Origin of the sequence: Streptomyces sp. NPDC050625 (assembly GCF_040654755.1) — a bacterium.
Taxonomy (GTDB): Bacteria; Actinomycetota; Actinomycetes; order Streptomycetales; family Streptomycetaceae; genus Streptomyces.
This window is the reverse complement of the sequence record NZ_JBFAIQ010000008.1, coordinates 170,712-227,286: the sequence shown is the minus strand read 5'-3', so window position 1 is coordinate 227,286 and position 56,575 is coordinate 170,712. Positions and strand designations below refer to the sequence as shown.

50 protein-coding genes, 5 pseudogenes and 1 riboswitch are annotated in these 56,575 nt (G+C 69.4%); of the genes and pseudogenes, 26 read left to right on the top strand and 29 right to left on the bottom strand.

Annotated elements, in window-relative coordinates:
* The first annotated feature begins 179 nt into the window (after positions 1–179).
* Positions 180–361: riboswitch (cobalamin riboswitch) on the top strand.
* Between the two features lie 89 nt (positions 362–450).
* Both cobT and AB0I54_RS21345 read left to right on the top strand, forming a co-directional pair.
* The gene (gene cobT / locus AB0I54_RS21350; RefSeq protein ID WP_363297631.1) at positions 451–1,629 is read left to right on the top strand and encodes a nicotinate-nucleotide--dimethylbenzimidazole phosphoribosyltransferase; all 1,179 of its coding nucleotides are present in this window, start codon (positions 451–453) and stop codon (positions 1,627–1,629) included.
* 164 nt (positions 1,630–1,793) lie between these two features.
* Positions 1,794–3,245 (top strand): nitronate monooxygenase, encoded by a 1,452-nt coding sequence (locus AB0I54_RS21345; RefSeq protein ID WP_363297630.1) that lies wholly within the window; start codon positions 1,794–1,796, stop codon positions 3,243–3,245.
* A gap of 84 nt (positions 3,246–3,329) precedes the next feature.
* Here the strand turns inward: AB0I54_RS21345 and AB0I54_RS21340 are convergent, their stop codons facing one another.
* From AB0I54_RS21340 to AB0I54_RS21310, 7 genes are all read right to left on the bottom strand, one after another.
* A complete protein-coding gene (locus tag AB0I54_RS21340) occupies positions 3,330–3,587 on the bottom strand; it encodes a hypothetical protein (RefSeq protein WP_363297629.1) in 258 nt (85 codons plus the stop codon).
* A gap of 789 nt (positions 3,588–4,376) precedes the next feature.
* Positions 4,377–6,389, bottom strand: coding sequence for an FAD-dependent oxidoreductase (locus AB0I54_RS21335; protein WP_363297628.1), 2,013 nt, complete (start codon positions 6,387–6,389; stop codon positions 4,377–4,379).
* 95 nt (positions 6,390–6,484) lie between these two features.
* On the bottom strand, positions 6,485–7,996 hold the full coding sequence (locus AB0I54_RS21330) for an aminobutyraldehyde dehydrogenase (RefSeq protein ID WP_363297627.1): 1,512 nt from the start codon (positions 7,994–7,996) through the stop codon (positions 6,485–6,487).
* Positions 7,997–7,998: 2 nt separating this feature from the next.
* Entirely contained in the window at positions 7,999–8,202 is a 204-nt protein-coding gene (locus tag AB0I54_RS21325) for a hypothetical protein (protein ID WP_363297744.1), read from the bottom strand.
* 578 nt (positions 8,203–8,780) lie between these two features.
* A complete protein-coding gene (gene dapA, locus AB0I54_RS21320; protein ID WP_363297626.1) occupies positions 8,781–9,680 on the bottom strand; it encodes a 4-hydroxy-tetrahydrodipicolinate synthase in 900 nt (299 codons plus the stop codon).
* 91 nt (positions 9,681–9,771) lie between these two features.
* Positions 9,772–11,160, bottom strand: a complete 1,389-nt coding sequence (locus AB0I54_RS21315; protein ID WP_363297624.1) for an NAD(P)/FAD-dependent oxidoreductase — start codon at positions 11,158–11,160, stop codon at positions 9,772–9,774.
* A gap of 121 nt (positions 11,161–11,281) precedes the next feature.
* Positions 11,282–12,649, bottom strand: a complete 1,368-nt coding sequence (locus tag AB0I54_RS21310) for an MFS transporter (RefSeq protein WP_363297623.1) — start codon at positions 12,647–12,649, stop codon at positions 11,282–11,284.
* Positions 12,650–12,995: 346 nt separating this feature from the next.
* On the opposite strand from AB0I54_RS21310, the gene AB0I54_RS21305 reads away from it, so the two are divergent.
* Entirely contained in the window at positions 12,996–14,849 is a 1,854-nt protein-coding gene (locus AB0I54_RS21305; protein WP_363297622.1) for a helix-turn-helix domain-containing protein, read from the top strand.
* A 22-nt stretch (positions 14,850–14,871) separates the two neighbouring features.
* Here the strand turns inward: AB0I54_RS21305 and AB0I54_RS21300 are convergent, their stop codons facing one another.
* The gene (locus tag AB0I54_RS21300; RefSeq protein WP_363297621.1) at positions 14,872–15,537 is read right to left on the bottom strand and encodes a GntR family transcriptional regulator; all 666 of its coding nucleotides are present in this window, start codon (positions 15,535–15,537) and stop codon (positions 14,872–14,874) included.
* Positions 15,538–15,632: 95 nt separating this feature from the next.
* Between AB0I54_RS21300 and glyA the strand changes: the two genes are divergently transcribed.
* From glyA to AB0I54_RS21260, 8 genes are all read left to right on the top strand, one after another.
* The gene (gene glyA, locus AB0I54_RS21295; protein WP_363297620.1) at positions 15,633–16,934 is read left to right on the top strand and encodes a serine hydroxymethyltransferase; all 1,302 of its coding nucleotides are present in this window, start codon (positions 15,633–15,635) and stop codon (positions 16,932–16,934) included.
* Entirely contained in the window at positions 16,931–18,151 is a 1,221-nt protein-coding gene (locus AB0I54_RS21290; RefSeq protein ID WP_363297619.1) for a sarcosine oxidase subunit beta family protein, read from the top strand. Before glyA ends, AB0I54_RS21290 begins: the two co-directional genes overlap by 4 nt.
* A gap of 10 nt (positions 18,152–18,161) precedes the next feature.
* Positions 18,162–18,458: a sarcosine oxidase subunit delta gene (locus AB0I54_RS21285; RefSeq protein WP_363297618.1), complete on the top strand. Its 297-nt coding sequence runs from the start codon at positions 18,162–18,164 to the stop codon at positions 18,456–18,458.
* The gene (locus tag AB0I54_RS21280) at positions 18,455–21,307 is read left to right on the top strand and encodes a sarcosine oxidase subunit alpha family protein (protein ID WP_363297617.1); all 2,853 of its coding nucleotides are present in this window, start codon (positions 18,455–18,457) and stop codon (positions 21,305–21,307) included. Before AB0I54_RS21285 ends, AB0I54_RS21280 begins: the two co-directional genes overlap by 4 nt.
* Positions 21,300–21,908 carry a sarcosine oxidase subunit gamma family protein gene (locus tag AB0I54_RS21275; protein ID WP_363297616.1) on the top strand — a complete coding sequence of 203 codons (609 nt, stop codon included), beginning with the start codon at positions 21,300–21,302 and terminating at the stop codon, positions 21,906–21,908. The genes AB0I54_RS21280 and AB0I54_RS21275 overlap by 8 nt, the downstream gene beginning before the upstream one ends.
* A 97-nt stretch (positions 21,909–22,005) precedes the next feature.
* Complete coding sequence (locus tag AB0I54_RS21270; RefSeq protein ID WP_363297615.1) at positions 22,006–22,380, top strand: metalloregulator ArsR/SmtB family transcription factor; 375 nt, start codon at positions 22,006–22,008, stop codon at positions 22,378–22,380.
* Positions 22,377–22,910, top strand: a complete 534-nt coding sequence (locus tag AB0I54_RS21265; protein WP_363297614.1) for an SRPBCC family protein — start codon at positions 22,377–22,379, stop codon at positions 22,908–22,910. Before AB0I54_RS21270 ends, AB0I54_RS21265 begins: the two co-directional genes overlap by 4 nt.
* A 4-nt stretch (positions 22,911–22,914) precedes the next feature.
* Positions 22,915–23,472 (top strand): TIGR03086 family metal-binding protein, encoded by a 558-nt coding sequence (locus AB0I54_RS21260; protein ID WP_363297613.1) that lies wholly within the window; start codon positions 22,915–22,917, stop codon positions 23,470–23,472.
* A gap of 180 nt (positions 23,473–23,652) precedes the next feature.
* Here AB0I54_RS21260 and AB0I54_RS21255 read toward each other — a convergent pair whose 3' ends face one another.
* Positions 23,653–24,486: a PIG-L family deacetylase gene (locus AB0I54_RS21255; RefSeq protein ID WP_363297612.1), complete on the bottom strand. Its 834-nt coding sequence runs from the start codon at positions 24,484–24,486 to the stop codon at positions 23,653–23,655.
* Between the two features lie 250 nt (positions 24,487–24,736).
* The gene (locus AB0I54_RS21250) at positions 24,737–25,009 is read right to left on the bottom strand and encodes a hypothetical protein (RefSeq protein WP_363297611.1); all 273 of its coding nucleotides are present in this window, start codon (positions 25,007–25,009) and stop codon (positions 24,737–24,739) included.
* Positions 25,010–25,295: 286 nt separating this feature from the next.
* Here AB0I54_RS21250 and AB0I54_RS21245 point away from each other — a divergent pair.
* A pseudogene (locus tag AB0I54_RS21245) lies at positions 25,296–25,576 on the top strand (MMPL family transporter); the annotation flags it as partial.
* 133 nt (positions 25,577–25,709) lie between these two features.
* On the opposite strand, the gene AB0I54_RS21240 reads toward AB0I54_RS21245, so the two are convergent.
* On the bottom strand, positions 25,710–25,913 hold the full coding sequence (locus AB0I54_RS21240) for a cold-shock protein (RefSeq protein ID WP_037622929.1): 204 nt from the start codon (positions 25,911–25,913) through the stop codon (positions 25,710–25,712).
* A 500-nt stretch (positions 25,914–26,413) separates the two neighbouring features.
* Positions 26,414–27,280, bottom strand: coding sequence for a GNAT family N-acetyltransferase (locus tag AB0I54_RS21235; protein ID WP_363297610.1), 867 nt, complete (start codon positions 27,278–27,280; stop codon positions 26,414–26,416).
* Between the two features lie 238 nt (positions 27,281–27,518).
* On the opposite strand from AB0I54_RS21235, the gene AB0I54_RS21230 reads away from it, so the two are divergent.
* On the top strand, positions 27,519–28,112 hold the full coding sequence (locus tag AB0I54_RS21230) for an isochorismatase family protein (RefSeq protein ID WP_363297609.1): 594 nt from the start codon (positions 27,519–27,521) through the stop codon (positions 28,110–28,112).
* A 225-nt stretch (positions 28,113–28,337) separates the two neighbouring features.
* A complete protein-coding gene (locus AB0I54_RS21225) occupies positions 28,338–28,823 on the top strand; it encodes a hypothetical protein (protein ID WP_363297608.1) in 486 nt (161 codons plus the stop codon).
* Positions 28,824–29,102: 279 nt separating this feature from the next.
* Here the strand turns inward: AB0I54_RS21225 and AB0I54_RS21220 are convergent, their stop codons facing one another.
* On the bottom strand, positions 29,103–31,154 hold the full coding sequence (locus AB0I54_RS21220) for a spermidine synthase (RefSeq protein ID WP_363297607.1): 2,052 nt from the start codon (positions 31,152–31,154) through the stop codon (positions 29,103–29,105).
* A gap of 291 nt (positions 31,155–31,445) precedes the next feature.
* Between AB0I54_RS21220 and AB0I54_RS21215 the strand changes: the two genes are divergently transcribed.
* Both AB0I54_RS21215 and AB0I54_RS21210 read left to right on the top strand, forming a co-directional pair.
* Complete coding sequence (locus AB0I54_RS21215; protein ID WP_363297606.1) at positions 31,446–32,036, top strand: hypothetical protein; 591 nt, start codon at positions 31,446–31,448, stop codon at positions 32,034–32,036.
* Positions 32,037–32,115: 79 nt separating this feature from the next.
* Positions 32,116–32,454: pseudogene (locus AB0I54_RS21210) on the top strand (aldehyde dehydrogenase family protein); the annotation flags it as partial.
* Between the two features lie 25 nt (positions 32,455–32,479).
* Here the strand turns inward: AB0I54_RS21210 and folE are convergent.
* Together folE and AB0I54_RS21200 are read right to left on the bottom strand one after the other, a co-directional pair.
* Complete coding sequence (gene folE, locus AB0I54_RS21205) at positions 32,480–33,076, bottom strand: GTP cyclohydrolase I FolE (protein WP_363297742.1); 597 nt, start codon at positions 33,074–33,076, stop codon at positions 32,480–32,482.
* Positions 33,077–33,214: 138 nt separating this feature from the next.
* Entirely contained in the window at positions 33,215–33,919 is a 705-nt protein-coding gene (locus AB0I54_RS21200; RefSeq protein ID WP_363297605.1) for a helix-turn-helix domain-containing protein, read from the bottom strand.
* 84 nt (positions 33,920–34,003) lie between these two features.
* Here AB0I54_RS21200 and AB0I54_RS21195 point away from each other — a divergent pair, with 84 nt between their 5' ends.
* Positions 34,004–34,441 (top strand): hypothetical protein, encoded by a 438-nt coding sequence (locus AB0I54_RS21195; RefSeq protein ID WP_363297604.1) that lies wholly within the window; start codon positions 34,004–34,006, stop codon positions 34,439–34,441.
* A gap of 40 nt (positions 34,442–34,481) precedes the next feature.
* Here the strand turns inward: AB0I54_RS21195 and AB0I54_RS21190 are convergent, their stop codons facing one another.
* The 3 genes from AB0I54_RS21190 to AB0I54_RS21180 form a co-directional block, all read right to left on the bottom strand.
* Positions 34,482–35,420 carry a sigma-70 family RNA polymerase sigma factor gene (locus AB0I54_RS21190; protein WP_363297603.1) on the bottom strand — a complete coding sequence of 313 codons (939 nt, stop codon included), beginning with the start codon at positions 35,418–35,420 and terminating at the stop codon, positions 34,482–34,484.
* Positions 35,421–35,430: 10 nt separating this feature from the next.
* Positions 35,431–36,621: an FAD-dependent oxidoreductase gene (locus AB0I54_RS21185; protein WP_363297602.1), complete on the bottom strand. Its 1,191-nt coding sequence runs from the start codon at positions 36,619–36,621 to the stop codon at positions 35,431–35,433.
* A gap of 627 nt (positions 36,622–37,248) precedes the next feature.
* Positions 37,249–38,151: an SDR family oxidoreductase gene (locus AB0I54_RS21180; protein WP_363297600.1), complete on the bottom strand. Its 903-nt coding sequence runs from the start codon at positions 38,149–38,151 to the stop codon at positions 37,249–37,251.
* Between the two features lie 78 nt (positions 38,152–38,229).
* Here AB0I54_RS21180 and AB0I54_RS21175 point away from each other — a divergent pair, with 78 nt between their 5' ends.
* The 6 genes and pseudogenes from AB0I54_RS21175 to AB0I54_RS21150 all read left to right on the top strand — a co-directional run.
* Positions 38,230–38,826: a TetR family transcriptional regulator gene (locus tag AB0I54_RS21175; RefSeq protein WP_363297599.1), complete on the top strand. Its 597-nt coding sequence runs from the start codon at positions 38,230–38,232 to the stop codon at positions 38,824–38,826.
* A 429-nt stretch (positions 38,827–39,255) separates the two neighbouring features.
* On the top strand, positions 39,256–39,585 hold the full coding sequence (locus tag AB0I54_RS21170) for a hypothetical protein (protein WP_363297598.1): 330 nt from the start codon (positions 39,256–39,258) through the stop codon (positions 39,583–39,585).
* Between the two features lie 145 nt (positions 39,586–39,730).
* Positions 39,731–40,093: a metalloregulator ArsR/SmtB family transcription factor gene (locus AB0I54_RS21165; protein ID WP_363297597.1), complete on the top strand. Its 363-nt coding sequence runs from the start codon at positions 39,731–39,733 to the stop codon at positions 40,091–40,093.
* A complete protein-coding gene (gene mgtA / locus AB0I54_RS21160) occupies positions 40,086–42,752 on the top strand; it encodes a magnesium-translocating P-type ATPase (RefSeq protein ID WP_363297596.1) in 2,667 nt (888 codons plus the stop codon). The genes AB0I54_RS21165 and mgtA overlap by 8 nt, the downstream gene beginning before the upstream one ends.
* Positions 42,753–42,842: 90 nt before the next feature.
* On the top strand, positions 42,843–43,523 hold the full coding sequence (locus tag AB0I54_RS21155; protein ID WP_363297595.1) for a lytic transglycosylase domain-containing protein: 681 nt from the start codon (positions 42,843–42,845) through the stop codon (positions 43,521–43,523).
* Positions 43,524–44,093: 570 nt separating this feature from the next.
* Positions 44,094–44,303 (top strand): annotated as a pseudogene (locus tag AB0I54_RS21150) (flotillin family protein); the annotation flags it as partial.
* A 185-nt stretch (positions 44,304–44,488) separates the two neighbouring features.
* On the opposite strand, the gene AB0I54_RS21145 reads toward AB0I54_RS21150, so the two are convergent.
* Positions 44,489–45,187, bottom strand: coding sequence for a TetR/AcrR family transcriptional regulator (locus AB0I54_RS21145; RefSeq protein ID WP_363297594.1), 699 nt, complete (start codon positions 45,185–45,187; stop codon positions 44,489–44,491).
* 101 nt (positions 45,188–45,288) lie between these two features.
* Between AB0I54_RS21145 and AB0I54_RS21140 the strand changes: the two genes are divergently transcribed.
* Positions 45,289–45,846: a hypothetical protein gene (locus tag AB0I54_RS21140; protein WP_363297593.1), complete on the top strand. Its 558-nt coding sequence runs from the start codon at positions 45,289–45,291 to the stop codon at positions 45,844–45,846.
* Between the two features lie 126 nt (positions 45,847–45,972).
* On the opposite strand, the pseudogene AB0I54_RS21135 reads toward AB0I54_RS21140, so the two are convergent.
* Both AB0I54_RS21135 and AB0I54_RS21130 read right to left on the bottom strand, forming a co-directional pair.
* A pseudogene (locus AB0I54_RS21135) lies at positions 45,973–46,086 on the bottom strand (IS5/IS1182 family transposase); the annotation flags it as partial.
* 360 nt (positions 46,087–46,446) lie between these two features.
* Complete coding sequence (locus AB0I54_RS21130; RefSeq protein ID WP_363297592.1) at positions 46,447–46,938, bottom strand: hypothetical protein; 492 nt, start codon at positions 46,936–46,938, stop codon at positions 46,447–46,449.
* Between the two features lie 74 nt (positions 46,939–47,012).
* Here AB0I54_RS21130 and AB0I54_RS21125 point away from each other — a divergent pair.
* Positions 47,013–47,239: pseudogene (locus AB0I54_RS21125) on the top strand (IS5/IS1182 family transposase); the annotation flags it as partial.
* Between the two features lie 135 nt (positions 47,240–47,374).
* Here AB0I54_RS21125 and AB0I54_RS21120 read toward each other — a convergent pair.
* The 5 genes from AB0I54_RS21120 to AB0I54_RS21100 form a co-directional block, all read right to left on the bottom strand.
* Positions 47,375–48,658, bottom strand: coding sequence for an ABC transporter substrate-binding protein (locus AB0I54_RS21120; protein ID WP_363297591.1), 1,284 nt, complete (start codon positions 48,656–48,658; stop codon positions 47,375–47,377).
* A 302-nt stretch (positions 48,659–48,960) separates the two neighbouring features.
* Entirely contained in the window at positions 48,961–49,731 is a 771-nt protein-coding gene (locus tag AB0I54_RS21115) for a methyltransferase domain-containing protein (protein ID WP_363297590.1), read from the bottom strand.
* 103 nt (positions 49,732–49,834) lie between these two features.
* On the bottom strand, positions 49,835–50,872 hold the full coding sequence (locus tag AB0I54_RS21110) for an SPFH domain-containing protein (RefSeq protein ID WP_363297589.1): 1,038 nt from the start codon (positions 50,870–50,872) through the stop codon (positions 49,835–49,837).
* A 4-nt stretch (positions 50,873–50,876) separates the two neighbouring features.
* Positions 50,877–51,308, bottom strand: a complete 432-nt coding sequence (locus AB0I54_RS21105; RefSeq protein ID WP_363297588.1) for an NfeD family protein — start codon at positions 51,306–51,308, stop codon at positions 50,877–50,879.
* Between the two features lie 214 nt (positions 51,309–51,522).
* On the bottom strand, positions 51,523–51,969 hold the full coding sequence (locus tag AB0I54_RS21100) for a hypothetical protein (protein ID WP_363297587.1): 447 nt from the start codon (positions 51,967–51,969) through the stop codon (positions 51,523–51,525).
* 227 nt (positions 51,970–52,196) lie between these two features.
* On the opposite strand from AB0I54_RS21100, the gene AB0I54_RS21095 reads away from it, so the two are divergent.
* The gene (locus tag AB0I54_RS21095; protein WP_363297741.1) at positions 52,197–52,667 is read left to right on the top strand and encodes a TrkA C-terminal domain-containing protein; all 471 of its coding nucleotides are present in this window, start codon (positions 52,197–52,199) and stop codon (positions 52,665–52,667) included.
* Positions 52,668–52,809: 142 nt separating this feature from the next.
* On the opposite strand, the gene AB0I54_RS21090 is transcribed toward AB0I54_RS21095, so the two are convergent.
* The 3 genes from AB0I54_RS21090 to AB0I54_RS21080 all read right to left on the bottom strand — a co-directional run bounded on the left by AB0I54_RS21090 (position 52,810) and on the right by AB0I54_RS21080 (position 56,549).
* A complete protein-coding gene (locus AB0I54_RS21090; RefSeq protein ID WP_363297586.1) occupies positions 52,810–54,081 on the bottom strand; it encodes a hypothetical protein in 1,272 nt (423 codons plus the stop codon).
* An 87-nt stretch (positions 54,082–54,168) separates the two neighbouring features.
* Complete coding sequence (locus AB0I54_RS21085; RefSeq protein ID WP_363297585.1) at positions 54,169–55,224, bottom strand: helix-turn-helix domain-containing protein; 1,056 nt, start codon at positions 55,222–55,224, stop codon at positions 54,169–54,171.
* Between the two features lie 107 nt (positions 55,225–55,331).
* Complete coding sequence (locus AB0I54_RS21080; RefSeq protein ID WP_363297584.1) at positions 55,332–56,549, bottom strand: cation:proton antiporter; 1,218 nt, start codon at positions 56,547–56,549, stop codon at positions 55,332–55,334.
* Between the last annotated feature and the right edge of the window lie 26 nt (positions 56,550–56,575).

Genomic DNA, 56,575 nt, shown 5'->3' with positions numbered 1-56,575 from the left:
CCGGCCCTTACCCAGGGCCATATGGACCGGCATGCTTTCCAAGCCGGTCCTGACACGGCGGCACAGCCCGCACGTCCCTCGCGTTCGGCCGTGCGCCGACCCGCACCGGCCCGGCAGGACATCCCGTCGGGCGGCTGCTTGCCGACGGCGGAGTGTGGCAGGATGCGGGCGACGGTGCGGAGGAACTCCGGTGCGGGCCGATGGCCCAAGTCCGGGGCGGGCCCGCCACTGTGACCGGGGAGCTGCCTCCCGCAGATGGCCACTGGCAGCCGGTGCGAGCCGGCCGCTGGGAAGGCCGGGAGTCGGCGCCGGTACCCGTGCTGTACGAGCCGGGCGCCGAGATCCGGGAGCCAGGATATTCCGGCCGTCCCGCAGCCAGGCACTACCCGCCCGGGCGCGGCCCGTTCACGGCGGCGTGGAGAACCGCCGACAGCGGAAGGAACTTCCTTCATGGTGCCCTCGTCCGGCTCCGACATGATGTCCTCGTCCGGCTCCGACACGGTGTCCTCGTCCGGCTCCGATCCAATCCGTCGGCCTGCCGCCGACCCCGCCGTCGGCCTGTTGCTGGAGCGCACCCTGGCCGCCATCACCCCTGCGGACTCCGGCGCCCGCACCGCGGCCCGTGACCGCCAGAACCACCTGACCAAGCCGCCCGGCTCGCTGGGCCTGCTGGAGGACGTGTCGGTCCAACTCGCGGGTCTGGCGGGCAGCTGCCCGCCGCCGATGCCGGAGCCGGCCGCGGTGGCCGTCTTCGCCGCCGATCACGGTGTCCACGCCCAGGGCGTCAGCGTCTGGCCGCAGGAGGTGACGACTCAGATGGTCGCCAACTTCCTGGCCTCCGGCGCCGCGGTGAACGCCCTGGCCGCTCAGACCGGAGCCAGGGTGGTCGTGGTGGACGTGGGTATCGTGACTCCGGTGTCGGCCTCGGACACGACCCCGGGCATGCTGCTGCGCCGCCGGGTCCGCGCCGGAACCGCGGACATGACCGGCGCTCCGGCCATGACCCGTCAGGAGGCGATCCACGCCATCGAGGTCGGCATCGGCGTCGCCGCGGAACTCGTCGACGACGGCTCCCGCTGCCTGCTCACCGGCGACATGGGCATCGCCAACACGACCGCGTCCGCGGCACTGATCGCCGCGTTCACCGGTGCGGACCCGGACGACGTGACCGGTCACGGAGCGGGAATCGACGACACGGCCCGACGGCACAAGGTGGGGGTGGTGCGCAGGGCTCTGGAGCTGCACCGGCCGGACCCGCACGACCCGGTCGGGGCGGTGGCGGCGGTCGGCGGCCTGGAACACGCGGCGATCGCCGGGTTCGTGCTGGGCGCCGCCGCGCGCCGGGTCCCGGTGATCCTGGACGGGGTGATCGCCTCGTCGGCGGCTCTGGTCGCGGCCGCGCTGTCCCCTGATGCCCTGGCCGCCTGTGTGGCCGGACACCGCTCGGTCGAGCCCGGGCACAGCATCGCCCTGCGGCACCTCGGCCTGCATCCGCTGGTCGACCTGGGGCTGCGGCTCGGTGAGGGCACCGGTGCCGTGTTGGCCCTGCCACTCGTGCAGGCGGGGGTGCGTGCCTTGCGCGACATGGCCACATTCGACTCCGCGGAGGTCTCGAGCAAGCACAGCTGAATCAGCCTGCGGGACTCGGGCGCCGCCTGGGTCCCGTCGGGCCGCCTGTTCTGCCGAGTTGTACCGGACCTGGGGGTGGATGGCACGAAATATGGTTACGGTATCGTAGGTTACGGAACCGTAAGTACGCGTTCCGGACCCGGCTACCATCCTTGCGAGGACCCATGAGCACACCCCGGACGAGGGCCGACCTCCCCTGGCTGATCCAAGGTGGAATGGGGGTGGGGGTGTCCGGCTGGCGCCTGGCTCGTGCCGTCGCGCGTACCGGGCAGTTGGGTGTCGTCTCCGGTACCGCCCTGGACACGCTGCTCATCCGGGTGCTGCAGAGCGGTGACCCGGGCGGCCACCTGAGGCGGGCGCTGGCCGCCTTCCCCGTACCGGAGCTTGCCGATTCCATACGGGAGCGCTACTTCGTCGAGGGCGGGATCGGTGCCGGCGAGCGGTTCGCGGCCACACCCCGGCTGACGGCTGACGAAGCGTGCCCGGCCCGGTCGCTGACCGTCGTGGCCAACTTCTGTGAGGTGTGGCTCGCCCGGGAAGGCCACGAAGGGCCGGTCGGCATCAACTACCTGGAGAAGGTCCAACTCGCCACGGTCCCCGCCATGTTCGGCGCGATCCTGGCCGGCGTGGACCACGTACTGGTCGGTGCGGGCATTCCCGCACAGATCCCGGGCATCGCGACCCGGCTCGCCCAACTGCAGCCCGTCACCGCGCGATTGGACGTCGATGGTGACGACAAGCCCGTAGAGCTGCGCTTCGACCCGGCCTCAGTGCTGTGCGGAGCACAGCCGGGGCCCCTGCGCCGTCCCGACGTCCTGGCCATCGTCTCGCTGCCGGCCCTGGCGTCGTATCTGAACCGTTCCCCGGAGACCACTCCGGACGGCTTCGTCGTCGAAGGTCACCGTGCCGGCGGGCACAGCGCGCCGCCGCGCGGTCCGATGCGCCTGGACGAGCAGGGCGATCCCCTCTACGGCCCCCGGGACACCCCTGACTTCGCGAAGATGGCCGCCCTCGGCCTGCCCTTCTGGATCGCCGGCGGCCAGTGCGGACCGGACCAGCTTCGCCGGGCGAGGGAAGCGGGCGCGGCGGGCGTCCAACTCGGCAGTGTCTTCGCGCTCTGCGAAGAGTCCGGCCTTGATCCGCAGTTGCGGCGGGAGCTGGTCGAGCGCGAGCTTCGCTCCGCACTGACCGTGCGCAACGATCCTGCGGCCTCTCCGACCAGTTTTCCGTTCAAGGTCGCCGACCTGCCGGGCACGTTGGCCGACCCCCGCGTGAGCTCGGCGCGCCCCCGGGTCTGCGACCTCGGCTATCTGCGCACCCCCTACCGCACCGAGCACGGCGCCATCGGCTATCGCTGCCCGGCGGAGCCCGGCGCGATGTACGTCCGCAAGGGCGGTGCCGCCGAGCAGACCGAAGGACGGCAGTGCCTGTGCAACGGGCTGCTGGCCGCCGTCGGGCTCGGGCAGCGCCGTCCGCACGGCATGGTGGAGCCCCCCATCGTCACCATCGGCCAGGATCTCGGCTTCCTGCCGCGGATCGCCCCCCAAGGACAGCCGTACAGCGCGGAGTCGGTGGTGCGATGGCTGTCCGCGGGCCTGGCGGAAGTATCCGTGTGAGCGGTAGGCCCAGCAGGCCGGGAAATCGAGCGCACCCTCAACTGGTGTGACAGCCATTCGTGGGCTACTGCCCCCGTTCCGGCCTCAGCGTGAGCGCGTACCGGTGGCATGGGCGTACGCGGCGCGGATGGAGGCCGGTACGTGGCCGCTGCGGCCCCAGTTCAGGGAGTAGCCGTGCTCAGTGACCCAGGTGAGGATGAGGTCGACATCGGGGTCCGGGTCCGGGCCGAGCGGGCCGCGGACCGTGTAGGCGGGCAGCGGTGCGCGCATCACACTGCTTTGGGGCAGGCACAGGCCGAAGTGCTGCCCGAGCACGGTGAGCGTGAGACTGTTGCCGCTCATGGCCGAGCCCGTCGGCGCAGCCTGGTGACTCGTCCCGTCAGGGGTCAGGACGCCGCCCGCAACGAGTGCCGGCAGCAGTTGGTCCGGATCCTGGCCCCAGCTGCGCAGGCGGGTGACCCGTCATCGACACGTACCGGACGACGTCGACACCACCGCGTGATGCCGTGACCGCCAGATCGTCCCGCGTGGGGTCGGTCAGGTGCAGCACCGCGTACGACCAGGCGCCACATGCCGCAACCCGCACCACATCGCTGGGGCCGGTCTGCGAGCGATGGAGGAGGAAGGTGACTTCGGGGCGCGAACACCACGCTGTCCAGCCCCTCGTCCTGGTCGGCCAGCCATCCGATTCCCTCACACACAGGCACCCCCCACAGGCACTGCGAAGACGAACGCCAGGCAGCGTATCCAGGGCAACTGACAATCGCTGCCGTTCAACTGGACAGGCGCAGGGCGGCCTGCCGGCCGACTTCGGTGAGGTTCGTGTCGATGGTGGTGAGCGGTGGGCGGCAGGCCAGGGCCATGGTGTCCCAGTTGTCGTACCCTACGATCGCCCCCTGGCCGGGACGTCCTGCCCGCGCTCGCGCAGGGCGAACGCCGGGACCCCGCAGGGCACTTCGGTCGTCCAGGCGGCGTCCACCACCGGCACGTCATCCCGGCCCGCGACGGCTTCTACAAGATCGCCAACTACAACAGGAAGCTCACGTCGCGCTGAGCCTCCCATCCTGGGGCCCCGTCGGCAGGCACATCGTCGGCGTGTACGGTGAGCGAACGCGAACGGCGCGGCAGCGCTCAGATCGTCCGGCACAGGCGGGCCGCGTCCAGCATCGCGGCGTGGACGTTCCTGCTCGCCACCGCATCCCCTATGCGGAACAGCTGGAAAGCGCCGGCCTCGTTGCGGATGGCCGACTGCGGTTGACGAGCAAGGAGGTTCGCCAGGTCGACGGCTCCCAGATTGGTCGAGGAACCGAGCAGTGCGTCGTAGAGCTCCTGGACCGGATCGGTACCCATCTCGGCCACGACGGCATCGAAGGTACGGCGCTCACGGAACTCGAAGCCGTCCACACCGAGTTCGACCTCCAAGCCCTCCCCGGTCCTGACGACCCCGTGGAGCCGTCGGAAAACGGTGACCGCGACGCCGTTCTCCGCAAGCGAGTTGACGTAGCCGGATGCCGTGAGTGACCCGACGTCGGGCGAGAGTGTTCGCTCGGGTGTGACGATCTCGACGGTGGCGCCTCCTGCGACGAGGGCCTCCACCGCGTCGAGCGCCTGGTTGCCGCCGTGGTCGTCGTAGACCAGCACATGTCCCCGCGGCCGTCGCGCCCCGGTGAGGACGTCCCAGGTGTCGTGGACCAGATCGGCCCCGGGAACGCGGGGTGTCGCCGGAGTACCGCCGGTCGCGACGATCACAACGTCCCAAGGCTGTTGGAGCAGCGACGGGGCTTCGACATAGGTGTTCAGCGAGATCGGGCCGCCCAGGCGGGCGAGTTCGTCGGTTCGCCAGTCGATGATTCCGCGCAGGTCTCGTCGGCGTGGCGCCAGCGATGCCAGCAGCAGCTGCCCGCCCACCTTGTCCGCGGCCTCGAAGAGATGCACGTCGTGACCGCGCTCCGCGAGGACACGAGCCGCTTCCAGACCGGCAGGTCCGGCTCCCACGACCGCCACGCGCCTCGTCGTGCCGGCGCGATCGATGCGCTGGGGCACCTGGAGCTCGCGGCCGGTGGACGGGTTGTGGATGCAGTACGCCGCGCCGGAGGCATAGATGCCGTCGATGCACATGTTGGCGCCGACGCACGGTCGGATGCGGTCCGTGCGGCCGTCGCGGACCTTGTTGGGCAGCTCGGGGTCGGCCATCAGCGCCCTGGTCATGCCGACCAGATCGAGCAGTCCCTCGGCGACGGCGTACCGCGCGGTGGCGACGTCGCTGATCCGGGCGGCGTGCATGACCGGGACGGAGAGCTTCTGTTTGATCCGTCCGGCGAACTCCAGGTGGGGAGAGGCGGGTGTGGACATCGGCGGAATGGTGCGGGCCAGGTCGGCGTCGGTGGCGATCGAGCCCTTGATCAGACTGATGAAGTCGATGCCGGCCGCGGTGATGTCCTCGGCGATGCGCAGTGCCTCATGAGTCTCCAGGCCGCCCTCGCGTTCTTCGTCGAAGGTCATGCGCGCGCCGATGACGAAGTCCGGTCCGACCGCTTGTCGTACGGCACGGATGACCTGGAGCGGGTAGCGCATCCGGCTGTCGTAGGAGCCGCCGTACTCGTCGTCGCGACGGTTCCAGAAGGGCGTCCAGAACGAGTCCAGGAAGTGTCCCCAGGCCATGAGCTCGATACCGTCGAGCCCCGCGGACCGGCAGCGCTGCGCGGTGTCGACGAAGTCCTGCAGTACCCGGTCGAGGTCCCATTGCTCGGCCGCCTTGGCGAACGCGCGGTGTGCGGGCTCGCGGACGTTGCTCGCCGAGATGGCCGGGAGCCAGTTGTCGGTGTAACTGCTGGTGCGGTGACCGAGGTGGGTGAGCTGGGTCATCACGGCCGCGCCCTGCTCGTGGACCTCGTCGGCCAGGCGGCGCAGCCAGGGCTCGGCCTCGTCCTTCCAGAGCTGCAGGTTGCCGAATGCCGGTGCGCTGTCGCGGCTGACCAGGGCACTGCCGCCGATCATGGTCAACGCGACGCCGCCGCGGGCCTTTTCGACGTGGTAGGCGCGGTAGCGGTCCTTGGGCAGGCCGTCCTCGCTGTAGGCCGGCTCGTGGGACGTGCTGACGATGCGGTTGCGCAGCGTCAGGTTCTTCAGGACGAACGGACTCATCAGAGGGTCATCGGCGGTCACAACAGACCTCCACGCATTGTCGGCCGGTTACAGGGGTCCTTGAGATCGGCAAGGAGCGCAGGCGAAAGCCGGGATCAGCGCCCGTGGTTGTGCATGACGTGCTTGGTGCGCGAGTAGTCGTCCAGGGCGTAGATCGACAGGTCGCGGCCGTAGCCGGAGCCCTTGAACCCACCCCAGGGGACCTCACCGGCCAGTACCAGATGGGAGTTGACCCAGACGGTGCCGAAGTCGAGGCGGGCGGCGATGTCGTGGCTGCGGCGGGCGTTCTCGGTCCACACCGACGCCGACAGGCCGAGGGGGACGCCGTTGGCCCGCCGTACCGCTTCGTCCTCGTCGATGAAGGTCTCGACGGTGATCACGGGGCCGAAGATCTCCTCGCGGGCGACTTCGGCTCCTTCGGGTACCTCGACCAGCACGGTCGGGGCCACGAAGTATCCCGGCCCGTCGAGGGCCGCGCCTCCCGTCGCCACGCGGACGCCCTCCTTCTTCGCCCGCTCCAAGTACCCCGTGACACGGTCGAAGTGCGCCTTGGAGACCATGGGGCCGACCTCGACATCCTCGCCGGCCTGCGGCTCGCCGACGACCAACGCGCTGACCTCGTCCACGAGTTGCTCGATGAACTGCCCGGCCACCGATTCATGGACGAGGACGCGGCAGGCGGCCCCGCATTCCTGGCCGGAGTTCCAGAAACCGGCGACGCGCAGGGATGAGGCCGCCGCCGAGAGGTCGGCGTCCGAGAAGATCACCACCGGGGCCTTGCCGCCGAGTTCGAGGTGTACACGCTTGAGGCTGTCGGAGGCGGCGCGAGCGACGGCGCGACCGCTGCCCACCGATCCGGTCAGGGCGATCATGTCCACGTCCGGGTGCTCGGCTAGCCGGGCGCCGACGACCGCTCCGTGGCCGTTCACCACGTTCAGCACGCCGGGCGGGAGCAAGTCGTCGACGATTTCGGCGAGTTTCAAAGTGGTCAGCGGGGTCTGCTCGGACGGCTTGAGGACCAGGGTGTTGCCCGCGGCGAGGATCGGGGCGATCTTCCAGGCCGCCATGAGCAAGGGGTAGTTCCACGGGGTGACCACGCCGACCACACCGACCGGCTCACGCAGGATGAGCGACAGGTGGTTCTCGGCGTAGTCGCCGGCGGACATGGAGGTGGTCGCGCGCACCGCGCCGGCCATGAAGCGGAAGGTGTCGATGGTCATGGCGACGTCGTCCTGCGACACCGCGAGCGGCTTACCCGTGTTCGCCGACTCCAGCCTGCTCAGGAGATCGGTGTTCTCGGCCAACCTGTCCGCGATGGCGTGGAGCAGCTCGGAGCGCTCCTTCGGGACCCGCCGCGCCCACCCGGCCTTGGCCGCCACGGCGGCGGTGACCGCTCGATCGATGTCCTCGGCGGTGCCCTCGGGAATCCGGGCGATGACAGCCTCCGAGCACGGGTCGACGACGTCGATGACGCGCTCGGTCGATCCCTCGGCGAAGTTACCGTCGATGAAATGCCGGGCCGGAGGAAGGTCGGCCTCGGTGATCAGGGGCCGTAGGCCGACTGTGCGTCGCACGCCGGACGTCGTGGAAGTCGGGGCAGTGGTCATGATCAGTGACTCCTTGGGGCGTGGTCGTGCGGGTCAGTGGGCCAGTCGACACTTCGGCCGACGCCGTGCGCCTCGGCGTGCTGGTAGATGTGCCAGGCCGCTGCCGCGTCCTGGACGCCGAGGCCGGCGCTGATGTACGTCACGATGTCGTCGTCGCCACCGCGGGCGGAGACTTCGCCGGTCAGGACGTGGCCGAGTTCGAGCAGCTCCAGCCGGGCCGTGTCGGCCTGTTGGCGTGGAGGATGTCGGGTCCGATCTCGCGGCGGTGCCGTTCGAAGGATCCGACCGTGACAACGGTGGTAGCGGGTTGGAGCTCGTGTACGGGGAACAGCGGCTCGGTGGCCAGGGTGGCGCAGTCGGTGACCACATGCCGGTCCAGGAGTAGGTTCCGCTCCGCTGCAGCGCCGCGATGTGCGCCTGGCCCTGTACCCCCGATCCCAGCACGAGGAGGCGGGCTGCCCCCTGTCCGGCCAGTGCCTCGACGGCGACCGCGCTCGCGGCGGCCGTGCGAAGCGTGGTGAGTTCGGCCGGCCTGTTCCCGCGTTCCCGGGGTTGATGCTCCCGAACTTGCAGACGGGGCCGCTCGTGCGGTCGAGGCGAGAGGCGTAGCAGAAGACGGTGTCAGGGGTGTCGGCGTGGCCGCCGAGGATCTTCTCGGGCTGCCACGCCTCGCCCCGCGCGAGGGCGACGAACGCCGCTCGTTGCGAGGTGATCGCGGCGTCGATGTCGAACGAGGCTCGGACATCCTGCCCGTCGAGGAGTCTCATGACCGCCACGCCGTCCGTCACCTTGCCGCGTTCAGCTGCGGCAGCGCCTCGACAAGCGAGGTGATCCTGGCGGTCGTTGCGGCGTCGAGCCCGAGGAGCGGTTCGCGGGGCTCGCCGACGGGGATCCCGGCCGCGTTCAGGCCGGCCTTGACCGCCTGGATGAACGGAGCGGACATGATCGCGTCCAGCAGCGGGTAGATTCGGTCCCATTCGGCTCGCGCGCGTGCGAGGTCGCCGTCGCGCAACGCGCGGTGGACGGAGACCAGGTGGGCCGGCATGACGTTCGCGGTCCCGGCCATGACGCCGGCGGCTCCCTCGGAGATCGCCTGGAGGAGGAGACTGTCCCAGCCGACGAAGGTGGAGATGACGTCGCCGTAGTTGTGGATCAGCTGCCCGGCCTGGGCCATGTCGGCGCTGGTGTCCTTGATGTACTGGATGTTCTCGACCTCGCTGGCCAGCCGGCCGACGGTCTCCGGGGACAGGTTGACCCCCGTGGCCCCGGGCAGGTTGTAGAGCATGATCGGAATGCCCACGGCGCCGGCGACGCTGCGCAGGTAGTGCAGCGTCTCGTCGAGCGTGAGCGGCTCGTAGTACGGGGCGACCACCATCAGCACCGAGGCTCCGGCGGCCTCCGCGTGGCGGGACAGTTCGATCGCTTCCTTGGTGCTCATCGCGCCGGTCTGTGCGACGACCGGTACGCGTCCGGCCGTCTGGTCGATGACGGTCTCGACGACGAGGCGTCGCTCCGCCGCGCTCATCGACGCGAACTCACCGGTGGAGCCACAGGCGACGACGCCGTCGACCCCGCCGTCGATGCTGTGGTCGACCACTCGGCGCAGGATCTTCTCGTCGATCTGGCCGTCCGGCGCGAAGGGGGTGGCAAGTGCGGTCAGGACACCGCTCAGTTGTGCCGACATTCTGGAGTCTCCTAGGTTGCAGGTGAAGCTGGTCCCGGTGATGGGGTCGGTCGCCGCGGGAGCTGCCGGGGCTCCGGACACGGCGGCGGATCTACGACGCCGTCCGCTCCGGTGCGCGGTGGCGCGCCGCGGTCTGCCGTTCGGTGGCGAGCAGACTCCGGACCTCGTGGGCGGCGGACAGGCCGGTCTGGATGGCGGTCTCGGTGTAGAGGGTGCCGAGGTAGTCGCCGGCCAGGAACACCCGGCCGCTGTGCCGGGTCAGCGTCCGCTGCAGCTTGCCGCGGCCGGGGAAGCAGTAGGGCGCGCCCGTGGGCCAGCGCTGGACCTCGGCCTCGACGACGTTCCCGGCGAAGCCGGGCAGTACCTGGTCCAGGTCGTCGAGGTAGATCCGAAGGATCTTGTCGTCTTCGTGCTCCAGCAGGTCACGCGCCAGGCTTCCCGGTGAGAAGGTCATGATGCTGCTGCCGGGCCGGCGTTCCGGCGCATAGCCGTGGACGACGTTCGACATGTTCAGCGCGACGTTGAAGGATCGCTTCGGCGTCGCGATGCCGTAGGCGTCGTCCCAGACCTGGCGGCCGGTCTCGTCGCTGAGGAACGCCGCACTCACATAGGGGCCGTAGACGATCTTCGACAGAGCCTCGCGGACGTCAGGGTCGAGGTCGACCGCGATCCGGTGGCTGACGGTCGCGGGCGTGGCCAGGACCACGTAGCGCGCCTCGACCTCCTGCTCGACGCCGTCCTGCCGGTAACGGACGACGACCGAACCGTCCTTCTGGACGATCTCCTCGACACTCGCGTTCAGCCGCACCCGGTCCGACAGGGCCGCGGCAATGCTCTCGGTGAGGGTGGACGGACCGCCGAGGATGCTCTGGGAGAGACCGCCGCCGATGTTCCACACCAGGCTGAAGTAGCCGACGCCGGCTCCTGCCGAGAGCTGATCGATGTCCGCGGAGGAACGCGTCACCGTGGGCTTGAACAGCGCCTCGGCGTCCTCCGGCAGGTCGCCGATGAAGTCCTTGAAGGAGAGGTCGTTCATGAAGTCGTAGATCCGCTGCTGGTGCTGTGCCGCGGTTTCGTCCCGGCGCCGCCGCACGATTCGGGCGTAGCGCGCCACGTGCATGGCCACCTTGGCACCGGCCTTGACCATGCCGACCCGCGACTGCATCGACATCGGAATGCGGAACGGGTAGCTCTCCACGCGCCCCTTGAGCAGCAGCTTGCCGTTCATCGACAGCCCGGCCAGCGAGCCGGGCACCGGTACCGAGTCGACGCCGGTGTTGTTCAGCAGCCATGACGTCGCCGAGTTCCCGCCGGCGTAGACGTGTCCGCCCCAGTTCATCCAGTACGGTCCGCGACGCTCCGATCGGATACGTCCGCCGACCCGGTCCCGCGACTCGAGCAGGAGCGTGTCCCAGTGCCGCAATCGCCAGCCGGCGGCCAGCCCCGCGATGCCGCCTCCGACGATCACTACGTCCTTCATGGGTAACCTCCTGCGCATGTGCGGGTGAAGAGTTCGGCTGCTTCGATTGCCTGTGCCGCCCGGTGGTGCAGCCAGGGCCGGCCGCCCAGGCCCCACCAAGGCGGTGAGGCCTGGGCGACGGTCAGACGGCGGCAGGACGGCCGGTGAGTTCTGACGACTTGGGCGTGAGGGCGGCGGCTTCGTGCAGCGCCATGCCGCGGGTCTCGGGCGCCCACAGGACGGACACGACGGCGCCCACCGCGTTGATGACAGCGGCCGCGATCATGGTGCCGCCGATGCCCCAGCCGGTCAGCGCCATGGGGACGAGATAGGTGCCGACGGCGGCGCCGATACGACTGGCCGAGGAGGCGAGGCCGACGGCGGAACCGCGTACCTCGGTCGGGAACAGCTCGTTCGGGTAGACCCACTGCAGGATCTGGGTGCCGCCGATGATGACCGCGTAGGCGGCGAACAGCACCATGATCACGGCCGCGGGGGCACCGGGGAAGATGCCGAGCAGCAGCAGGGCCAGGCCCGACCAGATGAAGCTGTGGATGACCAGGGGGCGCCGGCCCATGCGGTTCACGCCGAGCAGCGCGATGACACAGCCGATCAGGAACATGACCGTGATCAGGGCCGATCCCACATTGGCCAGGGATCCTTCGAGGTGCAGCGCGCCGAGGATGGCCGGGCCGAAGGCGTAGACGGCGAAGAGCGGCACGATGGAGCAGGTCCAGAAGACGGAGATGTAGAGCATCCGTCCGCCGTAGCCGGAGCGCAGGATCGCCTTGAGGTCGACGTTCTCGCGCTCTTCCTCCTCCGGAAGATCGGCGATCGATGCGTCCGGGCCGTAGACCTGCTTGAGGACGGCCTCCGCCTCTTCGACGCGGCCCTTGTTCGCCAGCCAGCGCGGGGACTCGGGCGTGCCCAGCCGCAGCAGCACGATGATCGTGGCGGGCAGCGCGGCGCTGGCGAGCATCCACCGCCACCCGTCGTCACCGGTCTTCAGCAGCAGCTCACCGACGATGTAGGCCACGGCCGCGCCCACGAACCACATGACGACCAGACCACCCAGGAGCGGGCCCCGGTAGCGGCGCGGTGTGAACTCGGCCAGCAGCGAGGTGGCGATGGGGTAGTCCGCGCCGACCGCCATGCCGATGAGCAGCCGCAGGACGAACAGCCACACCGGATCGCTCGCCCAGAACTGCGCGACGGAACAGCCGATGATGGCGACCAGGTCGATGGTGTAGAGGACCTGCCGGCCGAACTTGTCCGTCAGGTAGCCGCCCACGAACGCGCCGAGGAAGATCCCGATGAGCGCGGACGCGCCGATGAGGCCCTGGGCGGAGTCGGACAGGTGCAGCTGCGGCGTGATCTGCACCATGGCGACGCCGATGATGCTCAGTACGTAGCCGTCTAGGAACGGCCCTCCGGAGGAGTACAGCGCCAGTTTCTTGTGGAAGCGCGACAGGGGCGCGTCATCAACTCTGTTTCCTGCGAGTTCGGTCATCACAGCCTCCGGGAGCGGGTCCCGGACTTTCCCTCACAGGTTAGGTCCGGGCCAGGTCGGGGTTGTTGTCTTGGTGTGGGTACTGGTCGCCCGGTCGCCGCGTCGGTTGGGCGGCCGGGCCGGGAACACTGCGGTTCCGATGGGGCGAGTGCTGCGCGAGTGCTGCCCGGTGGGGGTGTCGGCCGGGGCTCGCGGGGAGGCGAACTCGCGGTTTCTCGGGGACGCCGGTGATGTGGCCACCGGATGGCATCGAAGTATGTGAAGGCGACGGGCGGCCAACAATGCCCTCGCTGTCGCGCCGGGCACCGGGGTACACCTGAGTCAGAAATTCGGCTACGGTTACGGCATGGCTGGCCGTCCCCGCGATGCCGTGGTCCTCACCGAGGACGAACGGGCCGCACTGCTGCTGTGGACCCGCAGTCGTACCTGTTCACAGGCCCGCGCCCTGCGTGCGCGGATCGTTCTGGCATGCGCGGACGAGCCCACCAACACCGCCGTGGCCGAACGTCTCGGTGTCTCCCGGGACATGGTGGGCAAGTGGCGTGCTCGCTTCCTCTCCCAGCGGCTGGACGGGCTGGACGAGCATCCCCGCCCCGGTCGGCCTGTCACGGCCGACGACGACGCCTTGGCGCACATCCTCGTCCGCACCCTGACGCCACCACCCCCCGGTGCCCGGCGGGGCTGGTCGACCCGTTCGATGGCGGTCGAGACCGGCCTGAGCCAGAGCACGGTGAGCCGGATCTGGCGGACCTACCGTGTCCGGCCGGGCGAGCAGGTCGCGGCTGGGCCGCGTCGGACGTGGTCGCTGCCGGGGCACGCCGAGGAGGTGGTCGGTCTGTTCATAGCCCCACCGGTGTGCGTCCTCGCCGTGACGAGCCGTGCGGGACGCCGCGGGTCCGTGCGCACGGCTGGGGCGACCGCCGTAGGCCGGCTGTTCGGCCAGGACCAGGACCCGGCCCATGTCCTCGCTGTGGCCTGCGCCTTCGCGGACCTGCGGGGCAAGCACCACACGGACGACGCTGCCGGGGCGGACCTCGCCGCCCTCCAGGACTTTGTGCAGCAGGTCAGGTCGGCGGTGGATGCCGGGGCCAGCGTGCACGTGCTGGCTCACGGCGTGCCGGCGGAAGACTGCGACACCTTCGAGCGCCCGGACGGAGCCGCACGGTCGAGCCTGCGCTGGCATTGCGCACCGAGCCCCGAGGCATGGACCGACGAGACCCACCGCTTCCTCGCCGCCCAAGGCCGACTTTCCCGGGAGGCGGCTTCCGATCCGCCCCGGCTCCGCGACGCTCTGCTGACCTGGTCCACCACTTGGACCCCGACCGCAGCACCTTTCACCCGCATCGCCGCTCCGCGACCGTCGTACGACATCCCGGCCATCTGCGGTCCTGGCAACGACTCGAACGTCCGGGTAGCGCGCACACTGGACGAGCACGTCCAGCCCGGAGCGGCGCAGTTCTCAGTCGCTGACGCTTCGCCGGGCGCCCCGATCACCGCGGACCCCGTCGTCGCGATGCTGCGAGATGCGCTCCTGACCGGTGGCTATCGATCCGGTGACCGCGTTCGGGAGGCGCCGCTGGCAATGCGCCTCGGTCTTACGCGCCGGGTGGTTCGCGCGGGCCTGCACGCGCTGGTCGAGGAGGGGATGCTCGACCTGCTCCCCGGCGGCGCGACCGCCGTACCCGACATCGCGGCGAAGGACGTGCTCGATCTCTACGCCCTGCGCGCCAGCCTCGGTGCTCTGCTCATACGCCGCATCGCCATGCTCGGCCGCGAGAATCTCGCCCCGGCCACGGCGGCGCTCGCGGAGGTTCGCGCGGCCGCCCGAGACAACGATCATCTCCGCATTCGTGAGGTCGACTTGCGGTACCAGGACGCCCTCGCCCGGATCGCGGACCTGCCGCAGGCCGCCGGTACCTTCGAGCGGCTCACGGCCCGTCTGCGCATGTTCGTGACGGTTCTGGACATGGACTACAGCCAGGCCTGCGACACCATCGCCGGCGAGGATGCCGCCGTCCACGAAGCGCTGCTCAACGCCGATGGGAACGAGGCGGCCCGCCTGTGGCGGGTGAAGATCGAGCGCTGCGTGCTCTACATGATCGCCCAGCTGTCCGAGGACGACGTCGCTCCGTACCTGTGGACCACCCTGGCGGGCAGGCCCCGTATGCGTCCTGCGGATCCGCGGAGCGCCGTGCACTGAGGCACGGGGAGCCTCCGACTCCTCAGATGGCTTCGCGAACGGCCCGCTCGAAGCTCACCACGTGGCTGCGGGCGAGCTCCGCCGCTCCGTCGGCATCACGGGCGACGATCGCCTCGATCAACGGTCCGTGCTCCCCGACATGGCCGGCCATGTCGGACAGCCGGTCGATGAACAGGCACCAGATGCGAGTGGCCAGGTTGTCGTAGCGCAGGAGGGTGTCTTCCAGGTACGGGTTGTGCGTGGCGGCGTAGATGCCGCGGTGGACCTGGAGGTCCAGGTGCAGGAGCTCGGTGGCGCCCTGGTGACGGGAGGCCGCGCTCTCCAGTTCCCGGCTCAGCGCCGCCAGGAACTCCCGGTCCGAGGCCGTGGCGCGCCGGGCTGCCTGGGCGGCAGCCAGTGGCTCCAGCTCCTGGCGCACCTCGGAGATATGGGCCAGGTCGGTGATGTTGACGTCGGTGGCGAAGGTGCCGCGTCGGGGATAGGTCGTGATCAGGCTCTCGTACTGGAGCCGCTTGAGCGCCTCGCGCACCGGCGTCCGTCCCACCCCCAGGGACTGTCCCAGCTGTTCTTCGTTGATCGGCGCACCTGGGCGGATTTCGAGCATGACGAGCCGGTCACGGATGGCGCGGTAGGCGCGTTCCGCGAGGGAGAGATCCTCGTCGCTGGGCTTGGCCGCCGCCTGCTGCATGGATGCCCCCTTGACCTGTCCGGCGCGCTCACATACCTTACCGCAGAGGCTGATATATCAGCTATCTTTCAGTCGTCTCTCAGGATGGTGTGCACATGGCAACCACCCCGTCGACCACGGTCAACTCTCCCCTCTCCCGCCCGTTGAGCGAGCTCGACCCGGATGTCGCGGCCGCGGTGGACGCCGAGTTGCACCGTCAGCAGTCCACCCTGGAGATGATCGCGTCGGAGAACTTCGCTCCGGCGGCGGTCATGGAGGCCCAGGGCTCGGTGCTGACCAACAAGTACGCCGAGGGCTACCCGGGCCGCCGCTACTACGGTGGCTGCGAACACGTCGACGTCGTCGAGCAGTTGGCCATCGCCCGGGTCAAGGAGCTGTTCGGCGCCGAGGCCGCGAACGTGCAGCCGCACTCGGGCGCCCAGGCCAACGCGGCCGCGATGTTCGCGCTGCTCCAGCCCGGCGACACGATCCTGGGCCTCGACCTGGCGCACGGCGGGCACCTCACCCACGGCATGCGCATCAACTTCTCCGGCAGGCTGTACAACGTCGTGCCCTACCACGTGCGCGAGTCCGATCTGCGCATCGACATGGACGAGGTCGAGCAACTCGCCCTCGCGCACCGGCCCAAGCTGATCGTCGCGGGTTGGTCGGCCTACCCGCGGCAGCTGGACTTCCCGGCATTCCGCCGGATCGCCGACACGGTGGGCGCCCACCTGATGGTGGACATGGCGCACTTCGCCGGGCTGGTGGCCGCAAACCTGCACCCGAGTCCGGTGCCGTACGCCGACGTCGTCACGACCACCACGCACAAGACCCTCGGCGGCCCGCGCGGAGGCGTGATCCTCAGCCGGGCCGACCTGGCCAAGAAGATCAACTCCGCGGTCTTCCCGGGCCAGCAGGGCGGACCGCTGGAGCACGTCATCGCGGCGAAGGCGGTGGCCTTCAAGGTGGCGGCGAGCGAGGAGTTCAAGGAGCGCCAGCGACGCACGCTCAAGGGCGCGAAGATCCTCGCCGGACGGCTGCTGGCCGATGACGTGGCCGAGGCCGGGATCACGGTCCTGACCGGCGGTACCGAGGTCCACCTGGTCCTGGTCGATCTGCGCAGGTCCGCGCTGGACGGGCAGCAGGCCGAGGACCGGCTGCACCGCATCGGCATCACCGTCAACCGCAACGCGGTACCGTTCGACCCGCGTCCGCCGATGGTCTCCTCCGGGCTGCGGATCGGCACCCCGGCCCTGGCCACCCGCGGCTTCGGCGAGCCGGAGTTCCGGGAGGTCGCCGACATCATCGCCGAGGCCCTCAAGGGCGAACGGCCGGATGACGAACTGCGCGGGCGGGTCGAGAAGCTCGCGGCCGCCTTCCCCCTCTACTCCCACCTGATCGGAGGCGCGGCATGACGACCAAGCCGCTGCCGGAGCATCCGGACCGGCTGTGGCGCACACCCGAGCCGCGCTCCTCGTACGACGTCGTCATCGTCGGCGCGGGCGGCCACGGCCTGGCCACCGCCTACTACCTCGCCAAGTACCACGGCATCACCAACGTCGCCGTCCTGGAGAAGGGCTGGCTCGCGGGCGGCAACATGGCGCGCAACACGACGATCATCCGCTCCAACTACCTCTGGGACGCGAGCGCGGCGATCTACGAGCACGCGCTCAAGCTGTGGGAGCAACTCCCGCAAGAGCTCGACTACGACTTCCTCTTCAGCCAGCGCGGCGTCCTCAACCTCGCGCACACCCTGCAGGACGTCCGCGAGGGCGTGCGCCGCGTCAACGCCAACCGCCTCAATGGAGTCGACGCCGAGTGGCTGGAGCCGGACGAGGTCGCCAAGGTCTGCCCGATCCTCAACGTCTCCTCCCGCACCCGGTATCCGGTCCTCGGCGGCACCTTCCAGCCGCGGGCCGGGATCGCCAAGCACGACCACGTCGCCTGGGCGCTGGCCCGCCGAGCCGACGAGCTGGGCGTGGACCTGATCCAGTGCTGCGAGGTCACCGGCTTCCTCAAGGACGGCAACCGAGTCGTGGGCGTCGAGACCAACCGGGGCAGAATCCTCGCCGGCCGGGTCGGCCTCGCGGCGGCCGGACACAGCAGCGTGCTGGCCGCCCGGGCCGGCTTCCGCCTGCCGGTGCAGTCCCATCCGCTGCAGGCTCTGGTCTCCGAGCTGCACGAGCCGGTGCACCCGACGGTCGTCATGTCGAACCATGTGCACGTCTACGTGTCGCAGGCGCACAAGGGCGAGTTGGTGATGGGCGCGGGTGTCGACGCCTACAACGGCTACGGGCAGCGCGGCTCCTTCCATGTCATCGAGCAGCAGATGGCCGCCGCGATCGAGCTGTTCCCGGTCTTCGCCCGCGCGCACGTGCTGCGGACCTGGGGCGGAATCGTCGACGTCTCCCCGGACGCGTCCCCGATCATCGGCGCCACTCCGGTGGACAACTTGTACGTCAACTGCGGCTGGGGCACGGGCGGGTTCAAGGCCACTCCGGCCGCCGGCTGGGCCTTCGCGCACACCATCGCCACGGGTGAACCGCATCCGTTGAGTGCCCCCTTCGCCCTCGAACGTTTCGAGACGGGCGCGTTGATCGACGAGCACGGCGCGGCAGCCGTGGCTCACTGAGGAGGATGCCGTGCTGCTGATCACATGCCCGTGGTGCGGTCCGCGGGACGAGACCGAGTACCACTACGGCGGTCAGGCCCACGTCGCCTACCCCGAGAACCCCGCGGAGCTCACCGACGAGGAGTGGGCCGAGTACGTCTTCTACCGGGACAACCCCAAGGGCCCCTTCGCCGAGCGGTGGATGCACAGCATCGGCTGCCGCCGCTGGTTCAACGTCCTGCGCGACACCGTCACCAACGAACTGCTCGCCGCCTACCGGCTGGACGAGCCCCGTCCCGAACTGCCCCAGGCCGGAGGGAACCGATGACCGACCAGCACTTCCGGCTCCCGCAGGGGGGACAGATCGACCGCGGCACCGTGCTGCGGTTCACCGTCGACGGGCGGGAGTTGACCGGTCACCCCGGAGACACCGTCGCCTCGGCGATGCTGGCGCACGGGCTCGTCGAGGTCGCGCCCTCGCTCTACCGCGGCCGTCCGCGCGGCATCGTCTCCGCGGGCGTCGAGGAGCCCAACGCCCTGCTGCAGATCGAGGGCCCGTGCTCGGAGGGCATGCTTCCGGCGACGACGGTGGAGCTGTACGACGGACTGTCCGCCGTGACGCTGTCCGGCATGGGTCGGCTCGACCCGGGCCCTGATCCCGCCGTCCACGACAAGAAGTATGTGCACACCGACGTCCTGGTCGTCGGCGCCGGGCCTGCCGGGCTCGCGGCCGCCGCGGCTGCCGCCGGCTCCGGCGCCCGTGTGATCCTCGTGGACGACCAGCCCGAGCCCGGTGGTTCGCTGCTCTCCGGCACGCAGGGCGACCGCACCTGGGTGGCCGACCTCCGCGCGGTGCTCGACGCCGCGCCCGAGGCCGTCGTGCTGCGACGCACCACGGCATTCGGGTCGTACGACGACAACTACGTGCTGGCCCTGCAACGGCGCACCGACCACCTCGGCACCGCGGCTCCCGAGGGTGTCTCGCGCCAGCGGCTGTGGCACATCCGGGCCCGTCAGGTGGTCCTGGCGACCGGCGCGCACGAACGGCCACTGGTCTTCGCGGGCAACGACCGGCCCGGGGTGATGCTCGCCGGGGCCGTCCGGACCTACCTCAACAGGTACGGCGTGACGGCGGGTTCGCGGGCCGTGGTGAGTACGACCAACGACAGCGCCTACGACACGGTCGCTGATCTGCACGCCGCCGGGACCGACGTCGCCGCCGTCGTGGACGCGCGCCCCGAACTGTCCCCCCGGGCCGCCGAGGTGGCCGCGGCGACCGGGGTGCGGGTGCTGACCAGCAGCGCGGTGGCCGACACGGCAGGGGAGGGGCGGATCACCTCGGTCACCGTGGACGGGATCGACGCGAACGGCCGACTCACCGGCGAACCACAGTCGTTCGACTGCGATCTGCTCGCCGTCTCGGGCGGCTGGAGCCCGGTGGTGCACCTGCACAGCCAGCGCCAGGGCACGCTGCGCTGGGACGAGGACCTGGTCGCCTTCGTGCCCGACGGCATCCTGCGGGACCAGCGGGTCGTGGGTGCGGCCCGGGGGACGTACGACCTCGACGGCTGTCGGGCCGAAGGGGCGCGAGCGGGTGCGCTGGCCGCGACGGACGCCGGGTTCCCGGTGCCGGTGCCCACGGCCTCGTACGAAGAGGTACGTCCCGATGTACGAGCCCTGTGGCTGGTGCCCGCCACCGAGGGCGAACCCGGCACCTGGGACAGCCACTTCGTCGACCTGCAGCGCGATGTCACCGTCGCCGACGTCTGGCGCTCGACCGGCGCGGGCATGCGCAGCGTCGAGCACGTCAAGCGCTACACCTCGCTCGGCACGGCGAGCGACCAGGGCAAGACCTCCGGCGTCAACGCGATCGGCGTCATCGCAGAGGCCCTCGGCGGTTCACTGGGTGAGATCGGCACCACGGCCTACCGCGCGCCGTACGCACCGGTCGCCTTCGCCGCCCTGGCCGGGCGTGAGCGCGGCGAACTGTTCGACCCGGAGCGGAGGACCGCCCTCCACCGCTGGCACGTCGCGCACGGCGCCGAGTTCGAGGACGTCGGTCAGTGGAAGCGCCCCCGGTACTACCCCCTGCCCGGCGAGGACATGGACACGGCCGTGGCCCGCGAGTGCCGCGCGGCCCGTGAGGGGGTGGCGTTCATGGACGCCTCCACCCTCGGCAAGATCGAGATCTGGGGCGCGGACGCGGGCGAGTTCCTCAACCGCATCTACACCAACGCCTTCAAGAAGCTGAAGCCCGGCACGGCCCGCTACGGCGTCATGTGCAAGCCCGACGGCATGATCTTCGACGACGGCGTGACGCTGCGCCTCGACGACAACCGCTACTTCATGACCACCACGACGGGCGGCGCCGCCGGAGTCCTGGACTGGCTCGAGGAGTGGCTGCAGACCGAGTGGCCCGAACTCGACGTCCACTGCACCTCGGTGACCGAGCAGTGGTCGACGATCGCCGTCGTGGGCCCCCAAGCGCGCCAGGTCGTCGCCCGACTCGCCCCGGACGTCGACCTGTCCGCCGAGGCGTTCCCGTTCATGGCCTTCCGCGAGACCACCCTGGCCTCCGGCATCCCGGCCCGCATCTGCCGGATCTCCTTCTCCGGCGAACTCGCCTACGAGATCAACATTTCCGCGTGGTACGGCCTGTCCGTCTGGGAGCAGGTCCACGAGGCCGGGCAGCCGTACGGCATCACCCCGTACGGCACCGAGACCATGCACGTCCTGCGGGCCGAGAAGGGCTACATCATCGTCGGCCAGGACACCGACGGCACCGTCACCCCGCAGGACGCCGGCATGTCCTGGGTGGTCTCGAAGCAGAAGGACTTCATCGGCAAGCGGTCCTACTCCCGCCCCGACACCTCCCGCACCGACCGCAAGCAACTGGTCGGCCTGCTGCCGAGCGACCGCACGACCCGACTGCCGGAAGGCACCCAACTCGTCGCGCCGGACGCCACGTTGGAGACGGTGCCCGTGCCGATGCTCGGCCACGTCACCTCCAGCTACCACAGCCCGGCCCTCGGCCGCCCCTTCGCCCTCGCGCTCGTCGCCGACGGGCGGGCGAGGATCGGCGAGACCCTGCTCGCCCCGGTGGGCGAGGACCTGGTGCCCGTCGAGGTGACCGACTTCGTCCTCTACGACCCCGAAGGGACCAGGCGAGATGGCTGAGCTGACGATCGACGCACGGACAAGCCCGTTGGCGCACCTGGAAGAGCGGATGCGCACCGCCACCGTCACCGGTGCCCGCGGCGTCGCGCTGACCGAGTGGCCGTTCATCACCATGGTGGATGTACGCGTCGACCCCGCCTCCGAAGCGGCCGACCGCATCGAGAAGGCCCTGGGAGCCGCGCTCCCGAGCCAGTGCGGCAACACCACCGCATCCGGCCCCCACACCGTCGTATGGCTCGGCCCCGACGAATGGCTCGTCCTGTCTCAGGCAGAACCGACCGCGGTGGCCGCCGAGTTGAGAGAAGCCCTCGCCGGAGCCCCGGGCTCGGTCGTGGACGCCTCGGCGAACCGCACGACGGTGGAGCTGAGCGGCCCGGCCGCCCGGCAGGTGCTGGAGAAGGGCTGCCCGCTGGATCTGCATCCCCGCGCCTTCGGGCCCGGCCAGGCGGTGTCGACCACGGTGGGACCCGTCCCGGTGGTGCTCTGGCAGGTCGACAAGACGCCGACGTACCGCCTCTTCCCGCGCTCCTCGTTCGCCGACTACCTGGCCCGCTGGCTCATCGACGCGATGAGCGAGTACCGCCGCCCCGAGGTCCCCTGACGGCTGCACACCACGCCGCTATTAAACCGATTGGTTGACAAGCGGGGACCCCGCTCGTAGGGTATTTAACCAATCGGTTGAATATAAGAGGTGCCAGGTGACCGACGACCGGCTCTCGGTGGTGTTCTCCGCACTGGCCGACCCCACGCGACGTGACATCGTGGCCCGGCTCGCCGCCGGGGACGCGACCGTCAACGAACTGGCCGAGCCGTACGACGTCACGGTGCAGGCCGTGTCCAAGCACATCAAGGTCCTGGAAGACGCCGGTCTGATCAGTCGCAGCAGGGACGCCCAGCGGCGGCCCTGCCACCTCGAGGCAGAGGCCTTCGACCTGATGACGAAGTGGATCGAGCGTTATCGGCGCGAGGCGGAGGACCGCTTTCGCCGTCTCGATGCCCTCCTGGAACAGCTGGACGACGAGCAGCCGGCGACAGGCACCCCGAAGGATCCGACGGAGGAAGCGGCATCATGAGCAGCACCCACACGCATCACCGCAATGAGACGCAGATCGTGGCCGACCCGACTCAGCCCACCATCGTGATCACCCGGGAGTTCGACGCTCCGCCGGAGCGCGTGTTCCGGGCGTACACCGACCCCGAACTGGTCGTCCAGTGGCTCGGCCCGCGTAGGCTCACGATGCTCATCGACCAGTACGACGCGCGCAACGGCGGGTCGTACCGCTATGTGCATCGCGACGACGACGGGACCGAGTACGGCTTCCACGGCGTGTTCCACGAGGTGCGCCCCAACGAGCGCATCGTGCAGACCTTCACCTACGAGGGCTTCCCGGACGGTGTCAGCCTGGAGACGGCCGTCTTCGAGGACCTAGGTGGTCGCACCCGGGTCACCGGAAAGTCACTCATGGACTCCGTCGAAGCCCGCGATTCGATGATCAAGAGCGGTATGGAACGCGGCGTCCGCGAGGGCTACGAGCGGCTCGACGAACTGCTCGGCCGCCGGCAGACCGGCGACGCCGAGCGACGCACCGAGACGGAGTCCTGAGCTCATGACGAGATCAGCAGCCGATGAGCACCGCATCGTCGCACGCGTATTCACCGACCGCGTACGCGGCGCGGATCCAAAGGCATGGGACAACCCCGCGCCGTGCGAGGGCTGGGTCGCCCGGGACGTCGTACGTCACCTCGTCGAGTGGCTCCCCGACTTCCTCAAAGCCGGCGCCGGAGTCGAACTGCCGAAGGGCCCCTCGGTGGACGACGACCCGGTGGCCGCCTGGGCGACACACCGCGACGGCGTACAGGCCCTCCTCGACGATCCAGCCACCGCACACAAACTGCTGTCGAACCCGCACATCGGAGAGATCCCACTGGACCAGGCGGTCGACCGGTTCTACACCGCCGATGTCTTGATGCACACCTGGGACCTGTCACGGGCCACCGGCCAGGACGAACACCTCGATCCTGCCAGATGCGCCCAGTTGCTCGACGGGATGCTGCCGCTCGACGACGTGCTCCGTGCGAGCGGGCAGTACGGACCGCGGGTCGAGGTGCCGGAAAGCGTCGACGTCCAGACCCGCCTGCTCGCCTTCATCGGCCGCAAGCCCTGACGAGCCGGAAAGCACTGTGGCGGGCTGCCGGGCGAAGAACCGGACCGCGCTGCTGGATCGACTTGTGACGGCCGTCCGGCATCAGACTGCGCAGACATCCCCCGCCCCCAACGCCGCTGATCCCGACGCGGCACCGACCCGAGACATCGGCAACGAACTCCGCCAACCCACCCCGGAGCCTTAGCTCAGTCCGGCGAAGAGGTCGTTCTCGGGCACGGCGGCGCCGGTGGTGTCCTGGACGCGTACGAAGGTCTCGACGCCCATCAACTCGGTGAACCTTTTCTGGCCCATCTTGAGGAAGAAGATGTTCTCGCCCTGGCTGGCGTGCGCGGCCAGGGCATCGAACTTCTGAGGGCCGTACGCGCTGGTGTCCACCCAGGTGGTGATCTCCTCGTCGGGGAGTCCGATCTCGGCCAGCGCGGCGGCCTCGGCGGGGTCCGGCTCCTGCCAGTCCGAGCCGAACTCGCGCATGGTCTCCCCGAACCGCTGCATCATCGAGCGGGGCGCCGTCGTCCAGTACACCTTCTGCGTCGTCTCGGTCATCGCCAGCGCCGCCATCGTGATGCGATTCGCCTGGATGTGGTCGGGGTGGCCGTAGAAGCCGTTCTCGTCGTAGGTGACGACCACATCGGGTTGGTAGCGGCGCATGAGTTCCGCGAGCCGGGCGGCGCCCTCCTCCACGGGTGTCTGCCAGAAGGATCCGGGGGCGTCATTGGTCGGCCAGCCCATCATCCCGGAGTCGGCGTAGTCCAGCATCTCCAGATGACTGACCTTCAGGATGTCGCAGCTTGCCTCAAGTTCTTCACGCCGCATAAAGGCGACAGCTGCCGGATCGTGCCCGGGATCGCCCGGCTTGACCCCGCCCGGTCCGTCTCCGCAACCACCGTCGGTGCACGTCACGAGGACCGTGCGGATGCCCTCCGCCGCGTATCGTGCGAGGACACCTCCCGTTCCAGTGGCCTCGTCGTCGGGGTGGGCATGCACCGCCATGAGCGTCAAGTGCCGGTCAGTCATGAAACATTCCTCCTGAGTGAAAAGGCCTCGGTCCGAGTCTGCGGCAAAGGCGTACAAGGGGTCGCCCGGTTTCCTCGATGCGATCACCGTGGCTGCGGATGACCTCTTCCGGACGCCGGCGCTGCTGCCGGGCCGACGCGGAGCATCGGGCAGCGGACGTGGGCTGGTCCGAACTGCCAGTTGGTGCCCGCCGATCGCGCTGTCGAACTCAGCCGTGCCGGTGGGCAGTCGGCCGCGCACCTTGCGACTCTCAGCACATCTTCCCGATCTTCAATGCTCGCGCCCGCTCTCCGGTGTTCTCCGGGCGGATGCGCTCGGCCAGGCAGTGCCGGTGGGAGACGATGGTGTGGCTGCCTGGACCGTCGTTGCTCCGCGAGTCCAGGACGAGAGCGTCTCCACCTGGGCTCAGCGTGATCGGTTCACCACAGAAGTCGCAGTGCCGGGTGAGTGATTCCAGGTCAGCAGGTCGGATGTTGAGCCGCACTGATACCGGCGGATGCCAGCGATGGATCTGCTCGATCACCGCTTGGCCTGAACCTTCTGGCCAGGCATGAGCGCCAGGCTCTCTATCTCGAACCTTTCCATGAACCGCTTCCCCGTCCTTCAGCCCAGCAGGCCGCGCCCCGGTAGCGCTCATCACGCATGTCGTCGACGTCGGAGCCGATCACCGTGGTCAGGGCCCACAAGGCGTCATCGTAATTGGTGATGGTCGAACTGGAACGGACCCAACTTTTCTCTGTCGACTGGGCCGTACGGCCTTCCGGCGACGAAGCGACGTCGCCCTGATGTGGGTGGCCGTCCTGGCCGCTCAGCGCGCCAAGGGGCACGTCCCGCAGGAGGCGGCCGGTCTGGCTGTGGGTACTGCCGCCTCAGCGGTCGTCTTTGCCGGCCTCACCGCGGTGATCGCACTGGCCGGCCTGTCGGTGGTGGGGATTCCGATGCTGACGAAGATGGGCCTGGCCGCCGCAGGAGCGGTCACGATCGCCGTACTGGTTGCGCTGACGAGAACCTCGGCACCTGCTGGGCCCGCTTCGTCCTGCGCCGGCCTCTCCCGGTACTGATTCTCGGTGTTCTGGGGCTCGGTCGCCTGCTGCGGCTGTACATGCCGGGTGGGGGATGCCGAGTTCGACCACCTGATCGGCCCCAGTCGGCTGTTGGGCCGCGATGCACGGTGCCGTTGGCGCGAGCGCTGAAGGGCACCGTGCATCGCCTTTGGTATCCGGTCAGGCGGGGGTGATGTTCTCCGCCTGCGGGCCCTTCTGGCCCTGGGTGATGTCGAAGGTGACGGCCTGGCCCTCCTGGAGCTCGCGGAAGCCGGTTGCGTTGATGTTGGAGTAGTGCGCGAAGACGTCGGGGCCGCCCCCGTCCTGCGCGATGAAGCCGAAGCCCTTTTCGGCGTTGAACCACTTGACGGTGCCGCTGGCCATGTCTGTGCCTTCCATTCGATGGCGGGTCCGCACCGCGCGGACCCGGAGGTGGTCGTCCTGGTCCTCGGGCACTGCACAGCAAAACGCCCGCACCACGGCGCGGGCAGGTACTGCGAACCACGACATCTGACAGCGACGTTACACTGCGACTCCACCCGTTACCAGTGAGTAAGCCCTCAGCGGCCCAGGCAGTGTTACGGCTTGGGGGCTGGTACGTGCTCGCCCGGAGCCTCGCAGGGTCTGTCGCAGGGGCCGATCGGTCAGGCGTCGCCGAGCCGGCCTGCCGGGAACTTGGCCTTCCGGTCTCGGCATAGAAGCCCGCAGGCTCCACCGCCAGTTGCGGCGTACGGGAGCCCCTGCGGCCCGCGGCCGACGCCGGCGGACCACGGCCCCGAGCCCGCCGCTCCCCCGGGGCCGCCTTCTGGGCGGTTGGGGGAGTGGGCGGCCGGCCGACCGATGGCCGTCGCTCGTGTGACTGTCCGGCCCGACCCTGGTGCGGTCTAGGCGTCCCGGCGTCGGTCCCGGATCTCAGGCCGTTGCTGGAAGCCGGCTGACTCATAGGTGGCGACCGCGCCGACATTGGAGCTCGGGGTGCAGACGATCGCGCTCGATGAGCCCAGTTCCTGGAGTGCGGCCGCTGCTGCGACGGTGATCGCCCTGCCGTAGCCGAGACCGCGATGCTCCCGGCGCACGCCCATCGGCTCCAGCAGCCCGGGCTTGCCCGGACCGGCCGACCACACCGTCACCGCCGCCACCGCGTTGCCCTGGTCGTCGTACGCGACCAGACACCGGGCATCCGCGTACGGCAATCCGGCCGCCATCGCGTGCCAGCGCTCGTCCGTGAACGTCGACGTGTCGAACGATGCCCGCTGTACGGCGCTGCGCACGTGCGCCTGCTCCGGCCCGATCACCTCGATCCGCACACCGGGGTCCTCCACCGGCTCCGTGAGGTCGCGGCGCAACGGTGTCCACGGCTCGTCGGCGTTCCAGCCGTCCTCGATCAGCAGATCGTGGACCAGCGCGCCCATCGGTGCCTCGACGTACACCCTCCCCTCCATCAGTACGCCGCGCTCCGGCTCGCTCAAGTCCTCAACCAACTCCTGCGCCAGTTCCTCGTCCAGCTGGGCCTCTGGCGCGATCGTCAGCCGCAACAGCTCGGGACCGTCCAGCAGCCCGACGGCGAGAATCTGTCCGTCCCGGCTCCAGGTCCGGACGGCCCCGGCTGTCGCCTCTGCACCGAACCGCCAGAACCAGCCCAGGTCCCCCGGATGCAGTTGCATCGGTGCCGCGTCGTACTGCCACTCCCGCAGCGCACCCACAGCCTTGCTCAACCCGTCGACTCCCGGCTTGCCCAACACAATCGCCATACCCCCGATCACACACCGCCCTGCCGACAGTCCGCACCCGGTTTCCGGCCAGCCGGTGTGGTGGGCATTTGGGGATACGGGACGGGGTACGGCGCGACGCGCGCGTCGCGCTGTGTCTGCTGGTGCCCACTCGTTGGGAGGGGCGGGCGGGGCAGTTGGCCCAGCGCTGCCGACGACGCTCTTGCTTGTGGGCACATCTTTTCTGCGGGCCGGCATCACGCGACAGAGAGGACGAGCCGTGCGACGTGGACTGATCGTGGTGGATGTGCAGAAGGACTTCTGCGAGGGCGGGAGCATCCCGGTGAAGGGCGGTGCGGACCGCGCGGCGGCCATCGCCGACCTGGTGCGGCGTTCGGCGGGCGGTGCGTACGCGCACGTCGTTGCCACGCGCGACCACCACATCGACCCGGGCGGACACTTCTCCGACCGTCCGGACTTCTCGACCTCGTTCCCGGTGCATTGCGTGGTCGGAAGCGAGGGCGGTGACTTCCACCCCAACTTCGCGCCCGTCGCCGCGGACGGCACCGTCGACGAGGTGTTCTACAAGGGCGCCCACTCGGCATCGAAGAGCGGCTTCGAAGGCTCGACCGAGGACGGAACCCCGCTCGCCGACTGGCTGCACGGCCGCAAGATCGCGGCGGTGGACGTCGTGGGCATCGCCACCGACCACTGCGTGAAGGCCACCGCACTGGACGGCGTCCGTGCTGGCTTCGCCGTCCGCGTCCTGCTCGACTACACCGCCGGAGTCGCTCCCGACACCACCCGCGCGGCCGTCGACGAGATGAGGCACGCGGGCGTGCATCTGACCGGCCATCCGGTCGTGCTCGCCTGATTGACGAGCACCGCGCGCCGCCAGGCATGTACGGACAAGCCCGCATCGGACCATCGTTCCCCGAAGACCAAGGCCCGTCCGCCCGACGATCCCTCAGAGCGAGAGTTTGCGGCGCTCGAAGTGGCCGAGGAAGGCATCCCAGTCCTCTGCGACGGGGGTGCCCCTATGTGTTTGGTCAACGGGAAAAGGGCTGCGTTGATGCCGGGCGCCGGGCAGCATGGCGGTGTGACTGATCTGCTGTGGGATGACGTGAGGTGCTTCTGCGACCCGGACCTGGTGGGGTCGCTGCCGGACGTGCGTGTCCCTGATGCGTCTGTGGAGGACTGGCAAGACGTCCTCGACCTTGTCGCGGAGCAGGGCTGGCAGTGCCAGTACTCCGAAGGCGATACGGTACTTCCGGTGCCTCGGGCGGGGGCCGTGCTGTCCCGTTCGGCGGAGGCTGAGTGTCCGAACCTGCGTGTCTGGCCGACTGCTGATGTGCTGGCGATCTTCCGCTTCTATGCGCAGGATGAGATCGATTTCGACGTTGATCTGCGGGAGTTGCAGGGGCAGGTGCGACTGGATGTGTTCTGCGGCTTCTTGAGGGAGATCGGGCGGCGGTTGGCCAAGCCGGTGCTGATGGACCCGGAGGGCGGCTATGGTCATCCGGTGCTCGGCTTCGATGTCGAAGCTGATCGAGTTGTCCTGCTCGCAGAGCCGCTGGTCAGGTGACTGCGGTCGACGGCTGGGGTTCGTGGAGGTAGACGTCGATGTCGCCGGTGTCGATCCGGTGTAGACCCCTCCGCTGAGGCCGGCGACCCATTGCGGAGCCACGAAAAGAGTAACTGGGCGGTCAGCTAGAGGCGGAAGTTGGCGGGGAGGGGTGTCTGGTCGTGGATGGTCCCAGGCATTTTCAGGGCGCTGGTGGTGGCGTGGGCCTCGTCGATGACCGCAGGCGTACTCGGTGAGTGTGCCGTTCAGCAGGGCTGTGGTCCGTCCTGCTTGTGAGGTCTACGGGCTGTTGAGGGCCACCGTCTCGTCGTCCGCTACCGATGGTGACTGTGCGTCGGGCCCGCGCCCGACGACCCGCATGGCGATGCACGCCCCCAGGTACAGCAGGGCGACGACCAGCAGGAGCGTCTGGTAGCCCGTCAGCAGGGCCAGGTATTCGAGTGCGCCTCCGGTCAGCGCGCCCAGCAGATTCGCGCCGAACGCGGATGTCGGGTCCGGGGCGAGCGCGAGGCGGTCCGAGAAGATGAGGTTGGCACAGAAGATGGGGGCGAAGGCCAGGGCGATGGCGGCGGCGAGCCGTCCGGCGAAGGGAAGCGAAAGCACGGCGTGCGCCGGGACGAGCCAGGCTACCGCTAGGGTGCCGAAGAGCAGGAGCTGAAGCGGCAGTTGGCTGACCCGCCGCAGTCGGCGCCGGACCTCGACCGCGCCGAGGACGGCAAGCAGGACGCCGATGAAGACCAGGGCGTTGACCAGCCAGGTCGTACCGAAGTAGAGCGCGAAACCGATCACGTTCTTCGTTTCGAGCAACATGAAGGCCGCGCCCATCAAGAACATGTCGGTGTAACGGACCGTGCTTCGGATGCGAACCCCGGTCAGGCGCACCGCCAGGAGCGTCACCAGCAGGATGGCGCCCAGCGCGCCCAGGTAGAGCGTGGGAATGCCCCGGTGGAGCAGATACGGGAAGGGATGGTCGTCGGTCGCGGCCTCCGGGACCGTGCCGCTGGGCTGCCAGATCTGCTGACACGACTGGTCGGCGGTGGTCATCCCGGCCACCAGCACGGCTGCGTTCTTGCTGAACGTCGTCATGCAGGGGGCGTGGCCGTAGAGGTCGTCGAGGGAGCCGGCGAAGCGGTCGACCAGCCAGCTCTTCCGGTAGTAGTTGTACATGGCGAACGCGCCGTGCGGCTCCAGGTGTTCGCGCGCGGCCTTGAACGCCTGTTTCGTGAACAGGTAGCTCTCCAGCCGCAGATTGCTCGCGCCGGCCACCAGCGTCAGCGAGTCCGGCAGAGCCAGGACGACGAGGTCGTACTTGGCGTTCGTCCGCTCCAGGAAGGCCCGACCGTCGTTGATGTGGACGTGCACCCTGGGGTCGTCGTACGGCTTTGCGGGGTGCAGCTGTGCGCCGATCTGCTGCAGCCGGGGATCGATCTCGACCGCGTCCACGCGCCGCGCTCCGTGCGCCAGCGCGACCGCGACGTCATTGCCGTTGCCGGCCCCGATGACCAGCACACGCTGGTGCGGGTTGCCGGGCGTCCGGTCGTACGGCTGCCGATAGGGCGAGTTCTTCTGCATCAGCGTCGGGAGCGGCGCGATGCTCTGGTGCGGCACACCGTTGGCGGAGATGTGGTAAGCCCGGGTGGTGGACGTCGAGGCCGTGAGCTGGATCTTGTAATAGGGCGACCAGGAGATGCCGGGCATCGTCGTCTCCACGAACAGCACAGCGACCATCGCCGTCAGCGGGATGCCGTACCGCAGGGTGTTGCGCCGTCCCCCGAGGACCAGCAGGGCTGCGGCGGCGAGTACGCCCCATACGACCGACGGAGCGCGGAGCCAGGAGACCAGGGCGAAGGACACCGAGCCGGCGATGCTGCCGAGCAGGTCGTAGCGGTACGCATCGAGCGAGGGAAGCCGGCGGAAGAGATCGGCGGTGATCTTGCCGATCGCGGTCATGATCACCGCGGTGAGCAGGAAGATGGCCGGCAGCGTCACCCACTCGGGGAAGCCGGTGGTCTTCACGGCGGTGAAGTAGATGACCTGGTCGCTGCTCTGACGCACCTGCACCGGAAACTCGCGTACCAGGATGACGAGGACCGCGAGCGGGAGTGGTGCCCAGCGTTTGAGCCACTGCCCGCGTGCGGCGGGGATCAGGAACCCGATGCCGATGCCCAGGAACGACCCCAGCAGGATGAAGTTTGAAAAGTAGCTGAGGTGGACGACGTTGGCCCCCGCCCATCTGATCAGCGCCAGCTCGACGAAGAGCATGGTGGCGCTGGCCAGCAGTAGCCTCCAGCGCACCGAGCGGTCGGTTTGTCCAGTTCTGATCAGGTTCACGCGTATTTACGGTGCCAGCTGTGGTGTGGCGAGTCGAGGCGACTTGCCGATTTTGTGACGATATTTTTTTGGTTCGGGTGGGCCTTGTGCGTCATCTCCAACCAGCAGCACCCCGCCGACCTGGGACACCACCCCACCACCGCCGCGCTGCGCGCCCATGCTCCCGCGCCGACCTCGATCGCCGTCCAGCGAGCTCCTGCCCCGATAGGGCAAGCCCATGTCCGGAGTTGGAGTCCTGACTCGGGGGACGAGGTGGCATCTGCTTCCATCGGTCGGCCGGAACTCCTGGCTGTGGCCGCTAGCCGCGTCCACAGCCGTCTCGCGGCCCAGGACGTCGTCCTCGCCCGGTCGCCGGACGCGGACCGGGCGGCCGTTCTCGGGGCGCCGGCGGTGGTGGACCTCGACGCCCTTGCCGCGACGTCCACCGCGGACCGTGGGATCACCCTGGAGCCGGGTGGGATCGGCGGCGGCAAGAGCTTCAAACTGCGGAATTTCCGGCTGGACTTCGCCGCGCTGGTGAAGGTGGGCGCGGCATCCGTCGCCTCGGTGCAGGCGGCCCTGGTTACACCGTATCCGCTGGTCATCGCCGCTGGCCTGCTCACCATCGCGCAGTCGCTGGTCGACACCACGACCGTCCAGATCGGTGAGGACGAGGCGAGTCTGTTCTGGGCCTTCGTCCAGACTGCCGCGGACCGCGACGACAAGACCGTGACCGAAGACGAACTGCGCGCCGCCTCCGCACAGCACCGACGCGAGTTCGACTTGGAGCCCTTCACCCCGGCGCAGTTCAGTAAGTCCCTGCGCCGGATCGAAGCACTTTCGAGCATCCGCCCGCAGGGCGAGAGCCGTTGGCGCCTCACCGAGAAATACCGTGTCTCCTGACGACGACTCGACGGCCGAGGACGCCGAAGCGGCCATCCGGCGCCTGACCGAGAAGCTGCGCGAGGGCATGCACTGCACGAAGGTCCGCGGCTACGTCGAGTCGGTCGACGAGCAGGGCGGCAAGACGCTCACCGGCGGCCTCGGCGACGGCTGGGTGATCAGACCGACCGTGCTGGTCGGCCTGCCCCCGGACTCCCGCCACGTCTGCGAGGAGATCTTCCGCCCGGTGCACCGGGCCCACCGCGTCTCCGCCGCACTCACGGCGGGCACCCTCTGGGTGAACTGCTTCTTCATCCGCGATCTGCGCGCCCCCTTCGGCGGCGTCGGCGACTCCGGTGTCGGCCGCGAGGGCGGCGACTTCAGCCGTGAGTTCTTGACCGAACCCAAGGCCGTCGTCATGCAGATCGCCCCCGCCTGACCGGCGCACAGCCTCCTGCGGGGGTTCAGGTGGGCAGGCCTGTGAGGGTGAGGAATTCGGCGCGTGAGCGGGCGTCGTCGCGGAGCGTGCCGAGAAGGGTGGAGGTGAGGGTACTGGAGCCGGTGGCCTGGACTCCGCGCAGGGTCATGCAGGTGTGTTCGGCTTCGATCACGACCCCGACGCCCTTGGGTTCAAGGTGGTTGTGCAACCAGTCGGCGACCTGCTTGGTCAGGCGTTCCTGGACCTGGGGGCGGCAGGCGAAGTGCTCGACCACTCGGGCCAGTTTGGACAGGCCGAGGATGCGGTGGCCGGGCAGGTAGCCGACATGGGCCGTGCCGACGACGGGCAGCATATGGTGCTCGCACACCGATCGGACGGGGATGTTGCGCGCCAGCACCAGTTCGTCGTAGCCCTCGTCGTTGGGGAAGGTCGTCAGGTCGAAGGGGCGTGGGCTGAACAGTTCGGCATAGGCGCGGGCCATGCGGCCGGGCGTGCCGCGCAGGCTCTCGGTGTCGGTTTGGATGCCGAGCGCTTCAAGGAACTGGGCGGCGGCGCGTTGGGCGCCGGGCAGGTCTATGCCGCCGGCGTCGTGGACGACGCGCAGCGGGGTGACGGACGGCATCGTCTGGGGCCCGGGAATGCCCACGACGCGGGTGGGAAGACCATCCGTCTCCGGTGCCGAGGCCGTGATCGGTGCGGTGGCGTCCATGACGTACTCCTAGTGGGATGTCGAACTGCGGGCGGCGGGTGGGGTTGTGCCTCAGGACGGGCGCACGCTGGTGGGCGCCGGGGAAGCCGGCTCCAGACGGACGCAGCAGTGACCGGGGGTGGGCGCCAGGCACGCCTGGAGGCCGCTCTCGGCGAGCCCTTCCAACACGCCGCGAAGCAGGTGGAGGTTCATGCCGCACACCGTCTGGGTGTGTTCGCGGGCGAGCGTGTGGAAGGGGCAGTTGCCCAGGACGATGGCGTCACCGTCGCGGCGGGGCTCGAAGCCGTTTGCTTCGAGCACGGCGAAAACATCTGCCTGGCCCGGTCCGGCGAGCTGTGTGCCCAGCTCGTGCGCCTTTCGGTGCAGGACCGAACGGACCGGTTCACCGGTGGCTTCGGATTCCTCCAGCGCCTGGGCGAGGAGCCGTCCGGCCAGCTCGTAGTGCCGCTCGGGCAGGCTGACGGTGACTTGCGCGCTGGAGCGTCTGTAGAGCTTGGCGGGCCGGCCCGCTCCCGGGCCGGTGCGTCCGCTGCGCCGTTCGTAGACGACGTCGAGCAGTGATTCGTCCGCCAGCCGGTCCAGGTGGAAGGCCGCGGTCTGCCGTGCGAGGCCGAGGGCCTCGGCGGCTTCGTCGCGGCTGACCGGTCCCGGCTGGCGTACGACGTGCTCGTACAGCCTCCTGCGGGTCGGCTCGTCGAGCGCGGCGACGGCGGAGACGGCGGAGCGGGGTGCTTCCTTCGAGTGGTCCACGAACACCAGTGTAAAACCAACAGCGATTGACTAAAGAAGCTTTGCGCGCTTCTATCGTCAGTGAGAGTTGTCGATAGAAGGAAGGGCGTCATGTCGTCCGCAACCGCACCCACCACATCCGCCGCCTCCCGGCGGGCCGTGCTCACCGACCCCGCCTACCAGGCGTTCGTCATCCTGCGCATCGGCTTCACCGTGGCGCCGATCCTGTTCGGGCTGGACAAGTTCGCCAACCTGCTCGTGGACTGGCCCACCTACCTCGCCCCGTGGATCAACGACATCGTTCCGGGCAGCGCCCAGGCGGTCATGTACGCAGTGGGAGTGATCGAGATCGTCGCGGGCCTTGCCGTCGCGCTCGCCCCGCGCTTCGGGGGCTATCTGGTGGCCGGATGGCTCGCCGGCATCATCGTCAACCTGCTGACCATCCCCGGCTACTACGACGTCGCGCTGCGCGACTTCGGCCTTCTGCTCGGCGCGCTCGCCCTCGCCCGGCTCGCACAGGCCTACCCCGGCAAGCGGCAGTCTCACTGACAGCAGGCAGTGGCTCTGGTCAACATGCGCTTGGCTCTGGTCACCACGCGCTGATGACCGGCGCGTCGGGCTCGTGCTGTCGCCAGATCTCATTGAGGCGCGCGAGCCGGTCGGCGGCGGCGATGCCGCGCAGGCACGCGACCTTGCCGTCGCTGACTTCGAACGCCACGGTGCCCACGACCCGGTCGTCGACCACGGCGAGTACGGCCGGGGAGCCGTTGACCAGCGCGATGTGGAACGCGGGGGAGCCGCCGGCCAGCCGCCGCTTCGCCGGAGTGGGCTTGAAGCCGGCCCGCACATAGGAGGCGACGCGCTCGCGCGTCGTGCACCGCAGCAGCCGCCTGGCCAGCCCGGCGCCGTCCGAGACCGCGGTCGCGTCGGCGGTGAGCATCGCCACCAGGCGTTCGGTGCGCCCCGATGTGGCGGCGGCGAGGAACTCCTCGACGATCCGGCGCGCGGACGCGGGGTCCACCTCGTCGCCGCCGCGACGCTCGGCGGCGATCCGGCGTCGGGCCCGGTGGACATGCTGCTGGCTCGCGGACTCGGTGATGTCGAGGATCCCGGCGATCTCGGCGTGGGGGTACGAGAAGGCCTCGCGCAGGACGTAAGCAGCCCGCTCGACCGGCGAAAGACGCTCCATGAGGGTCAGTACGGCCAAGGACACCGATTCGCGCTGCTCGAAGGTGTCGGCAGGGCCGAGCATCGGGTCGCCCTGGAGGAGTGGCTCGGGCAGCCAGTCGCCGACAGCGCGCTCATGGCGTGCCTGCGCCGAGCGGAGCCGGTCGAGGCAGAGATTGGTGACGACCTTGGTCAGCCACGCCTCGGGCACCTCGATCCGTTCCCGGTCCGCCGCCTGCCAGCGCAGGAACGCGTCCTGCACGGTGTCCTCGGCGTCGGCCGCCGAGCCGAGCAGACGGTACGCGAGCGAGGCCAGCCGGTCCCGGCCGGCCTCGAACCGATCGATGGCTGCACTGTCCATGCGCAGCACCCTAGGCGGCGGCCCTCACACCGCTCCGGTCGGGTGCGGTGGCCAGGCGGCGCTTGCGCTTCGGCATGCCGAAGGTCGGGTGGACGATGCTCCACCCGGCCCCGTTGAGCACACCCGACTTGAGGCGTGCGGCGGTCCGGCCGCCCAGGTACCAGGACTTCGACCGGACGTCCCCGTCCACCATCTGGAAGATCGCGTCCCGCCGCCCGAGGCTGATGTGGTTGCCGTAGTACTTCAGCCCGCTGGTCGGGACCTCACTGCCCGTCAGACGCGCGATGATCGCGGCGGTCGCCTGCATGTTGGTGTAGCCCGCCGAGGCGCAGGACATCGGCAGCGGCCGGCCGTTCTCGCCGATCGCGTAGGCGCAGTCGCCGGCGGCGTACACGTCCGGGTGCGAGACCGAGCGCATGGTGCGGTCGACGACGATCTGGCCGGTCCCGGCGACCGCCAGGCCGCCGGCAGCCGCGATGGGGGATACGGCGAACCCGGCCGACCACACGGTCACGTCGGCCGGGATGGACGTACCGTCGGCGGCGATCGCGCGTGTCGGCTCGACGGCTTCGATGCCGGTGTGCTCGTGGACGGTGATGCCGAGCCGGTCGAAGGCATGGCGCAGGTGACGGCGGGCCTTCGGGGAGAGCCAGGCGCCCGGTTCGCCGCGGGCGGCGAGCGCGACCGACAGGTCGGGCCGGGCCTCGGCGAACTCGGTGGCGGTCTCGATGCCGGTCAGCCCCTCACCGACGACCAGCACGGTGCCGCCCTCGCCCAGGCCGGCCAGGCGCTCGCGCAGACGCAGCGCCGAGGACCGGCCGGTCACGTCGAAGGCGTACTCGGCCACGCCGGGAACGCCATGCTGGGCTACGGAGCTGCCGAGCGTGTAGAGCAGCGTGTCGTACGCGAGCTCGTCGTCGCCGTCCTCGCAGGTCACGGCGACGGTCCTGTGCTCGGGGTCGACACCGGTGACGCGCGCCAGGCGCAGCCGCACCCCGGTGCCCGCGAATATGTCGGCGAGCTTGCGGGACGCGAGGTCCTGGCCGATCGCCAGCTGGTGGAGCCGCATCCGCTCAACGAAGTCGGGCACGGCGTTGACGACGGTGATCACGGTGTCGGCTAGGGAGAGCCGACGGGCCAGGTTTCCGGCGGCGAAGGCCCCGGCGTATCCAGCGCCGAGTACGACGATGCGGTGCTTCATGGCGTTGCTCCTGTCTCGTTCGCGTGCCCCTTGAACGGGATGGCGCCCCGATTGCTGACAGGAGTCGGGTGTGACGCGCGTCACCGAACTGAGACGAGCGGCTGAGCCTCCGACAGGCACTCGGAAGCACGCACCGCCTCCCGCCGTGGCGCAGCGAACGATCTGCGCAGGCACGGCCTGTCCCTCGACGGCGGCAGTACCCGGGGCGGTGAGGAGGTCCGGCCGCTCACCGCGGCCGGCCTGGACCGCGCGCCGGGGGAGATGGCGGCATACCCATGAGCGCGGGCGGCTCGGCGCCTTGCAACCGATGACGGTGAACGAGACGGTCATCGTGCTGATCCGCCCGAAGCCCGACCTCGATCTGGTCGTGGGGGAGTCGGCCGAGGCGGTCGCCGCCGCGCAGGCCACCGTCGACACACCCGAGGGGATCGCACCGAGAGGACACCGCCCTCAGCGCCGCGAGGTTCGACAAGTACATGCAGACGATCGGCGCGGGAGGCCAGACCTTCCGCACCGCCTACCACGCTTGCCCGCACCCGAGAGTCACGGGCTGGGAGCCCCTCGGTGACCGAGGGGCTCGACGCCTCGTTTCAGCTCGTGGATGCGCTACTGCGTGCGGACAGGGGGTCAGGTGGAGCGGGAGTCGGCGTTGAAGTAGTGGCCCTTGTCCAGGTCCTCCAGGAGGCTGGGGCCGACCGGGCGCCAGCCGAGCAGTTCGCCGGTCAGCGCACTGGAGGCCGGCTGGTCGATGGACAGGACCATGCCCAGGAAGCCGAAGTCCTCGGCCGGGCGGGAAGCTGTCGGCAGGTCGAGGTGACGGCCGATGACCTCGGCGATGTCGCGAATCGGGACCCCCTCGTCGCCGACCGCGTGCAGCATCGATCCCGCCGGGGCCTGCTCCAGCGCGAGCCGGAAGAGTCGGCCGGCGTCCGCCACATGCACTGCGGGCCAGCGGTTGGAGCCGTCGCCGACGTAGCCTGCAGCCCCCTTTTCCCGGGCGTCGGCGATCAGCCAGGAGACGAAGCCCTGGTCCCCTTCGCCGTGCACGGTGCGGGGCAGTCCCACGACGGACGAGCGGACGCCGCGTGACGCCAGGTCGAGAGTCGCCCGGGCGTTGGCGGCCCGGCCCGCCATGGGGGAGCCGGGCGGGAACTCGGGACGGTCGCGCTCGGTCGCCACCTGGCCCGGGATCGCGGGCGTACCCGAGGCGATGACCAGCGGCTTGCCGGAGCCCTCCAGTGCCTCGCCGAAGGCATCGATGGCGCGCGCATCGGTCTGCACCGAGGCGTCGAACCGGGCGAAGTCGTGGCCGAATGCGAGGTGGACGACGCCGTCGCACTCGGCTGCGCCGGCGCGCAGGGTGTCCAGGTCGTCGAGGCCGCCGCGGAGCACCTCCGCCCCCCTGGCGGCGACGGCCTCGGCCGAGGAGTCCGACCTGGCGAGCCCGAGGACCTGGTGCCCCGCGCCGATGAGCTCGGGGACGACGGCCGAGCCGACCCAGCCTGACGCGCCCGTGACGAATACCCGCATGACAACCTCCCTGATGTCAGGAACTGTCATCAGCCTAGCACGGTGATGACAGTCGCTGTCATCGCGTAGGATCACGCCATGGGTAGGTGGGAGCCAAACGCGCGAGGGCGACTGGCGGAGGCGGCGCTGACGCTCTACGCAGCGCAGGGTTTCGAGCGGACCACGGTCACCGAGATCGCCGAAGCGGCGGGACTGACCGAGCGGACCTTCTTCCGGCACTTCGCCGACAAGCGCGAAGTGCTGTTCTATGGAACCGAGATGGCGTTGGACATGCTCACCCAGGCCATCGCGCAGGCACCGGCCTCGGCGTCCCCGATGGACGCGGTGGGTGCGGCGCTGGATTCCTTCGCTGCTTTCTTCCAGGAGGACCCCGAGCGGGTCCGGCGGCGGGACGCGGTCGTCTCCGCCAGCATCGAGCTACGCGAACGCGAACTGGTCAAGCTGGATGCCTTCACCTCGGCGATGGCCGGCGCACTGCGCGAACGCGGCACTCCGGAGCCCGCCGCCGGCCTGGCCGCCGAGGCAGGCATCGCCGCCTTCAAGGTCGCCTATGCCCGCTGGGTCGCCGCCGAGCCCGGCAAGACGGGCGGGACGGACGAGCAGGATCTGCCGCGGCTCTTCCGCTCGTCACTGGCGGAACTGCACGAGGTCCTCGCGGACCGCGCGCCGGCGTAGCCGCCCTCTCCCCTCGCCTCGTCCTGAGTGGGTTGTCGGTGGAGGAGGAGATCAGAGAACGGCCGGTGACGGGTACTCACTCCGGCTCGGTGGTCTTGTCCTGGGAAGGCCCGGACCGGGATGCATCTGGACCTCCGCGACGCTGTGATCACGGCACGCGGGTCCGAGGCGATACCGCGATCCATGCGGCTGTCAGTGGTGACACCCGTGCACCAACCTGGCTGTCCAGGGAGGCTTCCGCATATCCGGTGGCTCCATCGACGGGGAATTCGACCTGGAGGGTGCCTACTTGAGCAACACCGGCGGCCACGCACTGGATGCCTACCACGTCCAGATCACCGAAGACTTCACCTTCCACCTGAACTTCAGGGCCGAGGGGCGGATCATCCTGTTCCGGTGCCACGGTCTCGGCGGCGATCGGTTTCTGCGGTGCCCTGCGCCGTCGTGGGCGGCATCAATCTCGACGGCAGCCACATCGGTACGCAGCTCAGCTTCCGAGACGTCACACTCGCACATCCGGGCGGCACCGCCTTGTCGCTGCGGCTCATCCAGGCCCGGGAGACCGATCTGCGAACCCGGCGACCGATCGACGGCACCGTCGTCGACGCACGCAATGCTCAGCTCGGCACCCTGTACGACACTCCGGACGCCAGGCCGGCTCATCTACGGCTGGCTGAGGCCACCTACGACGCCCTGCTGAACGAGGCGTTCGACGACGACGAACCCGATGTGGTGGTCAACAACTACTACGAGGACTGACCACAGCGTTGCGCCCCCCGGCCCGGCCGTCCTCCGGCGAGGACGGCCGGGCGTCTCCTCAGCGCGCGAACGCCGAGGATTCGGACACCTACACTGGGCGGGCGCATGGGTGTCGGCCGTGAAGTGGGCGGGACGGGAGAGAGCTGTGACGGGGAACGCCGCTGGTTTCGGGGATCCGTCCGCCGAAGTTCTTGCCGAGGCGGCCGCCGCGTTCGGGCTCCTCGCCTCCTCGGCCCGGCTGCACCTGATGTGGGCTCTGTCGCAGGGAGAGTGCGACGTCACGCACCTGGCCGACCGGGTGGGCGGCGCGCTGCCCGCAGTCAGCCAGCACCTGGCCAAACTGAAGCTCGCCGGACTCGTGCGGTCCCGCCGCGAAGGCCGACGGCAGGTCTACTACGTCGACGACCCGGACATCGTCACCGTGGTGCGCGTCATGGTCGGACAGCTGACCGTACGTTCGCAGCACGCCCTCTCACCGGTGCGTGAGTTGCGCGTAACCGGTGGCTGAGACCACCGCGGCCTCGGGGCAGGACGCCGAGACACCTGGCCCGTCGGCCGTATGCGCGTACCACGAGGCGGCCCCACCCGGACCCGCCGCGCCGACCGTGCTGGAGGTGCTGCGCGGGCTGGACAGCGGCCCCCGCGGCCTGACCGAGGCGCAGGCCGAGGAGCGTCTGGCCCGACTGGGCGAGAACACCGCCCCGGCCCGACACCAAGCCTCCTGGCCACAGCTGTTCGTACGCAGTCTGCGCGACCCCTTCACCGCGGTACTGGGGTGCCTGGGTCTGGTGTCGGCGGCCGTCTTCGCCTGGGGCACCGCCTCCGTGATTCTCCTGCTCGTAGTGGTGAGCTGCGTGCTGCGCGCCTCCGGGGAGAACCGGGCCGACCGGTCCACCGCCGCGCTGCGCGAGCTGGTCGCCACGACCGCCACCGTTGTGCGGCGCAACGACGTGGAAGCCGCCTCGGTGACCCGCGAGGTACCCATGGCCGAGCTGGTGCCCGGTGACGTGATCCGGCTGGGACCGGGCGATCTGGTGCCGGCGGACGTACGACTGCTGCGGGCCGGCGGCCTGACCGTGCACCAAGCCGCGTTGACCGGAGAGTCCGCACCCGTCGCCAAATCCGCGGATGAGCCGCCGCGCGTGCCAAGCGGCGGGGTGTTCGAGCAGCCGCAGCTCTGTTTCCAGGGCAGCAGCGTGGCCTCCGGCAGTGCCACCGCGGTCGTCATCGCGACCGGCGCCCGCACCCGCTTCGCCGCCACGCACGAACGCACTGCGATTCCACCGGGGGCCAGCGCCTTCGACCGTTCCGTCCAGGGCATCTCCTGGATCCTCATCCGGTTCATGCTGCTGACTCCGCCGCTGGTGCTGATGGCGAACGCGGCGCTACGAGGCCGCGGTCTGGAGACGCTGCCCTTCGCCGTGGCCGTGGCGGTCGGGCTGACCCCGGAAATGCTCCCGGTCCTCGTCACCTTGTGCCTGGCTCGCGGCGCCTCACTGCTGGCCCAGGCCCACGGGGTGATCGTCAAGCGGCTGCCCGCCCTGCACGACGTCGGTGCCGTCGACGTGCTGTGCCTGGACAAGACCGGCACCCTCACCCAGGACCGGCCGGTCACCGACCGCGCCCTCGGTCCGGACGGCAAGGACGACCCCGAGGTCCTGCACTGGGCCGCCGTCAACGCCTGGTGGACCCTCCAACTCGCCGACCTGCCGGAACCCGACGCCCTCGACGAGGCGATCCTGGACGCAGCCGACGAGGACGAGCTCATGGCGTACGACGGTGTCGCGGCCGTCCCCTTCGCACCCGACCGTCGCCTTGCCATCGCAGTGGTCCGCACCCCCGGCCGGCTCGGCACACACACCCTGGTCGTCAAGGGAGACGTCCAGGCGGTCCTGGAACGCTGCGTAGTCGCGGACGACGAGCGGGAACGGCTGCGTGACCTCGCCACCCGGCACGCCGACAGCGGAGTGCGCGTCCTGGCGGTCGCCACCGCAGAGCGTTCCGCCCGCGGGCGCGACTACACCACGGCCGACGCACGCGGCCTCACCTTCCGCGGCCTGGTCACCCTGCGGGACGAGCTCGCGCCCACCGCTGCAGACGCGCTCGAGGTCCTCACGCACCGGGGCGTGACCGTCAAGGTCCTCACCGGCGACCACCCGGGAACAGCCGTCCGTGCGTGCCTCGACCTGGGCATCCCTGTCAGCGAGGACGCCGTGCTCACCGCCGACCGCATCGACACCCTCACCGACGCGGAACTCACCGAAGCCGCCGGTCGTACGACGGTCTTCGCGCGCTGCACGCCGGACCACAAGGCCCGGATCACCCGGGCCCTGCAGAGGGCCGGGCACACCGTGGGTTTCCTCGGTGACGGCGTCAACGACCTGCCCGCTCTGCGCGCCGCCGATGTCGGCATCGCCCCGCGTGACGCCGCCGACGTGGCCCGGGAGGGTGCCGACGTGGTGCTCGCGGAGAAGGGCCTCACCGCGGTCGCGCACGCCGTCGCCGCGGGCCGGTACGCAGGTGGCAACATCGCCACCTACCTGCGCATCACCCTGTCGTCCAACCTGGGCAACGTCCTCGCGATGCTCTCCGCGGGTCTTCTGCTGCCCTTCCTGCCCATGCTTCCGGCACAGGTTCTGCTGCAGAACCTGTGCTTCGACGCCGCCCAGCTCACCTTCGCCCACGACCGCCCCCACCCCGCAGTGCTGCACCGGCCGACCGTGCTCAACCCACGGCACCTCCTGCGCTTCATCACCGGGTTCGGAGTGCTCAACGCCGTCGCCGACCTCGCCACCTTCGGCGTCCTCGCGCTCGCCCTGCACGGGCCGGGGACCGGGGACGACGAGGCGGTGTTCCACTCCGGATGGTTCACCGAGAACCTGCTCACCCAGGCCCTGGTCATGGTTCTGTTGCGCGCCGGCCGCCGCAGCGCCGAACACCGCAGGCCGAGCCCGGTTGCCTGGGCCGCGCTCGCCCTCGCCGTCATCGGACTGACGCTGCCCCCCTCACCGCTGGGACCGATTCTCGGTCTGACCGCCCTGCCGGCCGTGTACTACCTGCTGCTCATCGCTGTCCTCGTCCTTTACACCGCGGGTCTCCTGGCGGCCAGGACGCGTTACGCGTCACGCGGCGGCAGCGGCCATGCTCCGGTGCTCCGACCTGGGTGATGGTGGTTGCCCGGCGCCGCTTCACACCCCTCTTAATCCCGCTGCTGTACAAGGGTGTCGGCCGACGATGGGGTGGGGGAGAGGCGGGACATGTCGGAGTCGCGGACGCCGAAGCGCCGAAGGTGGTTGGCAGTGCCGGTCTTCGCCCTGGCGCTGTACGTCATCGTGCGTGCGGTCGGCACCCCGCAGGGCGACACACCCCTCCCCGCGAAGGGGTCCGCCTCCCCGCACGTCCCGTCGGCGACGTCTTCCGCCCCGTCCCCCGCGCCTACGACCGGCTCGTCGTACGACCCCGCCGACTATGCCTCCCAGGTCCGCACCCGGGCCCGTCAGACCGGTGTCAGTGCCCAGTTGCTGATGGCGATCCTCTACAACGAGGCCTACAAGCCGCACGACCCGTCCTTCGAGCGTGCCTGGCAGAAGTACAAGCCGGATGCGGCCTTCGGCATCGCCAACATGCACCGTGCCACCTTCGACGAGGTCAAGCAGGGCCGGGAGTTCGCCGGCCGCCGGTGGGAGGAACTGCCGGACGACCGTGACCTCGCCATCAACGCCGAAGCCTGGTACCTGCACGACCTGGCGGCCCAACTGCCTGCCCATTGGCCTGCTTCGTACACGAGGAACGACCTGCTGGCCCTGGGGTACAACACCGGCGCGAGCAACATGCTCGCCTTCGCCCGAGGTGCCGGCCCGGGCAACCAGGCCCGGTCTTATCTGGACCGGCTGCACGCGAACTGGGCCAAGGCGGGGAGGGCTGTCGCCGCTGGCTGAGGTCGCGCCGATCTTCTCGGGCCCATGCTCTGAGTTGCATTATTGCGCAATAATGTAACTGGGGGGATGGCCTCCAGGTATCGGCAAGGAAGGGCGTTCATGCCGCGCGGGGACATGCAGCGAGTACGGGATGCGAATCTGCGGCTGGGCGCTGCCGTGGCCGAGGTAGAAGGACTCTATTCGGCGTTATTGAGACCGGTTCTTCCGAACGGCGCCGACGGCTGCGGGCCGAACTGGCGCGCGCCGCTGACCGTCTCGCAGCTCTGGCAGCCGCCCCACCGCAGACGGCGTCCTCATCCGTTGCCGTGCGTCGGTCACGCCGGGGACGACGGCGGGCCCTGGCCGAGCGCGGCGCCGCGTGGATCACGGCTCGGTTCGGACAGAACACGCACTGACCTTGTCCGTCAACCGCCGACCACCAGGGCTCGGCACAGCGGAAGGGCCGTGAGCAGGACGAGGACGCCGAAAACGCGCCATATCTGGCAGCCGTGCGTAGCCATAGCGCAGGGGTTCACTGGTCACGCCGTAGTCCCGGCGGTAGAGGTAGACGCCTTCCGTGCGCACTCCCAGGACAAGATGACGGTCATCTCCACCGACGGTGCGAGCCAGTTGTCGCGCACGGTCGCCGACAATGTGGCGCAGGGCGTCGAACTCCTCAGCTCCACCACCGGAGTCGACCTCGCCGAACTACTGAAGGGCATCACCCAGCGGGCCGGCGGCGCGCAGACTGCGGCCACGACGCCCGCGCAGGCCAATGGAAAGATCGAAATCGGCGGCTGACCTCGCTTCATCCAGCGAGGGCGAGCAGCCCGGGCGGCGTCGAGTCGTCCGGGCTACGACGCATCACGGGTACCGTCAGGCAGACAAGCAAGTGCCTGGGGATTCTTGCGCGCCTTCCACTCCGGCAGCAGACCGCGCCTTTGCCTGCTCTGCGTTCAACGCGGCCGGTCGCGCCCCGACCGCGGCTACACGCTGGGCGGGGAGCACTCGATGTCGGAGACCGTCGTGGCCGCCGAGGGGGCCTGGCCGGGCGCGGAGGCGTCGCGCTCGTCGAGCCCACGGGCGATGTGGATCCGCAGCAGTCCTTCGATGCCGCGCAACAAGGTCTCGCCGGCCAGGACGGGGTCGCCGAGGTAGCCGGCGCTCATCGCGCCGTCGCGGAGCATGACGAAGTGCCGCCCGGCGTGCTCGGCCTGTACGGTCGTGATCTCGGCGAACAATCCGGTGATCGTCTGCAGGAACCATTCGCGGTGTTGCACGACGGCACGGTGGACCGGGTGGCCGGGATCGGGGAATTCCGCTGCCGCGTTGAGGAAGGCGCATCCGCGGTAGCCGGGCGAGCGGATCTGCTCGACCAGGGACGCACCGATGCCCCGCAGGATGCCGTCGGTCGGCACGTCCGCAGCCATCAGGGAGTCGATCTGAGTGCGGATCGCCTGGTCGACGCTTCCGATGTAGGCGACGGCAAGGTCTTCTTTGCTGCGGAAGTGGCGGTAGAAGGTGGCGTTGGTGACCTTGGACTCGGCGACCAGACGGTCGACGCCCACCGTGTGGATGCCCTCCGCGTAGAAGAGCTGCCCGGCGGTCCTCAGGAGCCGCTCCCGGGCCTCGGAGACTCGCCTGCCGGTGCCTGCGCCGGCTTCCGTCTTTGTCATATCGCCCATTGTAGCGGGTAGAACGCTCTCTCTTGTTTTCGCGGAAAAGGTATGCCAGGCTGCGAACAAGAGAGATCGTTCTCTCTATCCCGCATTCACTGGAGAACCCCATGGCATCCACCGCCTCCGCCGAGCCCATCGGCACCACGCCCGCCCTGCGCCGGCTGTACTTCACCCGCTTCGTCTTCGCTGCCGTGTGGGCCGCGCTCCTGCTGGTGTCCGGCTCCGAGCTGACCGTCGGGGCCAAGCTGCTGCTGTTCCTCTATCCCGCCTTCGACGTGGCCGCGGCCGTCGTCGACGCCAGGTCGGCGCGCGCCGCCGGGCCGGTCAAGGGCCTGTACGCCAACATGGCCGTCAGCGTGCTCGCCGCCGTCGGCCTCGCGGTCGCCAGCACCTCGGGCGTCGCCGACGTGCTGCGCGTCTGGGGCGCGTGGGCGGTCGTCTCCGGCCTCATCCAGCTCCTCGTGGGCGTCGCGCGGCGGGCGATGGGCGGCCAGTGGGCCATGATCCTCAGCGGCGGCATCTCCGTACTCGCCGGCGCGAGCTTCATCCGAAGCGCCACACAGGACGACCCCTCGCTGACCACCCTCGCCGGCTACGCCACGCTCGGCGGGATCTTCTTCCTCGTCTCGGCGATCCGTCTGTCCCGCTCGACCCCCAGGAGCTGAGAACCTGATCTTTTTGGAGGCCCTCCGCAGGTAAGCCGCGGCCAGTGATTGATATGGATCTGGCCGCGGAGCGGTGCTCGGGGTAGGGGACGCCGGACCCCGATGGACTGGGAAGCCGCTGACCGTGTCTCTGACCAGGCGTCGGGCGTGCATCACCCAAGCCCGTGATCGTTCGACGACCCAACGACGCGGCGAAACGACGAAGTCCTTGGCGTCTATGGGCCTGTTCAGGGTCTTGACCCATGTCGGTGATGATGTCCCGCAGCATCGCCAGCCCGGAATGGATCTGGGCGGGGGTGAGTTCGCACGCGATCCGCAACTGCGGGAAGTGCAGTTCGGCAGGGGGCGGGCCTCCATCACGATGCGGCTGACGCAGCGGGCGTGCTCCAGGGCCGCATCGCCCTTGCGCAGGAACTCCGGCGTCCGGTCGATCGCCCGGATCGTCGGGGTCACCGGGCTCTCCTCCCGCACGGTGGGCGGTTCCGCGGCGGGCTCCTCAGCCTGCTGCCAACGGTCGGACTGAGCGTTCACGCGGCACCGACTGGCCGTGTACCGATAGGTCCGCACCCCAAGCTTGTCCCGTAAACCGCCTGCGTGGGATCAGGCTTGGTTGCGGTCCGGTGAGGCTACGTACTCCAGCCACTTGTCCACCACGTCGTGGGACTCGTCCAAGGCCGGATCGCGACTTCCATCAGGTGCGTATGCCGGAGACCGGTCTGCGCGCAGTGGCAGGTGGGCGCAGTACCAGGCCCGCTTGGCGCCCGCTCGCTCCGCGTCCGTACCGGTCCGTAGATAGTTGAGCAGCGCCGCCATGACCCGGCGCCGTCCGAATGCGTACAGCGCCGGCTCGACGAACCAGCGGCAGAAGCTGGGGTCCGGGTCGTAGACGGCTGCGGCCATCAATGGCACGAAGAACTCCTCGGGGAGGCTGGCGCGTTCGAGAAGTGGCTTGCGCACTGCACGGGCCAGGTGTCGCGCCCGTCGGTCTTCCGGCACGCCGGCCGCGTAGTCGATGTTCAGCAGCCGAGCCACCTCGGCTGCTGATGACAGGAATGTGGGTGCTTCTGCCTCGTAACGCTCTTCGCCGGCCATGGGCAGCATTCTGGGCCTGAGCCCGGAGATCACAGTGTGGCTAGAGTGATCACGGCGTCGGTGCGGTCCTGGACGCAGACCGCATCATTGATCACCTCGGTCCGCTGTTGGCGCTCAGGCAGCGGAGCCGGTTCCGCAGGGACACCGTCCTCATCGTCGACGGCACCCTGGTGCCCACGCGCGAACACCCGGTGGCCGAGTAGTCGAAGAACTATCGATACTCCGGCTCGCTCATCAGGTCGTGATCGATGCCGATACCCGCCGGGTCGCAGTCGTCGGCCGGCCCCTGCCGGGCAACCGACGAACTTGGCTACTGGACCGCCGGATCGATCGTGTCGTACACGACCGCGGCGCGGCTGGGACGGAGCGTCAAGGTGATCGGCTCCCCCCCGGCCGCGCCGGGTCCACGACGTAGGTCAGCGGGTCGGCGCCACCCTCAGTCGTCCGTCTTCTTGCACGTGCTCGCCAGGTCGCCGGTCGCGCCGTTGCCCGACGTCGCGGGCGCCACGCTCGTCGGCTCGTCGTCGCCGGCGTCGAACTTGAAGAACCAGCTGCACATGACGGGCTTCGAGGGCTGGCCCTTGGTGTAGGTGACCGGCTGGGCGAGGAGCCCGCCGAGCGTCTCGTCCTTCACCTGGTACATCGCGTCCAGCACCGCGGCACGGTCGACGGTGGTGGGCTTGGCATCCTCGAGGGCCTTCTTGAAGAGCTCGAAGCTGGACCAGACGGCCGTCGCGTTGCCCGTCTGCCAGGCGCCGTCGGGGGAGTACTTCGCCATCGCGTCGCGGTAGGTCACCACGGCCGGGTCGTCTGCCCACCAGGGGAAGCCCTCGGTGGTGCCATAGGACTTGAAGCCGCTGATCTTGCCGAAGGCGGTCTGGTCGAACCCGGAGTTGGCGGTCAGGAAGCGGCCGGTGTAGCCCTGCTGGAGGCAGTCCGCGGCGAAGCGGGTGCCGGTCGTGTAGCCGATGTACATGGCGATGCTGTCGGTGCCCTTGCGGATGAAGGACAGGCAGGGCGCGGTGTAGTCGGAGGCGGAGGCGGAGACGAGCTGGGTGCCGACCGGGGCGACGCCCAGCGTCTCGGCATAGGCCGAGCCGTTCTCGCTGTTCAGCTGGCAGTTCGCCACCTCGGCGCAGACGGCCCAGCCGAGCTTCTTGGCACCGGTCGCCTTCGCGACGTCGGCATAGGCCTGTGCGGCGTACTCGGCACCGGACACGTCCTGGAAGAGCCCCGGCACGGTGGTCCACGGCACGTTCGTGGCGCCGTTCGCGCTGATCACTGCGACGTCGGTTCCCTTGAACGTGTCGCTCATCGCGGACTCGGCGACCAGGTCCGTCATGAAGACGGCGTCGACGTCGGAGTCCGTCATGAAGCTCTTCACCACCGCCGTCGCACCGGGAACGGTGTTCTTGGTGTCCGTCGTGGTGATCTCGACGGGATGGCCGAGGATGCCGCCGTGGGCGTTGGTGTACTCCTGCCAGGCGTGCGCGACGGCCTTGCCACTGAGCCCGTTGCTGGCCTGGGCCCCCGACATCGAGGCGGCGTACCCGATCTTGATCGGGGTCCCGCTCAGGGCCGCCGCCGTGCTTCTCGCGCCGTCCTTCGCCTGCGTGGCGCCGGACGTGTTGTCGGAGCCACAGCCGGCGAGGGCGAACGTCGCCACTGCCGCCAGGCCGCCGACGATCTGCGCTGTTCTCCTTCGACCGTTCACCTTCACGCTTCTCCTCGCGTTCTGTCCGCCTCACTACGGCGGTGAGGCGTCGAGGGGCAGGCTAGGCCCATGATCCATCTATGTCCATGGTAAGAAGATAATTAGAAATAGATTGCAGGGCCTGGCTCGGCGGGAGATCAGATCCGGTAGCCCTGGCCCGGCAGCATCGGGATGCCGTAATGCCGTAGAGCTCGCCGGCCACCCCGAGCGAAGAACTGCCCTCCTGGAAGGAGCAACACAACCGAGGGCACAAGCAGGTCAGGGCTCGCCCTGCGGTCATGAGAACGAGGAGCTGGGCAAGGCTCCGATCAGGTCCTGATTCGCCCCGGACCGGCATCGTGGAGCCGTTGCTGTCCACGGCGCTGACGAAGAAGTCCCGTACGTGGACGCGCTGGTCGCCTGGTGGAGACGATCAGCGTAGCTGTCGCCAGGGCATATGCGAGTGGTTCGACATGCACGGCACGCAGGCCGGCTTGGTCCAGTGCGTGCAGCAACGCTGCCGGCAGCCGATCCGCCCATTTCCCTCGCTGCCGCTCGAGTAGGTACGAGATCAACCGGGTCAGGGGGCGTGGTCGGCCGTTGCGGGTGGCGACAGCGCTTGGGAGCTTCGGCAGGACATCGGATATCCGAGCGTCGGCGATCACCACGACGCCGTTGGAAGTGGTGACTCGGCTGAGTTCGGCCAGCCCGAGGCACGGATCTTGCCAGTGCCGTAGCGCCAGCGTGGTGACGACGAGGTCGAACGTGTCGCTGCTGAACGGGAGAGCCTCGGCGCGAGCTTGGAAGTACGTGGGCGGCGCGGACGTGGCGGCCCGTTGGATCATTGCGGCCGACGGGTCGATGCCGATCACCGGTACGCCTGGGAAGAATTGAGCGCAGGAGCGGGCAAGGCGTCCGGTACCGCAGCCGATGTCCAGGATCCGGTTCGGTTGGGGGACGCGGCGGCGAGCGTGTGCGAGCACCCTGAGGTGCACGGGTTCGTACAGAACACGCTGCAGCGAACTTTGATCGTAGTACGGCGCCCAGTGGTCGAAGCCTGCCTGCCGGACTGTCGGCTCCGCGTCTTCGCCGGACGCCATGGGTGGATCAATGGAGGGCGCCATGGTCCAGCTTCCCATCCGATCCGCGTGCCACGGGCGCGGATCCCGGCCCCGGCTGCTTGTCTGGTAGGTCCCCGTGCTGTCAGCGAGCGGGCTGGGACGGGAGGGTGTCGGGGGTGGCACGATCGGCCCTGGCAGCGTCGGCGAGGGCGGCGGCCGCGGCTTCTGCGGCCTGGGCCGTGTCACTGGCCGCCTCGGCAGCCGCGCCGTCCGCCGGCTTTTCGCGGGTGGCTGGTGACTGCGGCAGCGCCTCGGTGAAGGCGCGGGATACGCCCTGGAGTGCCGAGGTCACCTCGCTGGGGATCACCCAGAAGGTACTGCCCGAGCCCTGAGCGAGTTGAGGCAACATCTGGAGGTACTGCCAGGCGAGCAGCTTGGGGTCGGGGTCGTTGCGGTGCACGGCCTGGAACACCTCGTCGATGGCTCGCGACTGGCCCTCCGCCTGGAGGATCGCAGCGGTACGGTTGCCCTCCGCACGCAGGACCGCGGCCTGCTTGTCGCCTTCGGCGGTGAGAATCTGCGACTGGCGTTGCCCCTCGGCAGTGAGAATCGCGGCCCGCTTGTCCCGCTCGGCCCGCATCTGCTTCTGCATCGCGTCCTTGATGGTCTGCGGAGGATCGATGGCCTTGATCTCCACACGGTTCACCCTCAGACCCCACTTGCCGGTGGCGTCGTCCAGCACACCCCGGAGCTGGCTGTTGATGGTGTCCCGTGAGGTGAGGGTCTTTTCCAGGTCCATGGAGCCCACGACATTGCGCAAGGTCGTGACGGTGAGCTGCTCGACCGCCTGAAGGAAATTGGCGATCTCGTAGAAAGCTGCTCGTGGGTCGGTGACCTGGAAATACAGGACGGTGTCGATCTCGACGACCAGATTGTCCTCGGTGATGACCGGCTGCGGCTTGAAGGAGACGACCTGTTCCCGCAGGTCGATCAGCGGATGAACACGGTCGATGAACGGGATGACGAGGCTCAGCCCAGGATTCAGGGTCCGATGGTAGCGGCCGAGTCGCTCGACATTACGAGCACGCGCCTGGGGGACGATACGGACCGCCCGCGTCACAGTGAAAATCGCAAACAGCGCAAGGAGCAGGCCGACAATCAAGAACGCCAAGGTTTCCATGGTTTCAGTCCCGGGGGTAGACGATCGCGGTGGCGCCGCTGATCTCTATGACGTCGACGGTCTTTCCGGGAGGAATCACCAGCGTCTCGTCGTAGGCGCGGGCCGTCCATTCCTCGCCGTCGATACGGACCCTGCCGCCCAGGCCCGTCACCTCCGCGACGACATAGGCAGGCTTGCCGACCAGTGCGTCCACGCCGAATCGCACGACTTGAGGCTGGAGCACGTGGCGCAGCGCAATGGGGCGCAGGAACAACACGGTGACTGTGGCGACGGCGGCGAACACCAAGAACTGGAAAGGCAACGGCAGCCCGACCGCGGCGGACCCTGCCGTGACCACCGCGGCCGCACTCAGCATCCCGAGCGCGGCAGTCAGGGTGAAGACCTCCGCCACAGCCAAAGCAGCTGCGATGATCAACCAGATCAGCCACAGATCCATTGCGTGCCTCTTCTGACCGGTGCGGGTGCGGAAGGGCTTGACTCCCACCACAGCCCACGGCACCCCAAACGGCTACTCGACCCTTTACCTCTACTTTACCCACGAAAGGGAGATCGCTACTCCCGTAAGAGCGAGTCAATCTGTTGTGATCTTCCGCAAGGGTCGGCAGGGAGACGCTGCTGCCGGCCGGTCGCCCAACTACAGCAACGCCCCTTCAGGTTCGGTCAGGGGCATGCGGCTCGTCGTCCAGCCCCGTCGCCGTAGCGGTGGCGGTGATTCTGCGGTAGGCGGCTCGGGCGTGGGCGATGCGGGCCAGGGCCGTGCCGACGAGTGTGGCCGTGAGCAGGCAGGCGAGCCAGGAGGTGTCGCGGTGCCCGATCCAACTGAGGGTACCTGCGGGCGGGATGGCGAAGCCGTTGAGGAACAGCCAGCACAGTACGGCCGTTCCGGGGGCTGCGGTGAAGCTGGCGCAAAAGCCGAGTAGCGCAGCGAGTAGGGACAGCACGGTGAGGGCGAGCCCGGGACGGTCGGGGCCCACGGTGGTGTTGAGGAGGAACACCAGGACCAGTGCGCCGCCGAAGGCCGTCGCCCACACCAACGGCGTGGCCACGGGCCGGGGGACGGGCCGAGCCCCAGTGCTGAGGGACACCCACTCGATCATGTTCACGTTTCCTTCCGGTCCTTTCCGGCGCCAAGAGCAAGGGACGCCGGTGGCATCGGCGGCTGCGGCGAGTGGACATGTGGACCCATGGGGACAGATTGTTTCACCGGCTTGCATTTGGGCTGCGTGGGCCACCTTCGGTGCTCGGTAGGGTGACACCTGGCAGTCGATGAAGAAACAGCCAAATGAGACAGTCGGACAGGAGGACGGCCGTGGGGGCTGCACGTATGGGCAGTACGCCGTTGCCGGGGATCGGGGTCCGTTACGACCTGACCACGCGGGAGCAGCGACGCCTGTCGGTGGTCGCGCACCGGGACGGTTCGCGGACCTTGAGCGCGTACCGCGAGGACGACCCGGATACTTGCGCGCTGTCGGTGCAGCTGGCCTCGGGGGACGCGGAGGCGCTCGTCGACGCGCTGATGCCCGCGCATCGCAGCCCGAGTTTGCTGTCGACGACGGAGCTTGGGCTGGTGGCTGAGCGAATCGAGTTGTCCGCCACCTCGCACTGGAGTGGGCGGCTGCTGGGTGATACGCGCATGCGCACGGAGACCGGTGTGTCGATCGTGGCGGTACTGCGCCGGGCGGAGGCGATCCCCTCGCCGGGGCCGTACTTCCGTCTGGCCGGCGGCGACACCTTGATCGTGATCGGCACACGCGAGGGCGTGCAGGCTGCCGCCGTGATACTCGGTCGAGAGTGAGCCGCGGCGCACTCCTCTAGCATCTTCTTGATCGAGTTCGGGGCGATCATCCTCGGGCTGGGGCGCTGCTGAGCCGGTTCGCCCGGCGCCACCAGTTCTTACTCGGACGTCCTCAGCACGCTGGACCGTCGGAGCGCGGTGGTCACTTGTCCTGGATGCGCGCGTTGTTGATAGCGGCTTGGAGTTGCAGCCAAGTCGGATCTGTTGCGGTTGCGGATGTCACTGTTTCCAGATCACCTGATTCCCAGGTGCGGGTTCCGTCGGTTACGACGAGATGCGTCTCCAGGTCGCCGTCGTCAGGAATCTCGGAGGTGGCGTCCAAGAAGGCTGCTGCCGTCGACGTATCGCTGCTGGTGCTGTGGGTCTTTGCGGAACCGGCAGGCACGGACAAGAGCACGAGGTCGCCTCCACCACTGGCGATGACGAACTTGCCTGTCATCGTGGCGCCCATCGCGGACACCGGGGAGCCGGCCAGCACGTCGTGCTCGACCGCTTGCTGGGTTTCGAGGTTGACTTCGACGAGAGTCCCAGTGGGCGTTCCGACCCAGAGCACACCAGGTTGGGATCCGAACGCAATGTTGTGTCGCGACCAGGCGCGCATCTGTTCAAGCCACTCTTGCGGGTATGGGTAGCCCGGGCTGGGTTCGCCGAGAGTTGTCGCCAGAACGATGTGAAGCGAAGGAAACTCGAATACCTCCAGCGAATTGTCGTATGCGTTGCCTCGAATCGCGAGATGGCGTCCGTCCGCGCTGAAGATCGGCTTCTCGTAGCCGTCGGCATCCAATATCAACGCGCGGCGAAGCACTCGCATCGCCGCAGGCGCGGTCTCGTGAGCGACCCGCGCGAAGAGTCCGAGCGTCGCGCCTTGATCGCTGGCGAGCGTGGCCACCAATCCGCCGGCGGGATGCTCCGCAACGCCGGTGTCCCAACGTGGGCCGGCGCTGACGGTTCCCGAAGCGAGGTCGAGTACGTCGGAGCTCTCCCATGCGCTGTCTTCATCGCCCGACGACGGCGATGCCCACAACGTCCGACCGTCCGGGCTGAATGCCAGACTGCGGTAGGAGGCGGTGGGTGGAAGACCCTCCACGTCGGAGAGCCCGGCAGGAGTCCACTGCACCACCCTGTCCTCGTCGGCCACGACGAGCAGCGGCAGGTCTGGATGCCATGCCACAGCGGGTGTCCGCTCCGTCCGGTCCCAGCCGACGGCATCGCCATAGGCCCTCGACTCGGCGCCAATGGAGCCGAGTTCGTGTAGCCGGTCGGCCTCGCAACCCCAGACGTGGACCGCAGGACGTTCGGAGTCCCAACCAGCAACCAGGGGAAGCCGCGGATGGCATGCCAATCGCTCGACCGGATGCCCGCTACTGACCCGCACACGTGCCACGACCTCGACCTCGACCTCAACAGCATTCACTCTGACACCGTAGTTCCCGGTGGTTCGTACGGCGAGGTCTGACCGGCGTGAGGCCCGGTCGGTCGCCTTGCTCGACGGGAAGCCGGTTCACAAGGGTCTGTTCGGCCAGTCGAGCAGCCGGGCTCCGAGCACCGCCGTCTGCAAGGTGTAGCGGTGAGCGGGGTCGGTGGGGTCGCAGCCCGTCAGCGTATGGACGCGCTCCAGCCGGTAGGTCAGCGCGCGCACGCTGAGTGACAGCTGCCGGGCGGCCGCGGCTGCCACGCAGCCGGTGTCGAAGTACGTGGTGAGAGTGTCCAGCAGCGGCTGCGCTCCGCCGCGCGCGTTCGCCAACGGCCCCAGAGTGTGGCGCACCAGGTCCACCAGAGCCTGCCGGTCCCGGGCCAGGACAGGGAAGACCAGCAGGTCGCAGGCGCGCAGCAGCGGGTCGTCGAGGCCCATGCGCTGGGCGACGTCCAGGGCATTGAGGGCCTCCTCGTAACTGTGGCCGATGCCCACGGTGCCGGTCCGGGGGCGGCCGATGGCGACTTGGCTGGCGCCGGTGGCTGCGTAGACGAGCTCGGAGAAATGGATGAGGACGTCCTGCTGGTCACCGGGGGCGACGCACACCATGTGCCCGTCCTTCGTGGTGAACAGGATCCGGCGGCTCTCGAATCGTGCGAACAGGTCGTCAGCAACCTGCCGGGGGACGGGGTCGGTCTCGTCATAGGTCTCCGGTCCCTTGGCCACGGCGACCGCGTGGCCGCGGGACAGACGCAGCCCGAACCGTTCACAACGCGAGGCGAGTTGACCGGGGTCGCCGCGCCCGTGCAGCAGGTCGTCGATGAACTCACGCCGGGCCGCCTCCTCCTTGCGCACGACAAGCCGCTGCGCCCGCTCGTATCCGTCGGCGAAGGCATCGACCGCCTGCTCTATCACGGTCAGGACATGGTCCGCATCGGCTGCCGTGCGGCGACGATCGCGGCCGGCTGTGATGTGGGCGCGCACGAGAGCACGCCAGCCGTGCCCGGCCTCGGCGGCCCAAGCGCCCAGAGCGCGACGGGACTCGATCTCATCGCGGGTCAGGCGGCGGCCCGTGGCGGCGGCGTCCGTGAGGATCGCCTCGAAACCGTCGAGGAACGTCTCATCGGCAGTGTGGACAGTCACGTCGTTTCCCCTCGGTTCGGATGTCGTCACGCGTGCGTATCGGGCGCGGTGCCGGGGAGAGCCGAGGCCTTTGCGATGCCGCACCGTCGCGCCCCGCTCTTTCGAATTCACTGGTTGGCATGAGTCGTTGCCTCGACGGGTTCGGCCACCACAGTCGCATCCAGCGGCTTCTGCCGGGTGCGCGTCATGCGGTGGACGAGGGGCTCGGTCCAGCGGGCGGTGAGCGGGCCGAGGACGACCAGGGTCAGGACATAAGCGGTGGCCAAGGGGCCGATCCGCGGTGCGACGCCGACGGCCAGACCGGCGATGACGATGGAGAACTCGCCCCGGGCGACGAGGGTTCCACCCGCCCGCCAACGTCCGTTGGCCGAGACACCGGCCCGACGGGCGGCCCAGTACCCGGTGGCGATCTTGGTGAGGGCGGTCACGACAGCGAGGGCGAGTGCGGGCAGGAGAACCGGTGGAATGGCGGCGGGGTCGGTGTGCAGGCCGAAGAAGACGAAGAAGACGGCGGCGAACAGATCCCGTAGCGGGGTGAGGAGATTGCTGGCTCCTTCGGCGACTTCGCCGGACAGGGCGATGCCGACGAGGAAGGCACCGACGGCCGCGGAGACCTGCAACTCCTGTGCGATGCCGGCGACGAGGAGGGTCAGGCCGAGCACGACCAGCAGCAGCATTTCCGCGTTGGCGGAGGAGACCGCACGGCTTATCAGCCGACCGTGCCGCAGCGCCGCGTACAGAACGGTGCCGACCGTGCCGAGGGCGATCAGCAGGGTGACGGCACCGCCCGCCAGGCTCACCCCGGCGAGGAGAGTGGTCAGAATCGGCAGGTACGCCGCCATGGCGAGGTCTTCCAGGACCAGGATGCCGAGGATCACCGGTGTTTCGCGGTTTCCCAGCCGGCGCAGGTCGCCCAGGACCTTCGCGATCACCCCGGAGGAGGAGATCCAGGTGACGCCGGCCAACGCGACGGCGGCCACCGGGCCCCAGCCGAGCAGCAGTGCCATCGCGGCGCCGGGGGCGGCGTTGAGGACGAAGTCGACCGCGCCGGAGGGGTATTGGGTCTTGAGGCTGGTGACGAGTTCGGAGGCGCTGTATTCCAGGCCGAGCAGGAGTAGCAGGAGGATGACGCCGATCTCGGCGCCGGTGGCGACGAACTCCTCGCTGGCCTGCAGCGGCAGGATGCCTCCGTGGCCGAAGGCGAGCCCGGCGAGCAGGTAGAGGGGTATGGGTGAGAAGCCCACCCGTCCGGCCAGGCGGCCGAGCAGCCCCAAGGCGAGGATGATCGCCCCGAGTTCGATGAGCATGGCGGTGGTGTCGTGCACGGGCGTCAGTCCTCCGGTTCGGTTCG

What these genes read in the sequence shown, in the direction of transcription:
- AB0I54_RS21300 (WP_363297621.1), bottom strand. Translation starts at nt 15,537, where the DNA reads ATGCAGCAGGCGGCGGCCAAGCCCAGCGACGAGGATCTCTCCCTCGCG.
- AB0I54_RS21260 (WP_363297613.1), top strand. Translation starts at nt 22,915, where the DNA reads ATGACGAGATCAGCAGCCGATGAGCACCGCATCGTCGCACGCGTATTC.
- cobT (WP_363297631.1), top strand. Translation starts at nt 451, where the DNA reads ATGGTGCCCTCGTCCGGCTCCGACATGATGTCCTCGTCCGGCTCCGAC.
- AB0I54_RS21290 (WP_363297619.1), top strand. Translation starts at nt 16,931, where the DNA reads ATGACGACCAAGCCGCTGCCGGAGCATCCGGACCGGCTGTGGCGCACA.
- AB0I54_RS21235 (WP_363297610.1), bottom strand. Translation starts at nt 27,280, where the DNA reads ATGGCGATTGTGTTGGGCAAGCCGGGAGTCGACGGGTTGAGCAAGGCT.
- AB0I54_RS21240 (WP_037622929.1), bottom strand. Translation starts at nt 25,913, where the DNA reads ATGGCCAGCGGCACCGTCAAGTGGTTCAACGCCGAAAAGGGCTTCGGC.
- AB0I54_RS21105 (WP_363297588.1), bottom strand. Translation starts at nt 51,308, where the DNA reads ATGGATCTGTGGCTGATCTGGTTGATCATCGCAGCTGCTTTGGCTGTG.
- AB0I54_RS21305 (WP_363297622.1), top strand. Translation starts at nt 12,996, where the DNA reads ATGGCTGGCCGTCCCCGCGATGCCGTGGTCCTCACCGAGGACGAACGG.
- dapA (WP_363297626.1), bottom strand. Translation starts at nt 9,680, where the DNA reads ATGTCGGCACAACTGAGCGGTGTCCTGACCGCACTTGCCACCCCCTTC.
- AB0I54_RS21195 (WP_363297604.1), top strand. Translation starts at nt 34,004, where the DNA reads ATGTCGTCCGCAACCGCACCCACCACATCCGCCGCCTCCCGGCGGGCC.
- AB0I54_RS21110 (WP_363297589.1), bottom strand. Translation starts at nt 50,872, where the DNA reads ATGGAAACCTTGGCGTTCTTGATTGTCGGCCTGCTCCTTGCGCTGTTT.
- AB0I54_RS21190 (WP_363297603.1), bottom strand. Translation starts at nt 35,420, where the DNA reads ATGGACAGTGCAGCCATCGATCGGTTCGAGGCCGGCCGGGACCGGCTG.
- AB0I54_RS21330 (WP_363297627.1), bottom strand. Translation starts at nt 7,996, where the DNA reads ATGACCACTGCCCCGACTTCCACGACGTCCGGCGTGCGACGCACAGTC.
- AB0I54_RS21310 (WP_363297623.1), bottom strand. Translation starts at nt 12,649, where the DNA reads ATGACCGAACTCGCAGGAAACAGAGTTGATGACGCGCCCCTGTCGCGC.
- AB0I54_RS21095 (WP_363297741.1), top strand. Translation starts at nt 52,197, where the DNA reads ATGGGCAGTACGCCGTTGCCGGGGATCGGGGTCCGTTACGACCTGACC.
- AB0I54_RS21315 (WP_363297624.1), bottom strand. Translation starts at nt 11,160, where the DNA reads ATGAAGGACGTAGTGATCGTCGGAGGCGGCATCGCGGGGCTGGCCGCC.
- AB0I54_RS21335 (WP_363297628.1), bottom strand. Translation starts at nt 6,389, where the DNA reads ATGAGTCCGTTCGTCCTGAAGAACCTGACGCTGCGCAACCGCATCGTC.
- AB0I54_RS21255 (WP_363297612.1), bottom strand. Translation starts at nt 24,486, where the DNA reads ATGACTGACCGGCACTTGACGCTCATGGCGGTGCATGCCCACCCCGAC.
- AB0I54_RS21185 (WP_363297602.1), bottom strand. Translation starts at nt 36,621, where the DNA reads ATGAAGCACCGCATCGTCGTACTCGGCGCTGGATACGCCGGGGCCTTC.
- AB0I54_RS21345 (WP_363297630.1), top strand. Translation starts at nt 1,794, where the DNA reads ATGAGCACACCCCGGACGAGGGCCGACCTCCCCTGGCTGATCCAAGGT.
- AB0I54_RS21340 (WP_363297629.1), bottom strand. Translation starts at nt 3,587, where the DNA reads ATGAGCGGCAACAGTCTCACGCTCACCGTGCTCGGGCAGCACTTCGGC.
- AB0I54_RS21175 (WP_363297599.1), top strand. Translation starts at nt 38,230, where the DNA reads ATGGGTAGGTGGGAGCCAAACGCGCGAGGGCGACTGGCGGAGGCGGCG.
- AB0I54_RS21130 (WP_363297592.1), bottom strand. Translation starts at nt 46,938, where the DNA reads ATGGCCGGCGAAGAGCGTTACGAGGCAGAAGCACCCACATTCCTGTCA.
- AB0I54_RS21140 (WP_363297593.1), top strand. Translation starts at nt 45,289, where the DNA reads ATGGCATCCACCGCCTCCGCCGAGCCCATCGGCACCACGCCCGCCCTG.
- AB0I54_RS21155 (WP_363297595.1), top strand. Translation starts at nt 42,843, where the DNA reads ATGTCGGAGTCGCGGACGCCGAAGCGCCGAAGGTGGTTGGCAGTGCCG.
- AB0I54_RS21180 (WP_363297600.1), bottom strand. Translation starts at nt 38,151, where the DNA reads ATGCGGGTATTCGTCACGGGCGCGTCAGGCTGGGTCGGCTCGGCCGTC.
- AB0I54_RS21265 (WP_363297614.1), top strand. Translation starts at nt 22,377, where the DNA reads ATGAGCAGCACCCACACGCATCACCGCAATGAGACGCAGATCGTGGCC.
- AB0I54_RS21115 (WP_363297590.1), bottom strand. Translation starts at nt 49,731, where the DNA reads ATGGCGTCCGGCGAAGACGCGGAGCCGACAGTCCGGCAGGCAGGCTTC.
- AB0I54_RS21100 (WP_363297587.1), bottom strand. Translation starts at nt 51,969, where the DNA reads ATGATCGAGTGGGTGTCCCTCAGCACTGGGGCTCGGCCCGTCCCCCGG.
- AB0I54_RS21145 (WP_363297594.1), bottom strand. Translation starts at nt 45,187, where the DNA reads ATGGGCGATATGACAAAGACGGAAGCCGGCGCAGGCACCGGCAGGCGA.
- AB0I54_RS21275 (WP_363297616.1), top strand. Translation starts at nt 21,300, where the DNA reads ATGGCTGAGCTGACGATCGACGCACGGACAAGCCCGTTGGCGCACCTG.
- AB0I54_RS21280 (WP_363297617.1), top strand. Translation starts at nt 18,455, where the DNA reads ATGACCGACCAGCACTTCCGGCTCCCGCAGGGGGGACAGATCGACCGC.
- folE (WP_363297742.1), bottom strand. Translation starts at nt 33,076, where the DNA reads ATGCCGTCCGTCACCCCGCTGCGCGTCGTCCACGACGCCGGCGGCATA.
- glyA (WP_363297620.1), top strand. Translation starts at nt 15,633, where the DNA reads ATGGCAACCACCCCGTCGACCACGGTCAACTCTCCCCTCTCCCGCCCG.